The following is a 41,752-nucleotide window of genomic DNA, read 5'->3' on the forward strand; positions in this document are numbered from 1 at the left end:
CCCCCCCCCCCCCCCCCCCCCCCCCCCCCCCCCCCCCCCCCCCCCCCCCCCCCCCCCCCCCCCCCCCCCCCCGCCCCCTTGGGGGGCGCGCGTCAGCGCGCAGGGGGAGCCTCACTCAAGCCGTCCAGCGGCGCGCGTTGCGGAACATGCGCATCCACGGCGAGAACTCGCCGCCGCTGTCGCGCTCGCCCCACGAGGCCGGGCTCCACGACATCTGCACATTGCGGAACACCCGCTCGGGGTGCGGCATCAAGGCGGTGAAGCGGCCGTCCGCCGTCGTGACGCCGGCCAGGCCGCCGGCGCTGCCGTTGGGGTTGTAGGGATAGGCGTCGGTCGGCCTGCCGGCATGATCGACGAAGCGCATGGCGGCCAGCGCCGCGCCAGCGTTGCCCTGTTGCGAGAAATCGGCATAGCCTTCACCGTGGGAAACGGCGATGGGCATGCGCGAACCGGCCATGCCGTCGAAGAAGATCGACGGCGACTCGGGGATCTCGACCAGCGAAAAGCGGGCCTCGAATTTTTCCGAGCGGTTGCGGGTGAAGCGCGGCCAGTCCTGGGCGCCAGGGATCATGGGGGCCAGCGCCGCCAGCATCTGGCAGCCGTTGCAGACGCCCAGCGCGAAAGTGTCGCCACGGCCGAAGTAGGCCGCGAACATGTCGGCCAGCACCGCGTTGTACTGGATGGTCTTGGCCCAGCCCTCGCCGGCGCCCAGCACGTCGCCGTAGCTGAAGCCGCCGACCGCGACCAGCCCCTTGAAGCTGGACAGGTCGATGCGCCCGCTCAGCAGGTCGGTCATGTGCACGTCCCAGGACTCGAAGCCGGCGCGGTCGAAGGCATAGGCCATCTCGACCTGGCTGTTGCAGCCCTGCTCGCGCAGGATGGCCATGCGCGGGCGCGCGCCGGTGGCGATCATGGGAGCCGCGATATCTTCCTGCGGATCGAAATCGATCCTGGGTGACAGGCCCGGATTGGCGACGTCGTCCCACAGATCGAATTCGGCCTGCGCGCAGTCGGGGTTGTCGCGCAGCGCCATGATGCGGCGGCTGACCTCGCTCCAGGCCTTGCCGAGCTCGGCGCGCGGCTTGCCCCAGATCTTGCGGGCGTCGCGGTAGAACTCGATCTCGTCGCTGCCATTGGGCTCGCCGATCACGTGCGAGTGGGCCGACAGGCCGGCGCCGCGCAGCACTTCCATCACGGCGTCGCGGCTGGCGGCGGGCACCTGGATGACGGCGCCCGCCTCTTCCGAGAACAGCGCCTTGACCGTCAACTCGTCGCGCTGCACCGCGACCTGTTCCGGCCGGATCTTGAAATCTCCCCAATCCGACGCATACGGATCCAGGGTCAGCATATCCAGGTTGATCGACAGTCCGGTATGGCCGGCGAAGGCCATTTCGCACAGCGTGGCGAACAGGCCGCCGTCGGAACGGTCGTGATAGGCCAGGACCACGCCGCTGTCGGCCAGGGTACGGATCGCGGCGAAGAAGGCGCGCAGGTCGTCGGGGGCGTCGATGTCGGGCGCCTGCTGGCCGACCTGGCCGATGACCTGGGCCAGCACGGAACCGCCCAGGCGGTGCTTGCCGCGCCCCAGATCGACCAGGATCAGGGTCGTGTCGCCCTGGTCGGTGCGCAGTTGCGGAGTGAGGGTCTTGCGCACGTCGTCCACCGGCGCGAAGGCCGTGACGATCAGCGACACAGGCGCCACCACACGGCGGTGTTCGCCGTTCTCATCCCATGCCGTGCGCATGGACAGGGAATCCTTGCCCACGGGAATGGAGAGCCCCACGCGCTGGCACAGCTCGCTGACCGCGCTGACAGTGTCGTACAGCGCCGCGTCCTGGCCCGGTTCGCCGCAGGCGGCCATCCAGTTGGCGGACATCTTGACGTCTTCGATGCGGACCACCGAGGCCGCCACCAGATTGGTGATCGCTTCGGCCACGGCCATGCGTCCCGAGGCCGGGGCGTCGATGACGGCCAGCGGCGTGCGCTCGCCCATGGCCATGGCTTCGCCGCGCGTGCCGCTGTAGTCGGCCAGCGTGACCGCGCAGTCGGCCACCGGCACCTGCCACGGTCCCACCATCTGGTCCCGCGACGACAGGCCGCCCACCGTGCGGTCGCCGATGGTGATCAGGAAGGTCTTGTTGGCGACCGTGGGATGGCGCAGCACGCGCAGGGCCACGTCGTCCAACTCCAGGCCGACCACGTCCATCGGCTCGCCCGCGCCCGGCTGGCGCGCGACATCGCGCTCCATGCGGGGCGCCTTGCCCAGGATGACATCCACCGGCACGTCCACCGGGCGCGAGGTCCGGGCCCAGTCGGCCGCGGACACATCGCCCGCCGAGAAGCCTTCGCCGTCGACCACGCGCAACTGGCGCTGCTCGGTGGCCACGCCCACGACGGCGTAGGGACAGCGCTCGCGGCGCGCCATGGCATCGAAGCGCTCGAGGTCCTGCGGCAGGATGGCCAGCACATAGCGCTCCTGCGATTCATTGCACCAGATCTCCGCCGGCGACAGGCCCGACTCTTCAAGCTGGACATTGCGCAGGTCGAACACCGCGCCGCGCCCGGCGCCGTCCACCAGCTCGGGGAAGGCATTCGAAAGGCCACCCGCCCCCACGTCATGGATGGACTGGATGGGATTGTCGGCACCGAGCTGCCAGCAGCGGTCGATGACCTCCTGCGCGCGGCGCTCGATCTCGGGATTGCCGCGCTGGACGGAATCGAAATCCAGGTCGGCGGTATTGCTGCCCACGCCCATGCTGGACGCAGCGCCGCCCCCCATGCCGATGCGCATACCGGGTCCGCCCAGCTGGATCAGCAGCGCACCTGGCGGCAGGTCGTTCTTGTGGGTCAGGCCGTCGTCGATGCTGCCCAGCCCGCCGGCGATCATGATGGGCTTGTGGTAGCCCCAGCGCACGCCGCCGGCCGTCTGTTCATAAGTCCGGAAATACCCCAGCAGGTTGGGTCGGCCGAACTCATTGTTGAACGCGGCGCCGCCTATGGGGCCTTCGATCATGATGGACAGGGGCGAGGCGATGCGGTCGGGCGCGCCGTGGCCATCGTGTTCCCAGGGTTCGATGGCATCGTCGAAACGCAGGTTCGACACCGTGAAGCCGGTCAGGCCCGCCTTGGGCTTGGAGCCGCGGCCGGTCGCCCCCTCGTCGCGGATCTCGCCGCCCGCGCCGGTCGATGCGCCGGGGAACGGCGAGATGGCCGTGGGGTGGTTGTGCGTCTCGACCTTCATCAAGGTGTGGACCGTCGCATCGCGGCGGCCGTACACCTGGCCTTCGGCGCCAGGCTGTACGTGGAAGCGCTCCGCCCGGCCCCCCGCCATGACGGCGGCGTTGTCGGAATAGGCCACCACGGTGCCTTCCGGCTGGGCCTTGTGCGTGGCGCGGATCATGCCGAACAGGGTCTCGGACTGCGGCCGGCCGTCGATGACCCACTGGGCATTGAAGATCTTGTGGCGGCAGTGCTCGCTGTTCGCCTGGGCGAACATCATCAGTTCGACGTCGGTCGGATTCCGCCCCAGGCCGTTGAAGGCCTCGACCAGATAATCGATCTCGTCGTCGGACAGCGCCAGCCCCATGCTGCGGTTGGCCGCCACCAGGGCCGATGCTCCCTCGGCCAGCAGGGGCACGGTCTGCATCGGCTTGCCGGCCAGGGTCGCGAACAGCGGCGTGCCGTCGAAGGCGCCTTCGACCACGGTCTCGGTCATGCGGTCGTGCAACGCGCCGGCCAGCGTAGCCAGGTCATCCGCCGACAGCGACCTGGCGCCGCCCAGCAGGCCGCGCTTCGGGACCACGGTGTACGCGATGGCCCGCTCTATCCTGCGGACCTGCGCCAACCCGCAATTGCGCGCGATGTCGGTGGCCTTGCTGGCCCAGGGCGAGACGGTGCCCAGGCGCGGCACGACCAGCAGTTCCAGCCCTTGCTGGGCCTCGGGGGCCGGGTCGCCGTAGCGTAGCAGGCCCTCCAGGCGCTGGCGGTCATCCGCGGCCAGGTCGCCCTCCACGGCAACGAAGTGCACGAACCGGGCCGAGACATCCGACACCGAGGCATGCAGGGCCTGGAGTCGGCGCAACAGGCGGTCGCGGCGGAACGAGGAAAGGGCGAGGGGGCCGGAGAGGCGCAGGATGGAGGCCACGATAAGCGAGCTGAAAGCCGAGGAAATGGGGGAGAAAACGCGAAAAAAGCGCGCGACCAGCCGTGATTTTACTTCGTACCGGGGCTTCGGGAAAAACCACGAGCGAATACCGCACTCCCCGCTTAAAATCCGGTGCCCGTTCCCCGGAATGCCCCCGCGTTCCGGTGGGAAAACGGGCTTGACCAGAAAAAGCGACCAGACCCCATGCGTGTGATTGTGATCGGTGCCGGCATCATCGGTGTGTGTACCGCCTATTGGCTCAACCGGCACGGCATGCAGGTAACGGTCGTGGATCGCCGCAGCGGCGTCGCCCAGGAATCGAGTTTCGGCAGCGCGGGCATCCTGGCCGCCGACTACGCCGCCCCGTGGGCCGCCCCCGGCATGCCCGGCCGCTTCCTGGCCCACCTGTTCAAGAGCGAGTCGCCGGTGGCGCTGCGCGCGTCGCTGGACCCCGCGATGTGGAAGTGGCTGGCCAAATGGCTGGGCCAATGCCGGGCGGACCGCTATGCCGCCAACAAGCGCGCGATGCAGCGCGTGGCGCGCTACAGCCGCGCGCAACTGGCCGCGCTGCGCGAAGAACACGGCTTCGAGTACGAACGCCGGATCGGCTATCTGCAGTTGTTGCGCACCCAGCGCGACGTGGACGCGACGCAGGCCACCCGCCACATCCTGCAGGAAAGCGGCATCGCCCACCGGTTGCTGGGCCCCGAGGAGGCCACCGCGATGGACGTCCACCTGCAGGACGCGGTCCACGTCGGCACGCCGCTGGCGGGCGCCATCCATTACCCCGACGACGAGTCGGGCAACTGCCCGCTGTTCGCCCGGCTGCTGGCGGCCGAATGCGAACGGCGCGGCGTCGAGTTCCTGTTCAACACCCTCGCCCAGCCCTCGCAGAACGCCGGCGGCATCGTCGCCGGCGTACGCCTGCAGGACGGGCGCACGCTGCCCGCGCAGGCCGTGGTCGTGGCCTCGGGCAGCGATGCGGGAGCATGGCTGGGCCGGCTGGGCCTGCGCGTACCGATCTACCCGGTACGGGGCTACGCCGCCAACCTTCCCCTGCGCAACGACGTCATCGGCCCTCGGCGCGCGTTCGTGGACGAAACCTACCGCGTGACCGTGACACCGCTCGGCCAGCGGCTGCGCATCGCCGGCACGGCCGAACTCGGCACGCGCGGTCCCGCCCTGCGGGACAAGGCCCTGCGTACCCTGGTCAGGGCTGCCCAGGACTGGATGCCGGGCATGCTGGATTTCTCGCGCGCGACCTGGTGGGCCGGCACCCGGCCGATGACGCCGGACGGCCCCCCCATTCTCGGGCCTGCCCGTGTGCCCGGCCTTTACCTGAACGTCGGACACGGCTCCCAGGGCTGGAGCATGGCGGCGGGCACGGGGCGGGTCGTCGCCGACCTGGTCGCCGGCAAAACGCCGGAGATCGAGCTGGACGGGTTGGACATCGGCCGCTACGCGCGCAAGAATTAGCGCATGGACTCCCATCCGCACCGGCTGCTGCGCGCCCCTGCCATCAAGCTGATCGAACGCGAGGCACAGGCCGCGCTGCCGCCCCACGCCCTGATGCGGCGGGCGGCCGCCGCGGCGGCCGCGCTCATCGCCGAACGCTGGCCAGGACACGCGATCGACCTGCTGTGCGGCCCCGGCAACAATGGCGGTGACGGATTCATGCTGGCCGCGCTGCTGCACCAGGCCGGCCGCCAGGTCCGCCTTTGGGCGCTGCCTGCCGGCAAGCGGCCGCCCGATGCCGGACAGGCCTGGCAGGAACTGCCTGCCGGCCTGCTGCAGACCGGCGAACCCGATGCGCACGACCGGTCCGCCTCGCCGCGCACGCTGATCGTCGACGCGCTGTTCGGCATCGGCCTGTCGCGTCCCCTGCCCCCGTCCGCCCGGCGGTGGACCGCCTGGGCCGCGCGACGGGGATCCCCCGTCCTGGCGCTGGACGTTCCCAGCGGACTCGATGCCGACACAGGGAGCGCGCAACCGGGCGCGGTCCGGGCCCACCACACCCTGACCTTCATCGCCGACAAGCCCGGGCTCCATACGCGTGCCGGCCGCGACCATGCCGGCACGGTCAGCGTTGCCGACCTGGAACTGGAAGACCGCATCGGACATCACGCCGGGCTGCCTCATGGTGGCCAGCTCGTGCGGCAAGGCGATTGCCCGGACCTGTTCCGTCCCCGGCCGCAGGACAGCCACAAGGGCAGCTTCGGCACGCTGGCCATCCTGGCCGGGGCTCCCGGCATGACCGGCGCGGCGCTGCTGGCCGCCCGCGCGGCCCTGTACTGCGGAGCGGGCAAGATCCTGGTCGGACTGGCCGAGCCCGCCCCGCTCGCGCTGCCGTGCGACCCCCAGCACCCCGAACTCATGCTGCGTGATGCCGAAGGGCTGCTGGATCACGCCGCGCAACTGGGCGTCAGCGGCTGGGTCGCGGGCTGCGGCCTGGGCACGGGCACATCCGCGGGACGCTGGCTCGGACGCCTGCTGGCGGAAACGCCCGCATCGGCGCCGCTGGTGCTCGACGCCGACGCGCTGGTGCTGCTGGGCACGCTCCCCGAGCTCGCCCACGACCTGGCAGCCCGCGGCGGCCCCGCGATCCTCACGCCGCATCCGCGCGAAGCCGCGCGCATGCTGGGCAGCTCGACCGACGACGTGCAGGCCGACCGCATCGAGGCCGCCCGCGAACTCGCGGCGCGCTACCGAGCCTGGGTGGTCCTGAAGGGTGCGGGCAGCATCGTGTGCGGACCACATGGCACCTGGAGCATCAATGACAGCGGCAATGCCGGACTGGCCACCGCCGGCACCGGCGATGTGCTGGCCGGCATGGTGGGCGCCCTGCTGGCGCAAGGCCTGGACCCGTGCGAAGCCGCGCGGGCCGGCGTCTGGCTGCATGGCGCCGCCGCCGACGATCTCGTGGCCCGCGGCATCGGCCCGATCGGCCTGACGGCCAGCGAGATCGCACCCGCCGCGCGCGACCTGCGCAACCGCGGCGGCCGCTGACCCGCGCGGCGGATACTCAGGAAATATCGCCGGCCGAATCGTGGACCAGGCGTCCGCCAGCCACCACCAATTGGCGCGCGCAGCGCTGCGCAAGCTTGGCGTCGTGCGTGACCAGCAGCAAGGTGGTGCCCCGTTCGCGGTGCAGTTCGAACATCAGGTCGATGACAGCCTCGCCGGTGGCCGAATCCAGGCTCCCCGTCGGTTCGTCGGCGAACAGCAGTTCCGGCGCCACCACGAAGGCCCGCGCCAGGGAGACCCGCTGCTGTTCCCCGCCCGACAGGGTCCGGGGATAATGGCGCAGACGCGCCCCCAGCCCCACCCGCTCCAGCATGGCCGTGGCCGCGGCGCGCGCATCGCGGCCCGCCAGCTCCAACGGCAGCATGACATTCTCCAGCGCCGTCAGGTGAGGCAGCAACTGGAAGGACTGGAAGACGAAGCCCACGTGGCGTGCCCGCAGGCTGGCCCGCTGATCCTCATCCAGCGCGAACAGCTCGCGGCCGGCCAGGTGCACCGACCCGGAGGTCGGGACGTCAAGTCCGGCCAAGAGGCCCAGCAGCGTCGACTTGCCCGACCCCGAACTCCCCGTGATGGCCACGGTCTCTCCAAAGGCCACCGTAAAATCGACCGAGTCGAGAATGGCGAGCTCGCCGCTCGAATCCGCCACCCGTTTGGTCAGCGCCCGCACGGCGATGGCGGGATGGGGGGCGGGCGTGGCCGCGGACTGGCTCGCGGCGGATCGGGTCGGTCCCGTCATGATTGGATCGCTGGAAGAAAGGAAAGACATGATAAAGCCTCGCTCGTCGCAGCCGCCTCACAGCGCTGCCCGCACTCCGCACCGCGCCCTCCGGCGCCTGTTCGCGAGCACGCTGTGCGCGGCCGCGCTGGGCGGCCTCGTGCCGGCCGCCCTGGCACAGACCGCCATCCCCGCCGCGAGTTCCTCGCCCGCCCTGCTGGTGCTGGGCGACAGCCTGTCGGCGGAGTACGGCCTGCCACGTGGCTCGGGCTGGGTGGCATTGCTGGAAACGCGCTTGCGCGAGCGCAGATTCGACTACCGGGTCGTCAACGCCAGCATCAGCGGCGATACCACCAGCGGCGGCGTGAGCCGGCTGCCGGCGCTGCTGGCGCGCCATCGGCCAAGCGTGGTGGTGATCGAGCTGGGATCCAACGATGCGCTGCGCGGGCTGTCCCTGCAGATGACCGAGCAGAACCTGAACAAGATGGTGCAGGCGTCGCGCCAGGCCGGCGCGCGCGTCTTGCTGGTGGGCATGCAGATTCCGCCCAACTACGGCCGCGACTACACGCAGCGGTTCCAGCAATTGTTCGCCAAGGTGGCCAAGGAGCAGCATACCGCCCTGCTGCCCTTTTTTCTGGATGGCGTGGCCCAGCATATCGAGCTGTTCCAGGCCGACCGCCTGCATCCCACGGCGCAGGCGCAGCCGCGCCTGCTGGATAACGTCTGGTCCCGCCTGGAGCCGCTGCTGGGAACCGTCAAGTCCTGAGCCGACCGGCACGAGCCGGCCCGTTGCCTGACGCTAGCGCTCGACCGCCCGCGAGGCAGTGGTCAGCGCCGTGCCTTCCGGCGACATCGTGACCTTGTACTTCTCGCGCAGCGTCTGCAGCACGGCCAGTTGCTCGGCCTGGGCCCAGCGGCGCTCCATCATCGACTTCTCGCCGGCGATCGCGGCGGCATCGGGCTTGGGCGCGGCCTCGACCCTGGAGATCCGGGCAATGACGTAATCGTCGCCGGCGATCGACCCCACGAAGGCCGGCAGCTTGTCGGCCGGCGCCTTCATGACCGCGTTCAGCAGCGCGGGCGCAACGTTCTGGGGCGCATTGCGCGCCACCGTGACGGCGGCGCCGAAGCCCTGGGTGGAATCCTTGGCCTGCAGGGCCTTCAAGCGCTCCTCGCCGGCCGCGCGGGCCAGATCGAGCGCCTTGTCCTGCGCCAATTGCGCGCGGATGCCGCTCGACACGTCGGCCAGGGGCTGCACCGTAGCGGGCACATGGTTGACCACGCGCACCGCCGCCAGGCGATTCGGACCGAGTTCGATCACGCCCGAGTTGCGCTTCTCGCGCAAGACCTCGTCCGAGAACAAGGCCTGCGCCACCTTGGGATTGCCCATGACCTCGTTGCCTTGCAGCCCGCTGCGCGTGACGCCCTGGGCCTCCTGGATCTTCAGGCCGAACTTCTGCGCCGCCGGTTCAAGCGTATCGCTCTGCTCGTACACCAGATTCGTGAACTGCTCGGCGGCCTCGGCAAAACGACGGGCGGCCTGCTGCTGCTTGATTTCCTCGACGATCTGGGCGCGGACCTCGGCCAGCGGCTTGACCACGGCGGGACGAATACCGGTGAGCTTGATGACGTGGAAGCCGTAATCGGTCGCCACGACGCCCGACACCTCGCCGTCCTTCAGCGCGAAGACGGCATCCTCGAAGGGCTTGACCATCATGCCGCGGCCGAACCAATCGAGGTCGCCGCCCTTGCCTGCCGAACCGGGATCCAGCGAGTTCTCGCGCGCCAGCTTGGCGAAATCGGCCTTGGGCGCCTTGGCCTGGTCGGCGAGCGATTGCGCCTTCTTGCGCGCTTCCTCGCGCACGGCCTCGCTCGCGCCGCTGTCGACCGTGATCAGGATATGGCTGGCCCGGCGCTGCTCGTCCTGGCCATAGCGGCCCTTGTTCTGCTCGTAGTAGTTCTTGATATCGTCCTCGGACACCGTCATGCCCGAGGTCGATGCATTCTGGTCCAGCACCACGTACTGCGCATCGACCCGCTCCGGCACCTCGAAGCGGGCGCGGTTGGCCTCGTAATAGGCCTTCACCTCGTCGTCGCTGACATTGACCTTGGCGCGATAGTCCGAGGCGGCGATACGCAGGGTCTGGATACTGCGGCGCTCCGTTACCGCCGCCACCAGGCGATCCATGACCGCATCCGGCATCGTGGTCGATTGCGCCACCGGGCCCAGCACCTGCTGCAAGGCCAGGTCGCGCCGCAGCTGGGCCTCGAACATGACCGGGGTCATGCCTTGGGCGGCCAGCGCATCGCGGTAGCGGGCGTTGCTGAACTTGCCGTCTTCCTGCACGGCGGGAATCGCCTGGATGGTGGCGCGGAGCTGCTCGTCGGACGCCGAGAAATGGTTCTTGGCGGCCTCGGCGGCGATCAGCCGGGTATTGATGATCTCGTCCAGGACCGCCTGGCGCATGGCCGGCGTGTCGAAGGCCTGCGAATCGAACTGCGCGCCCATCATGCCGCGCAACTGGTCGAGCCGGCTGCGCGACGCCGCATCGAACTCCTGCTGCGTCACGGACTCGCCTGCCACCTTGGCCAGCGACTTGTCGCCTTCCATGAAGCTGGAGTAGCCCTGTATGCCGACGAAAACGAACGACGGCAGGATCAGCAGCAGCAGGACGAACTGCATCCAGCGGCGGTGGTTACGGATGAGGTCAAACATGCGCGAATACTCCGGTCGGATGCCAGCGGCAAGACGGCCATACAAGCAAAATGCCCACAGGCTCAAGGCCAATGGGCACCCATTAGTGTCGCTCCGATTCTAGCATGGCGCCTACGCCGCCACGCCCTGCCCGGCCGGACGGATCAGGCCGGACCGATCGCGGAAAACAGCGCGGCGTCGCGCGCCAGGTCCCCGCTGGCTTGCACGCGGCGATCGCGGCGGGCGGCGAAATCCAGCATGCGATCGATCGGCCGGCGCGCCTGCCGCCCCAGCGCCGGATCGAGCAGGATTTCGCCCGCGCCCCGCTCCAGGCATTCCGCCAGGTTCTCCAACCCGTTCATGGCCATCCACGGACAGTGCGCACAGCTCTTGCAGGTCGCGCTCCCGCCCGCGGTCGGTGCGGCGATGAAAACCTTGCCGGGAGCGGCCAGCCGCATCTTGTGCAACAAACCCTGATCGGTCGCCACGATGAAATGCGTGGCCTCGAGTTCGCGCGCGGCCTTGATCATCTGCGCGGTCGAGCCCACCATGTCGGCCTGGGCCACGACGGCCGGGGGCGACTCCGGGTGCACCAGCACCTTGGCCCGCGGGTATTCCTGCCGCAACAATTCGAGTTCGAGGCCCTTGAACTCGTCATGCACCAGGCATGACCCCTGCCACAGCAGCATGTCGGCCCCGGTCTGCGACTGGACATAGGCGCCCAGGTGGCGGTCGGGCGCCCACAGGATCTTTTCCCCGCGGGCGTGCAGGTCCGCGACGATGTCCAGCGCGATGGCCGAAGTGACCGCCCAGTCCGCCCGCGCCTTCACGGCCGCGCTGGTATTGGCGTAGACCACCACCGTGCGGTCGGGATGGGCATCGCAGAAGGCCGAGAACTCGTCCAGGGGGCAGCCCAGGTCCAGCGAGCAGGTGGCGTCCAGATCGGGCATCAGCACCCGCTTCTCGGGGCTGAGGATCTTGGCCGTCTCTCCCATGAAGCGCACGCCCGCCACGACCAGCGTGCCGGCCGCGTGATCGCGGCCAAAGCGCGCCATCTCCAGGGAATCCGCGACGCAGCCGCCCGTCTCGTCGGCCAGTTCCTGCAACTCGGCGTCCACGTAGTAATGCGCGACCAGCACCGCGTTCTCGCGCTGGAGCAGCGTACGGATGCGCGCCTTCAATTCGTCCCGCCGCGGCGCCGACAAGTCCTCGGGCACCTTGGCCCAGGCCTGCCCCACCGAGCAGGAGCCGCCGGTGGCCGTGGGCGAATCGAAATCGAAAGTGCGAAGCAGCGTCTGGTTCATCCTGTCATCCGTCCATTTATGCTCATACTGAGCATTTTTTGAGTAAAAAAATATCGGCGGGACTTATGCTAAAGATGAGCATAATGAATGTCAAGAGAGAAAATCCCGCCATCGCGCCAAGACCGCCCCAGCAGGACGCCGGGCAATCCGCTACAATACGCGCCGAGTCACGAGTCGCATGCCAGAGGGTGCTTAGCTCAGTTGGTAGAGCGGCGCCCTTACAAGGCGTAGGTCACAGGTTCGACCCCTGTAGCACCCACCACTCTGTTGCAGCGGACACGTGTCGGGAAATCAAGGGCTTGGAGTCATCCAGGCCCTTTTTCTTTGCGCGGCAGCCGGCTGGGCGGATAGCCGTAGAACTTCTTGAATGCCTGGGCATACGCGCCCTCGGTGGCATAGCCTACCGCCAGCGCGATATCCAGTTGCCGCCAACCCCGCGCATGCAGCTCGGCCGCCCGGGTCATCCGGGCGTAGTTGCGCCATTGCTGGAAAGACATGCCGGTATGGGCCACGAACCCACGCTGGATGGTTTTCTCGCTGGCTCCCGCCAGGCGCGCCCAGGCCTCCAGCGAACGATTGTCGGCCGGGTCCTGTTCCAGCGCACGGCAGATGGGAGCGATGCGTGGGTCGGCCGGAATCGGTATGCCTGGCTCGGTCCAGGCCGCCGACGCCAGTTCGTCGGCAAGCACGCGTGCCTTGCGCAGGCGCGCTTCCCCGCCCTCGCTTTCCGTGCCCCAGCTCGCCGCGTCCAGGATCAGCTCCCGCAGCAGCGGCCGGACGCAGACGACCACGCAGCGCGGCGCATCATAGAAATCCGGTTCGACGTAGACGCTGTGGTAACGGAAGCTGCGATCCATCAGCACGGCATGCGGCACGCCACGCGGGATCCAGGCCGCCCTGTCGGGCGCGAGCCGTATCACCCGCTGCTGGGTCTCCAGCAGCGTGGATCCCTGCTCGGGATAAAGCAGTTGTCCCACCTCGTGGCTGTGCATGGCGGCGTGCGCCGCACGCCCCTCCCTGACCACGATGCGCAGTGGAAACGGCTGTTGGGCGGCGATGCCGGGCATGTCCGATCCTCAATGAAATCTGGCCGAGATGCGGCGGCGCGCGAAACGGCGCGGGCCGATGATGCTGTCGTCGTCAACCGGAGCATCACATGTACATCGACCTTACGCTTTCCATCGACATCCAGGACCCCATTATCGCCAAAGCCAGCGCCGATCCCGACAGCTACATGTCACGCGGCCACATCGGCACCCATCTCGACGTCTACGGTGGCCAGGCCTTCCCACCCGCCCGCTACTGCATGCGGCGGGGCCTGCTGATCGACGCACGGGAGGCGGGAGAAGAAATCGGCCTCCCGGTCCTGGCCGGACGCGAGTGCCAGGCCGGAGACTTCCTCATTTTCCACACCGGCCATCTCGACCGTCACGTCTACGGCTCCCGTCCCTACTACCAGACCCAGCCGAGATTCTCGTGGGAACTGATCCAGCACCTGGCTGAACAGGACACCGGTTTCATCGGCCTGGACTTCCCCGGCATGCGCTCCGGCCCCGAGCACAATGACGCGGATCGCATCGTCGGCAGCCGCGGCGGCTACGTGATCGAGAACCTGGCCAATGTGGGCAGGCTGCATGCCGAGGCCGGCGACCGCGCCTTCGTGGTCTGCACGGGATGGACGGGCTTCCAGGGTTCGACGGGCCTGTCGTGCCGCGTCGTGGCGTGCCTGGACTGAGATCCGCAGGAGGCATCCGCCATGACTTCACTTCCTCTTGCCGCTCCGCGGCCCGACGGCCCGGCCTATCGCACCGCCATGGCCCGGCTGGGCAGTTCGGTGCACATCGTCACCAGCGCGGGCCCCGCGGGCCGCGTCGGCCTGACCGCATCCGCCGTCTGCAGCGTGACCGACGATCCGCCCACGCTGCTGGTATGCCTGAACCGGCGCTCATCCGCCCATGATGCGGCGCTGGCCAACGGGGTGCTGTGCGTCAACACGCTGGCCGCCGGCCATGAAACCCTGTCGCGCCGGTTCAGCGGCGGCGACATGAGCGACCGATTCGCGGAAGGCACATGGAGCCAGCTGGAAACGGGTTCTCCGGTCCTGGAGAATGCGATGGCCGTGTTCGACTGCCGTATCGTCGATACCACGCGGCAAGGCACGCACACCGTCATGTTCTGCGAGGTCCTGGATTTGCGGACGGGCCAGGCACCGGCGGGCCTGTTCTATTTCTCCCGGACCTACCATGCACTGGGAGCCACGACCTAGGGGCGAAAAAAAACCCTGGCGCCAAACCAGGGTTTCTTGTCACAAAGCGCCCGCGCTTCAGTTGACGGCGTCTTTCAGCGCCTTGCCCGGACGGAACTTCGGCACCTTGGCCTTCTTGATCTTGATGGCTTCGCCGGTACGCGGGTTGCGGCCGGTGCGGGCCGCGCGAGCGCTCACCGCGAAAGTGCCGAAACCGACCAGCGTCACAGTGCCGCCCTTCTTGAGCGTCGTTTTCACCGCCCCCACCAGCGCATCCAGCGAACGGCCGGCAGCCGCCTTGGAAATATCGGCTTGCTTGGCAATGTGGTCGATAAGCTCGGTCTTGTTCATTAGGCCCCTCACAAGGTCTATCTGTGGAAAAAATTTCTGGTCCCGATGCATGCCTGCAAGGGGCACCCCCGATGAGCGACGTACCGCGCCGGAACTACACTTGCGCGTACGAAACGCAGACGGCTATTTAATCCTCGGGCAGAAAGTCGTGTCAAGGGAAACCCGCTGGAAAACCGCGTAAAACCTCATGTTTCCGCTTGTGACCAAAGAAAAGAGGGCGCTTGCGCGCCCTCTTGCTTGACCCAAGCCGCGGGATCAGTGCTTCATGACCGGATCCGTGGCGGCTCCGCCTTCAGCCGCCACATGGGCCTCGACCTTGGCCTCGACCTTCGCGGCCTCCTCCTCGGGCAAGGGCTCCGGCAGCCGCTCCAGTGCGAGTTCGAGCACCCGGTCGATCCAGCGGACCGGCACGATATCAAGATGATTCTTGACCGAATCCGGGATCTCCGCCAGATCCTTGGCGTTCTCTTCCGGAATCAGCACGGTCTTGATACCGCCCCGGTGCGCGGCCAGCAGCTTCTCTTTCAAGCCGCCGATCGGCAGGACCTCGCCGCGCAGCGTGATCTCGCCCGTCATCGCCACGTCGGCGCGCACGGGAATGCCCGTCAACGAGGAAACGATGGCCGTGGTGATCGCCGCTCCCGCGGACGGTCCGTCCTTGGGCGTGGCGCCTTCCGGCACGTGCACGTGCATGTCCTTCTTCTCGAACACCGCGTGATCGATGCCCAGCCGGCGGGCGCGCGAACGCACCACCGAGCGCGCGGCCTCGACCGACTCCTTCATCACGTCGCCAAGCGAGCCGGTACGCTGGATGGCGCCCTTGCCCGGCATGACCGCGACTTCGATCGTCAGCAGGTCGCCGCCCACTTCGGTCCACGCGAGTCCGGTCACCTGGCCGACCTGGTTTTCCTTCTCGGCCACGCCGAAGGTATAGCGGCGCACGCCCAGATAGTCGTTCAGGTTGTCGGCGGCGACGACCACTTGTTGCTTCTCGCCCTTGAGCAGCAGGCTCTTGACCACCTTGCGGCAGATCTTGCTGACCTCGCGCTCCAGCGCACGCACGCCCGCTTCACGGGTGTAGTAGCGCACGATATCGCGCAGGGCCGATTCCTCGACCTTGAGCTCCTCGGCCTTCAGCCCGTTGTTCTTCATCTGCTTGGGCAGCAGATGCTGCATGGCGATGTGCACCTTCTCGTCTTCGGTGTAGCCCGACAGGCGAATGACTTCCATCCGGTCCAGCAGTGCCGGCGGAATGTTCAGGGTGTTGCTGGTTGCCACGAACATCACGTCGGACAGGTCGAAGTCGACCTCGACGTAGTGGTCCTGGAAAGTGTGGTTCTGTTCGGGGTCCAGCACCTCGAGCAGCGCAGACGCCGGGTCGCCACGGAAATCCATGCCCATCTTGTCGACTTCGTCGAGCAGGAAGAGCGGATTGCGCGCGCCGACCTTCGACAGGTTCTGCAGGATCTTGCCCGGCATCGAACCGATGTAGGTACGACGGTGGCCACGGATCTCGGATTCGTCGCGCACGCCGCCCAGCGCCATCCGCACGAACTTGCGGTTGGTCGCCTTGGCGATCGACTGGCCGAGCGAGGTCTTGCCCACGCCCGGAGGGCCGACCAGGCACAGGATCGGCGCCTTGACCTTGTCCACGCGCTGCTGCACGGCCAGGTATTCAAGAATGCGTTCCTTGACCTTGTCGAGCCCGTAGTGGTCGTCGTTGAGCACCTCCTCCGCATGCGGCAGGGAGTTGTTGACCTTGCTCTTCCTCTTCCACGGCAGGCCGACCAGCGTGTCGATGTAGTTGCGCACCACGGTGGCCTCGGCCGACATGGGCGACATCAGCTTGAGCTTCTTGAGCTCCGCGTCGGCCTTCTTCTTGGCGTCCTTGGGCATGTGGGCGGCGATGATCTTCTTCTCGAGCTCCTCGAAATCGGCGCCGTCCTCGCCTTCGCCCAATTCCTTCTGGATGGCCTTGACCTGCTCGTTCAGGTAGTACTCGCGCTGGCTCTTCTCCATCTGCTTCTTGACGCGGCCGCGGATGCGCTTCTCGACCTGGAGAATGTCGATCTCGGTCTCAAGCTGGGCCAGCAGCGCTTCCAGGCGCTCGGAGGTGGAGAACACCTCGAGCATCTTCTGCTTCTGCTCCAGCTTCAACGGCAAGTGCGCGGCGATGGTGTCGGCCAGCCGGCCGGGCTCGTCGATGCCCGACAGCGAGGTCAGGATCTCGGGCGGGATCTTCTTGTTCAGTTTGACGTACTGGTCGAACTGCGACACGATCGCGCGCCGCAGGGCTTCGGTTTCCGAGCCCTGGCCACGATCGGGATCGATGGGTACCAGTTCGCAGGCGAAATGCGCGCCCAGATCGTCGATGCGGGTGATGCGGGCGCGCTGGGCGCCCTCGACCAGCACCTTGACCGTGCCGTCGGGCAGCTTGAGCATCTGGAGGATGCTGGCCAGGCAGCCGATTTCGTAGATATCGTCGGCCGAGGGTTCATCCTTGGCGGCCGACCGCTGGGCCACCAGCATGATGTTCTTGCCGGCTTCCATCGCGGCTTCCAGCGCCTTGATGGACTTGGGCCTCCCTACGAACAGCGGGATGACCATGTGCGGAAATACGACCACGTCGCGCAGCGGGAGCAGCGGCAACTCGATCGGTTCGGGAGGGAGTATCTGGCTCGCAGACATGATTCGTCCTCGAATTTGAATGCAATCAGGATGAGGGCGTAAACGTGGATTTCAAGCGTCGGCGGGCAACGAGGTCTGCTGGGACTGCCGGGTGCATGCCCTTTTCCCGCACCGCGTGCCCGGGAAAAAGGCATGAACCCGAAGAGAGGCGCAGAGTCATCATTCGCCCACAGGCCATTGATTTACACGCCATGGCCCAATGTAGCATATAGAGGGCCCCGCCCTACGCGCTGACGCGCCCCCCCCAGGGGGCGATGCGGGTGGACCGGAAGGGAAGCCCACCCCCACGCGGCCTTCGGCCGCTCCCCCTCAAGGGGGCGGCACTGGCGGACCGGCAAAGCCGGATCCGCGGTGCCCTGGAGCCGGGGAGGCTCGAAAAATGAAAACGGCCTTGCTTGCGCGCAAGGCCGTTATTCTTTTCCAACCCGACAGATGCTTGGCAATATCGCCAGTCCCCGCCAGCCCGTTGGTACCCCAGGATGCGGTGGATCCGGCTTTGCCGGTCCACCCGCATCGCCCCCCCGGGGGGCGCGCGTCAGCGCGTAGGGGGGGATCCTCTACTTATTGGCCACCTTGGGCTTGTCGCCGTAGATCAGGAGGGGGGCGCCCTCGCCGGTGACGGCGTTTTCGTCCAGGACGACCTTGACGACATTGCCCTGGGTGGGCAGTTCGTACATGGTATCAAGCAACGCGGCTTCGATGATGGAGCGCAGGCCACGGGCGCCGGTCTTGCGCTTGAGCGCTTTCTCGGCGATGGCCAGGAGCGCCTGGGGCCGGACATCCAGCTCGGCGCCTTCCATGGCCAGCAGCTTCTGGAACTGTTTGATCAGGGCGTTCTTGGGTTCGACCAGGATCTGGATCAGGGCTTCTTCGTTCAGCTCGTCCAGCGTCGCGACCACGGGCAAGCGGCCGACCAGTTCGGGGATGAGACCGAACTTGATCAGGTCCTCGGGCTCGACTTCGCCGAACAACGCGCTGACAGAACGTTCCGACTCGGCCTTGACCGAAGCACCGAAGCCGATGCCGGACTTCTCGGTACGGCCACGGATGACCTTCTCCAGCCCGTCGAATGCGCCGCCGCAGATGAACAGGATGTTGGTCGTGTCGATCTGCACGAAGTCCTGGTTGGGATGCTTGCGTCCGCCCTGCGGAGGAACCGAGGCGACAGTCCCTTCGATCAGCTTGAGCAGGGCCTGTTGCACGCCTTCGCCCGACACGTCGCGGGTGATGGACGGGTTGTCGGCCTTGCGCGAGATCTTGTCGATCTCGTCGATGTAGACGATGCCGCGCTGGGCCTTTTCCACATCGTAATTGCAGTTCTGCAGCAGCTTCTGGATGATGTTCTCGACGTCTTCGCCCACGTAGCCGGCTTCGGTCAGCGTGGTGGCGTCGGCGATCACGAACGGCACGTTCAACAGGCGGGCCAGCGTCTGGGCCAGCAGCGTCTTGCCCGAGCCCGTGGGCCCGATCAGCAGGATGTTGCTCTTGGACAGCTCGACGTCGTCCGCCTTGCCACCCGCGTGGCGTATGCGTTTGTAGTGGTTGTACACCGCCACCGACAGGATCCGCTTGGCCCGGATCTGCCCGATCACGTACTGGTCGAGGATCTCCTTGATCTCGGCCGGCGTGGGCAACTCGGACTTGGCGCCGGTCTTGACGTCGGCCGCCACTTCGTCGCGAATGATGTCGTTGCACAGGTCGATGCACTCATCGCAAATGAACACCGACGGTCCGGCGATCAGCTTGCGAACCTCATGCTGGCTCTTGCCGCAAAACGAGCAATAGAGCAGCTTTTCGTTCGACCCTTTCTTTTCCGACATGCTCAACCCTGTTCGGTACGACTGCTGAAGACTTTGTCGATCAGGCCATACGATAGCGCATCGGCCGCCGACATGAAATTGTCGCGCTCGGTGTCCACCGCGATGCGTTCCATCGGCTGGCCGGTGTTCTCCGCCAGGATCCGGTTCAGGCGCTCGCGCAGGTACAGGATCTCGCGCGCGTGGATCTCGATGTCGGTCGCCTGGCCCTGGGCACCGCCCGAGGGCTGGTGGATCATGATGCGGGAATTGGGCAGCGAGATCCGCTTGCCCTTGGCGCCGGCGGCCAGCAGGAACGCGCCCATGCTGGCGGCCAGGCCGGTGCAGAGCGTGGCCACGTCAGGCTTGACGAACTGCATGGTGTCGTAGATGGCCATGCCCGCATACACCGACCCGCCGGGCGAGTTGATGTAGAGCGAGATGTCCTTCTCGGGGTTTTCCGACTCCAGGAACAGCAGCTGGGCCACGATCAGGTTGGCGGTGGCATCGGCCACCGGACCAACCAGGAAAATGATCCGCTCTTTCAGCAGACGCGAGTAGATGTCGTACGCACGCTCGCCCCGGCCGGACTGTTCGATCACCATCGGCACATAGCCGAGGGCCTTGGGACCGAGCGACTCGGCCCCGTACATGGATGCGTAGAAATCTACGAAGCGTTGCATCAGGCAGTTCCCATCAAATCATCGAAGGAGACTTGCTCGTCCTTGACCTGGGCCTTGGACAGCACGTGCTGGACGACGTTGTCCTCGAGCACGATGGCCTCGATTTCGGCCAGGCGCGACTTGTCCGTCAGATAGTAGCGCACGACTTCCTCGGGCTTCTCGTAGCTCTGCGCGAAGTCCTCGATGCGGGCGCGGATCTGGTCGGGCTTGGCCTTGAGGTTCTCGGCCTTGACCAGTTCCGAGACCAGCAGGCCCAGGCGCACGCGGCGCTCGGATTCGGAGGCGAAGGCCTCGGCCGGGATCGGCAGCTTGTCGGCGTTGGGCACGCCGCGCTGGCGCAGGTCCTCGCGGGCGGCCTCGATGCGGCGCTCGGTGTCGTCGCTGACCAGGGCCTTGGGAATGTCGAAGGTGGCCGCCTTGGCCAGCGCGTCCATCACGCTCGACTTGGTGCGGGCCTGCGTGCGGCTGCGCACTTCGCGCTCGAGGTTGGCGCGGATGTCGGCGCGCAGTTTTTCGACGTCGCCTTCGGCCTGGCCCAGTTGCTTGGCGAACTCGGCGTCGACCCCGGGCAGCACGCCCTCTTCCACTTTCTTGACCGTGATGGTGAACTCGGCGGTCTTGCCGGCCACTTCGGCCGAACCGTAGTCGGCCGGGAACGCCAGCGGGAACACCTTGGTCTCGCCCGCCTTCATGCCGCGCGCGGCAGCCTCGAACTCAGGCAGCATGCGGCCCTGGCCGAGCACGAACGGGAAGTCCTCGGCAGTACCGCCCTGGAATGCAACGCCGTCGATGGTGCCGGCGAAATCCAGCGTCACGCGATCGTCGTCGCCCGCGGCGCGGCCTTCGCGCTCTTCGAAGGTCACGCGCTGCTTGCGCAGGATGTCGACCGTGCGATCGACCTCGGCATCACCCACCTCGCTCTTGGCGCTGGTGATTTCCAGGGCCGACAGATCGGGAATGGCGACTTCCGGGTAGACCTCGAACGTGGCGCTGAAGGCGACCACATCATCGGCCACGCCGTCGGTCTTGGGCTCGACCGACGGTGAACCCGCCAGACGCAGCTTGGACTCGGCCACGATCTTTTCCAGCGCGTCGCCAATCTTGGCATTCAGCACTTCCATGCGCACTTCCGGCCCATAGGTACGGGCCAGCATGGGCAACGGCACCTTGCCAGGCCGGAACCCGGGCATCTTGGCGGTGCGGGCCAGGCGCTTGAGGCGCGTTTCGACTTCTTTTTCGATATCGGCCACCGGCACGGAAAGATCAACGCGCCGTTCGAGCCCCGACAGGGTTTCAACCACAGGCTGCATGCAAAAACCTATATATTGAGTATGTGTAATCGACAGAACCGGACACCCGCGCCGCGAGAGGCACCGCAACCAGAGATCGATCCGGGCATTCGCGAATTGTGCCACAGCCCCCATGCGGCGCTGCGGCGCCGTACGGAGGCTCCGGAAGCAGCCTTGCCGGCCGCGGCCGGACACCGCCAGGGTTGTTCAAACTTGTGGTGCGACCGAGAGGAATCGAACCTCCACAGGATTTCTCCCGACAGGACCTAAACCTGTTGCGTCTACCAATTTCGCCACGGTCGCACATCAGAAACCGGATTGTAACCCGAGTCTCCGAAAAGGCCTGGACGGCCTGCCCCTCCGGCCCGCCAACCATTGTTTTCCCTTGCCTCGGGCGATCCGGCCCCTTCAGGGCGGCTGTTTACCGTTCTTGATCATCCTCTCCAAAACGTTGGGATAGATTGCGATTGCAATCCCGCAACGCTTTCTTACCCGCAATGATAGAAACCCACACGCCGGAAGTCGCCGTCCTGCTCGGAGAGACCGGCCGCGATTACGAGATCGCGGACGAATTGATGCGCGCCGGCTTCAGCGTCTACGTCTGCACCAGTTCCCAGGAAGTGCACGCGCTGCTGCGGGCGGGCAAGAACCCCGTGGTGCTGGCCGACGCGGCGCGGGCAACCGCGTTCGACAGCTACCCGCTGACCCGTCTCGTCTATGTCCCCCCCAAACCCGGCGGCCACGGCGCGGACACGCCCCAGGTGGAGGTCCGGGTGCTCGGCGCCGCTCCCAACGCGGAACTGTCCCCCATCCTGCGCGCCATGCGGCGCCACCTCGCCGTCACCGCGCCGCGCCTGCCCGAACCGTCGCCCGAGACGCCCACCCCGGCGCTCTGGCTGCTGTCCACGCCACCGCGCCGCCTGACGAGCCCGGAAGGCCGCAGCCTGCCGCTGACCCTGACCGAATGGCAGTTCGTCAGCCACATTTTCAGCGAGCGCAACCGCACCCTGACCTTCGCCCAGTGGCAGGCCGTTTCGGCCAAGGACGGCGAGCGCCAGTTGCACAACGTCGCGGTCCTGGTGAGCCGGTTGCGCCGCAAGGCGCAGCGGCACGGCCTCACCCTGCCTCTGGAAGCCGTCCGGGGCGTGGGCTATTCCTTCACGCAGCCCTGCGGGGACTTCGCGGCACCCGGGCAGGCCGGCTAGGACGGCCGCCGGGGCCACTTTTCATCTTGGGGCGGCCCGGCGGGGAAAAATGCCCCCAACGCTTGCCGCGACGCGGCGGCGCTGCCCCCGGAGGGGGCGCTTTTTGCCTTGGGGCGGCCCGGCGGCAAAATGGCGGGCCCGAGGTTACAATCGCGGCCATGAATCCTCGTCTCGGGCTGCTCCAGCCCTATCCCTTCGAAAAACTGCGCGCGCTGTACGCCAATGTCGTGCCGCCCGCCGGCCTGCGCCCCGTCGGCCTGTCCATCGGCGAGCCCAAGCACGCCACGCCGGCGTTCATCGAGGACGCCATCCGGCAGAACCTGTCCGGGTTGTCCGGCTATCCGCCGACCAAGGGCTCGCCCGCGCTGCGCGCCGCCATCGCCGGATGGCTGGAGCGGCGCTATGGGCTGCCGGCCATCGATCCCGACACGCAGGTATTGCCCGTCCTGGGTTCTCGCGAGGCCTTGTTCGCCTTCGCGCAGGTGGTGATCGACGGCGCGCGGCAACCCCGGGTGCTGTGCCCCAATCCGTTCTACCAGATCTACGAAGGCGCCGCGCTGCTGGCCGGCGCCCGCCCCACCTTCGTCAACGCCGACCCGGCGCGCAACTTCGGCTGCGACTGGGCATCGGTATCGCCCGCCGAATGGAGCGAGACCCGGCTTGCCTACGTCTGCTCGCCCGGGAACCCGGCGGGCAACGTCATGGGCCTGGACGAATGGAAGTACCTGTTCGAGCAGGCCGACAAATACGGTTTCATCATCGCCTCCGACGAGTGCTATTCCGAGATCTACCTGGACGAGGCCGAGCCCCCGCTGGGCGCGCTCGAAGCGGCCCACCGCCTGGGGCGCGGCGACTTCCACAACATCGTGGTGTTCTCCAGCCTGTCCAAGCGCTCGAACGTGCCCGGCATGCGTTCCGGCTTCGTGGCGGGCGACGCCAGGCTGCTGGCGCAGTTCCTGCTGTACCGGACCTATCATGGCAGCGCCATGAGCGACGTGGTCTCGGCGGCCAGCATCGCGGCCTGGAGCGACGAAGACCACGTGCGCGAGAACCGGCGCATGTACCGCGAGAAATTCGACGCGGTCCTGCCCATCCTGCAGGACGCGATGGACATCCAGCGCCCCCAGGCCTCGTTCTACCTCTGGCCGCGCACGCCCATCGACGACGCCGAGTTCACCCGCGGCCTGCTGGCGCAGGAGAACGTCACGGCCCTGCCGGGCAGCTACCTCGCGCGCGAGACCCCCGCCGGCAACCCGGGCGCCAACCGCCTGCGCCTGGCTCTGGTGGCGCCCCTGGACGAATGCGTCGAGGCGGCCCACCGCCTGGCGCGCTACGCCCGCTCGCTGCCAACCACCCGCATCGCATAAACAACACCCATACCGCATGTAAACACACCCCGCTACCCAGGGCACAGCGGATCCGGCTCCGCCGGTCCGCCAGTGCCGCCCCCTCGGGGGGCGCGCGCAAGCGCGTAAGGGGGGGTCCTTTTTTGGATATCCGACCATGAGCCAAGACCTCAAGACCGTCATCGAACAAGCCTGGGAAGACCGCGCCTCGCTGTCGCCCGCCGCCGCCCCCGCCGCCGTCCGCGAAGCCGTCGAGCACGTCCTCGCCGGACTGGACAAGGGCGAACTGCGCGTGGCCGAGAAGCAGAACGGCGACTGGACCGTCCATCAATGGATCAAGAAGGCGGTGCTGCTGTCCTTCCGCCTCGAGGACAACGTCGTGATGGGCACCGGCCCCGGCAGCGCGCTGCAGTTCTACGACAAGGTGCCGAGCAAGTTCGCCGGCTACAGCGACGCCGACTTCAAGCAAGGCGGCTTCCGCGTGGTGCCGCCGGCCGTCGCGCGCCGCGGCTCCTTCATCGCCCGCAACGCGGTGCTGATGCCCTCGTACGTCAACATCGGCGCCTACGTGGACGAAGGCACCATGGTCGACACGTGGGCCACCGTGGGCTCGTGCGCCCAGATCGGCAAGAACGTCCACCTGTCGGGCGGCGTAGGCATCGGCGGCGTGCTGGAACCCCTGCAGGCCAACCCCACCATCATCGAAGACAACTGCTTCATCGGCGCGCGCTCGGAAGTCGTCGAAGGCGTGATCGTGGAAGAAAACTCGGTGCTGTCCATGGGCGTGTTCATCGGCCAGAGCACCAAGATCTACAACCGCGAGACCGGCGAGATCCTGTATGGCCGCGTCCCCTCGGGCTCGGTGGTCGTACCGGGCAACCTGCCGTCGGCCGACGGCAAGTACAGCCTCTACTGCGCCGTCATCGTCAAGCGCGTCGACGCGCAGACCCGCGCCAAGACCAGCATCAACGACCTGCTGCGCGCCTGACCCCCGGACCTTGGAACAGACCCGCCATGACCACTCCCGTCCTGTCCCTGGTTGAAGAACTGATCCGCCGTCCCTCGGTCACGCCCGAGGACGAAGGCTGCCAGGCCCTGCTGGCCCAACGCCTGGCGGCGCTCGGCTTCGCCTGCGAAACCATCGCTGGCGCCGGGGTGGTCAATCTGTGGGCGCGGCGCGGCGCCGAAGGACCGCTGGTCGTCTTCGCCGGCCACACCGACGTGGTGCCTCCCGGCCCGCGCGAGCAGTGGCATACCGACCCGTTCGTGCCCACCCTGGTCGACGGGAACCTGTACGGCCGCGGGTCGGCCGACATGAAAAGCTCGATCGCGGCCTTCGTGGTCGCGGCCGAGGAATTCATCGCCCACCATCCCGACCACCCCGGTTCGATCGGCCTGCTGATCACCTCGGACGAGGAAGGGCCGGCCACCGACGGCACCGTCAAGGTCTGCGAACAGCTCGTGGCCCGTGGCGAACGGCTGGACTACTGCATCGTGGGCGAGCCCACCTCGTCCGTGCAACTGGGCGACACCATCAAGAACGGCCGCCGCGGATCGCTGTCCGGGCGGCTGGTGGTCAAGGGTATCCAGGGCCATGTCGCCTATCCGGAAAAGGCCCGCAACCCCATCCATCAATGCGCGGGCGCGCTGGCCGAGCTCGCGGCCACCGAATGGGACCGCGGCAACGAGTACTTCCCGCCCACCACGTTCCAGATCTCCAATTTCCACAGCGGCACGGGCGCCACCAATGTCGTGCCTGGCGAAGCCTTCATCGATTTCAATTTCCGCTTTTCCACCGCCAGCACCGCCGACGACCTGAAGAGCCGCGTGCTCGCGGTCCTCGACCGGCATCAGCTCGAATACACGCTGGACTGGACCCTGAGCGGCATGCCCTTCCTGACGCCGCGCGGCACGCTATGCAGCGCGCTCACCGACGCCATCGTCGCCGAGCTCGGCATCGAGGCTCAGCTGTCCACGACCGGCGGCACCTCCGACGGCCGCTTCATCGCCCGGATCTGCCCCCAGGTGGTTGAATTCGGCCCGGTCAACGCGACCATCCACAAGGTCAACGAGCACATCGCCGTGGACAGCCTGGAGCCGCTGAAAAACATTTACCGGCGGACGCTGGAAGCGCTACTGGTCCGCTAGCGCCACGCCCGGAACCCTCCCCATGCCCCCTACCGATTTCCATTCCCTGCGCACGGTGCGCGACCTGATCCGCTACGCCGTGAGCCGCTTCAACGCCGCCGGCATCGCGCTGGGGCATGGCACGCTGGACGTCTACGACGAAGCGGCCTACCTGGTCCTGCACACGCTGCACCTGCCCGTCGACCGGCTCGAGCCCTTCATCGACGCCGCCGTGCTGGGCGACGAGCGCGAAGCGGTGCTCCGTATCATCGACCGCCGCATCGACGAACGCCTGCCCGCGCCCTACTTGACCAACGAAGCCTGGCTGCGCGGCCGCCGCTTCTACGTGGACGAGCGCGTCATCGTGCCCCGCTCCTACATCGCCGAGCTCCTGGACGACGGCCTGGCGCCGTGGATCGACGATCCCTACGCCGTGGAATGGGCGCTGGACATGTGCACCGGTTCAGGCTGCCTGGCCATCGCGGCGGCGGAGACTTTTCCGCATGCGCAGGTCGATGCGGTGGACCTCTCCAAGGATGCGCTGGAGGTAGCCCGCATCAACGTGGATGACTACGGCCTGCAGGATCGCGTCGCGCTGCACCAGTCGAACCTGTTCGAGAAGCTGCCTCCCGCGCAGTACGACCTGATCCTGTGCAATCCCCCCTACGTCAATACCGACTCCATGAACGCGCTGCCGGCGGAGTACCGCCACGAACCCAGCCTCGCGCTGGCCGGGGGCGCGGACGGCATGGATCTCATCCGGCCGCTGCTCGCGCAGGCGGCCGGATTCCTCCAGCCCGACGGCATCCTGGTGCTGGAACTGGGTCACGAGAAGGGCTATTTCGAGCAGGCCTTTCCCCATCTGGACCCGGTATGGCTGAGCACCTCCGGCGGCGACGACAAGGTGCTGCTGCTCAGGCAGGATCAGTTGCAATGAAAGCTCCCCCCTACGCGCTGACGCGCGCCCCCCGGGGGGCGAAACCGGCGGACTGGCGGAGCCAGATCCGCGGTTTCCTGGGGTACTGCCAGACTGATGAAGAACGGCGTTTTCGCCGGTCGGCGCGGGGAAGCGTCGAAACAAGGTGGTCCCCTCAGTGATACGAGCATCAGGCATTACTCTGCGGCGCGGCACCAAGGTGCTGCTGGACAGCACCGATTTCGTGGTCCACCCTGGCGAGCGCGTCGGCATCGTGGGGCCCAACGGCGCAGGCAAGTCCACGCTGTTCGCGCTATTGAACGGACAACTGGAGCCGGACGCGGGCAACCTGGACATCCCGGCCAGTTGGCGCATCGCGTCGATCGCGCAGGAAATCCACGACACCGATCGCGAGGCGCTGGAATTCGTCATCGACGGCGATATACGCCTGCGCCGCCTGCAGGCCGAGCGCGCCGCGGTCGACGTCGACCGCGACGGACTGCGGCTGGCCGAACTGGAAGCCGAGCTGGCCGACGCGGGCGCGTTTTCGGCACAGTCGCGCGCCGAACAGCTGTTGGTGGGCCTGGGCTTCGCCCAGGAGGAATTCCGGCAACCGGTGGCGAGTTTCTCGGGCGGCTGGCGCATGCGCCTGAACCTGGCGCGCGCGCTGATGGCGCCGTCCGATCTCCTGCTGCTGGACGAACCCACCAACCACCTGGACCTGGACGCCATGCTGTGGCTGGAGCGCTGGCTGGCGGCCTACCCCGGCACCGTGCTGGTGATCTCGCACGACACCGAGTTCCTGGACGCGGTGGCCCGGACCATCCTGCATTTCGACCAGGGCAAACTGGTACGTTACAAGGGCGGCTACGAGGACTTCCTGACCCAGCGCGCCGAACGGCTGCGGCAGAATCAGATCGCCTACGACAAACAGCAACGCGAAGCCGCCCACCTGCAAAGCTTCATCGACCGCTTCAAGGCCAAGGCCAGCAAGGCCAAGCAGGCCCAGAGCCGGGTCAAGGCGCTGGCGCGGATGCAGGTCCTGGCGCCCATGCGCGCGGCGGCGGGGATCGATATCAGCATCCCCTCGCCCGACCACATGCCCGATCCGCTGCTGTCGCTGGACGGCGTGCGCGCCGGCTATCCCGCCGCGCCCATCCTGGATGGCGTCAAGCTATCGGTGCGCGCCGGCGCGCGGATCGGCATCCTGGGCGCCAACGGCGCGGGCAAGAGTACGCTGGTCAAGACCCTGGCGGGCGAAATCGCCCCGCTGGGCGGCGAGCGCAAAGAGGCTCGCGGCCTGGCGGTCGGCTACTTCGCCCAGCACCAGCTCGACATGCTGGATGCCGAGGCCACGCCGCTCCTGCACCTGGCCCGCCTGGCCCCCGAGACACGCGAGCAGGACCTGCGCAACTACCTGGGCGGCTTCGGCTTCTCCGGCGATTTCGCGATGGCCAAGGTCGGCCCCATGTCGGGAGGCGAAAAAGCGCGCCTGGCGCTGGCGCTGGTCGTCTGGAAAAAACCTAACCTGTTGTTGCTGGACGAACCCAGCAACCACCTGGACGTCGACACCCGCGAGGCCTTGACCGAAGCGCTGGCCGAGTTCGAAGGCACCATGCTGCTGGTCTCGCACGACCGCCATCTGCTGCGGACCACGGTGGACAGCTTCTGGATCGTCGCCGATGGCGGCGTGCACGAGTTCGACGGCGACCTGGAGGACTACCGCGACTGGCTGGCCCGGCGCCAGAGCGGCAACGCGGCCGCCTCGCCGGCCGATGCCGTACCTGCCGACGGCGGCCTCGACCGCAAGACGCAGCGGCGGCTCGAGGCCGAAACCCGGCAGCGCCTGTCGATCTTGCGCAAACCGCTGGAGACCCGGCTCAAGAAGCTGGAAGAAGAGATGCAGAAGCTGGAATCTCGCAAGCGCGAACTGGACCAGCTCATCGCCGACCCCGGCCTGTACGAGGATGCCCGCCGGGACGAGTGCCGCCGCGTGCTGGCCGAGCATGGCGACCTGCAGAAACGGCTGGGCGAGATCGAGGAAGCCTGGCTGGGACTACAGGAAGAACTCGAGGCCATCCAGGCCTGAGGCGTCCGCGCCGCCGGCGCGAGCGCCCCGGGCCCCGCCCCTAGACGTTCATCACGCTGACGGCGCGCGTATTCAGGTAGGCTTCCACCGCCTCCGGCCCGCCTTCCGAGCCGAAACCCGAATCCTTGATCCCGCCGAACGGCATCTCGGCCGTCGGGATGGCCGGCATGTTGACGAACAGCATGCCGACCTCGACCTTGCGGGAAATCAGGTCGGCGTTCTTCAACGAACTCGTGAACGCGTAGCCGGCCAGTCCGTACGAAAGCCGGTTCGCCTCGGCAATCGCCTCGTCCAGCGTGTTGAAGGCGCGGATGGCGGCAACGGGCCCGAAGGGTTCGTCATTGAAGATGCGGGCATCGAGCGGCACGTCGGTCAGCACGGTCGGCTCCCAGAAATTGCCGATCTCGCCCATGCGCTTGCCGCCGGCCAGCACCTGCGCTCCCTTCTGGACCGCGTCGTCCAGGAAGCCGGACATGGCGGCCAGGCGGCGGGGATTGGCCAGCGGACCCATCTGCGTCCCCTCGGCCAGGCCGTCGGCAACCCGCAGGCCCTTCGCCCACTTCGCCAGCTCGGCGGCGAATTCGGCGCGCACGCTTTCATGGACCAGGAAACGCGTCGGCGAGATGCAGACCTGGCCGGCATTGCGGAACTTGGCGCCGCCGGCGGACTTCACGGCCAGGGCGACATCCGCATCCTCGCAGACGATGACCGGCGCGTGGCCGCCCAACTCCATGGTCACGCGCTTCATGTGCTGGCCGGCCAGGCCGGCGAGCTGCTTGCCGACCGCGGTCGAGCCCGTGAACGTGATCTTGCGGATGGCCGGATGCGGGATCAGGAAACCCGAGATCTCGGCCGGATCGCCATAGACCAGCCCCAGGACGCCCGGCGGCAGGCCGGCATCCTGGAAGGCACGGATCAAGGCGGCCGGCGCGGCCGGGGTTTCCTCGGGCGCCTTGACCACCACGGAGCAGCCAGCGGCCAATGCCGGCGCCAGCTTGCGCACCACCTGGTTGATCGGGAAATTCCACGGCGTGAACGCCGCCACCGGTCCGACCGGATCCTTGAGGACCATCTGGCGCTGCGCCAGGCTGCCGCGCGAGGGCACGATGCGGCCGTACACCCGGAAGCCTTCTTCGGCGAACCACTCGATGATGTCGGCGGCGGCCAGCGTCTCGCCCTTGGATTCGGCCAGCGGCTTGCCGTTTTCCTGGGTCATCAGCGGCGCGATGTCTCCCGCCCGCTCACGCATCAGGGCGGCGGCCTTGCGCATGATGTCGCTGCGCTTGGCGGCGGTCATCTCGCTCCAGGTGACGAAGCCCCGCCGCGCCGCCTCGACCGCCTGTTCGAGGTCCACGCGGCCGGCGTGGGCGACACGGCCGATTTCCTTGCCGGTGGCGGGATTCACCACGGCAAGGGTCTTGCCGCCGGCGGCATCCCTCCACTGGCCGTCGATGAAGAGCTGGGTATCCGTGTAGGTCGTAGCGTGTGGCATGTCGGTGATTCCTTTGCGTATCGAGGCTGGGGCGCCCTCCTGCGTCGATCGGAGCAGGCGTACCACGAAGAGCATAGATCGCAATGCCCGCTTCGCCATAAATATCTTTACATTAAGATTCTTAATGATAAGATAACTGCACGTTCCCCCACCACAGGACATGCATCGTGCAAGCCAGGATCAGTCGCCTAGAAGGCACCCCCTACCAGCAGCAACGCGCCTTTTCGCCCGCCGTCGTCTCCGAAGGCGGCCGCACCATCTGGCTCGCGGGGCAGACCACCACCCAAGACCTGCAAGGGCAAGACATCTCCGGCCAGTTCGAGGCCCAGGTGCGCACATGCTTCGCGCTGATCCAGGGCACCCTGGCCCGCTGCGACGCGGACCTGCGCAACCTGGTCTGGATGACGGTGTTCATCGACGACCCCCGCCATGGCGACCGCTTCGTCGATATCCGCTCCGAGCTGCTCGGCAGCACCGGTTTCCCCGCCAGTACCCTGATCACGGTGTCGCATTTCGCCCGTCCGGGCATCGTGGTCGAAATCCAGGCCATCGCCGTGGTCTGACCCCGCCCCGCGCCATCCAGGAGACTTCCATGTCAGGCCGCGCTTTCCTTGCCCTGTTCGCCAGTTCGCTTTGCCTTGCCGCTCACGCGGACACCTATCCCAGCAGGAACGTCACGCTGGTCGTCACCAGCGGCGCCGGTTCCTCGGCCGATATCCTGTCCCGCATCATCGGCGTGGACCTGTCCCGCCGCCTGGGACACACCATCGTGGTCGACAACCGGCCGGGCGCAGGCGGCAACATCGCCGGCGAACTGGTCGCCAAGGCGCCCGCCGACGGCCATACCCTGCTCCTGGCCTCGATCAGCACGCACGGCATCAACCCCTGGCTCTATGCCCGCATGCCCTTCGATCCCGTCAAGGACTTCACGCCGATCGGTATGGTGGCCTCCAATCCCAACGTGCTGGTGGTGGCGGCCAAATCGCCCATCCGCTCGATCCCCGATCTCGTCGCCGCGGCCCGCAAGGCGCCGGACCTCGCGTACTCGTCCGGCGGCAGCGGCACCTCGCAGCACCTGGCCGGCGAGATGTTCGCGTCGCAGGCTGGCATCAAGCTGATGCACGTGCCCTACAAGAGTGCGCCGCAAAGCATGAACGCGGTGCTGGCGGGCGACGTGGCCATGACCTTTCTCAGTGTCCCGGTCGCCGCCGGCCAGATCCAGGCCGGCCAGTTGCGCGCGCTGGGGCTGACTTCGGCCCGGCGGCTGGCCAGCCTGCCGGACGTTCCCCCTATCGCCGGGCAAGGCCTGCCAGGCTTCGACGTCTCGGCCTGGTTCGGCCTCGTGGCGCCGGCGGGCACGCCGCAGCCCGTGGTCGACAAGCTAAACCGGGTGTTGCAGGAAACCCTGCGGGACCCGGCCGTGCGCGAGAAACTCGAAGGCCAGGGCATGGAAATCCTGGGCGGCACGCCGGAACAGTTCTCGCGGTTGATACGCAGCGAGATCGACCGCTGGGGCCCGGTGGTCCGCGCCTCCGGCGCCGCCGTCAACTGAGGCTCGCCATGGCGATCGATCCCCTGCGCGTGGCCGTGTTCGACGGCGGATGGAACCTGCCCCTGTGGGCCGGCATCGACCAGGGCTTCTTCGCGAGCCATGGGGTGCCCATCGAACTCCACTACGTCGGCGGCTCGGCCGAACTGGTCGAGGGCCTGCTGCGTGACGAGGTCCGGATCGCCATCGCCGGCATCGACAATCTCGTGGCCTACCAGGAAGGCCATGCCCGCATCCCCGGCACCCGCCCCGACCTGGTGGCCTTCCTGGGCGGCGACCGGGGCTTTCTGAGCCTGGTCGCGGCGCCCGGCATCCAGGGCTACGACGACCTGCGCGGCAGGACCCTGTCGGTGGACGCATTGTCCACCGGCTTTGCCTTCGTGCTGCGCGAGCTGCTGGCCACGCACGGCATCCCGGCCCACGAGGTCGAGATCGTACCCGCCGGCGGCACCAGCCAGCGCTACGCGGCCTTGCTGGCGGGCCGGCACGCGGCCACGCTGTTGCGCACGCCCTACGAACTGCTGGCGCAGGAAGCCGGCTGCCGCATCCTTCCGGGCGCGGCCTGGCTGGACGGCTACATGGGATCGGCCGCCTTCTGCCGACGCGCCTGGGCGGCCACATCGAGCGATACGCTCAGGGCGTTCGCGCGCGCCTACCGTACCTCGCTGGACTGGCTCGTCCTGCCGAACACGGGCTCACGCGCCGCCGCCCTGCTGCGCGAACACGCGCGGGATCTCGACCCGGCACTGAGCGAACGCGCCCGCGACGTGCTGCTGGCACCCGGCACCGGTCTCATCCGCGATCTGCGCCCCGTCATGGCCGGCATCGCCACCGTGCTGGCGCTGCGCAACCGCCACGCCGGCCAGGCCGTGGCGCTGCGCGACCCGGCGCGATATGTGGACCTGGGCTACCTGCCGGAGATATGAACCGCCGGGTGGAACCGGCCGGCGCGCGCCTCGTGATAGAGTTCGACGCAACCGAACCGGCATCAAGAGTCCGTCCCTTGCCCCCAGCGTCTCCCACCACTCCGCGGCGCGATTCCGTCCAGCAACTGCTGGACGACTGGAAACGCGAACGTCCCGATCTGGATCCCTGGCCGCTGGGCATCATCGGCCGCCTGTCGCGCCTGTCCACGCACATGGTGCGACACGCCGAGGAATGGCTCGCGCCCATGGGGCTGACCTGGGAGACCTTCAGCCTGATCGTCACCTTGCGCCGCTGCGGCCCGGAGTTCGCGCTCAAGCCTTCGGACCTGATCAAGGTATCGCTGCTGACCTCGGGCGCGGTCACCAACCGCATCGACCGCGTCCAGGCACGCGGCCTGGTCGTGCGCGAACCGGACCCCAACGACCGCCGCGGCGTGATCGTCCGGCTCACGCCCGAAGGCAAGGCGCTCGCCGACGAAGCCATCGCCCGCCACTTCGACGCGATGGCCGGGCTGCTGCGCCCGCTCGGCCGCCAGGAAGCGGACAAGCTGGCCGCGATGCTGAGCACGCTGCTGTTCGCCATCGAGGCGCGCGACTGAGGCCTCAGGCCGACACCTCGACCGCCTGGGTGGCCAGCAGCAACTGCGCCGCCACCGACACCGCGATGATCCCCGGCAGCTTGCCCGCGATCGCCGGTAGCCCGATCGGACACACCAGTGAAGCGATGCCTGCCTCGCCCATGCCTCGCGCGCGCAGGCGCCGCTCGAAAGTCACGCGCTTGGTGGCCGAGCCGATAAGCCCGCAATAGGCGGCATCGCCCCGCTCCAGCACGGCGCGCACGATGTCGAAATCGAGCGCATGGCTGTGGGTCATGACGAGGTGCATGACGCCGGCCGCCGCGTCGGCGACCTCGGCCGCGAGGTCGTCGACCTGGACGGTCTCGACCTGTCCGGGCAGCGGATGCGGAAAAACGTTTTCGCGGGTGTCCAGCCACCGTATCCGGAACGGCAGCGGCAGCATGACATGCACCAGCGCCCGCGCCACGTGCCCGGCGCCATACAGCCACAGCTCGTGCGGCCGCGCCTCCAGCCCTTCCAGCCGCGGCAAGGCATCGCCCGCATCCGCCAGCACCGAGAAGCGCAGCTCCACGCTGCCGCCACAGCACTGGCCCAGCGTGGGGCCAAGCGCGACGCGGCGCGTCTGCTCGACCATGGAACCGGCCTCGGCTTGCCGCAACAGCGACCGCGCGTGCGCGATGGCTTCGTATTCCAGGTGGCCGCCGCCTATGGTGCCGGCAAAGCCGTCGCCACCGACCAGCAGCGCCGCGTCGGTGCCGCGCGGGACGCTGCCCCGCACCTCCAGCACGCGGACCAGGCACACAGGCTGGCCACGCGCCGCGCGGGCGAAATCAGCCAGCCCTTCGGGCAGCAGCGCGGTATGGGTCATTGCTCCACGGCCCGCAGCACGGCCTCGGGCGTCGCGGGCGCCGACAAAGGCACGAGCGGCATGCGCCCACGCTCGCTGCGAGCCGCCGCCACCGCTTCGCGTATGGCGAAGAAAGCGGCAAAGCCCAGCATCAAAGGCGGTTCGCCCACGGCCTTGGAACCGTAGACATTGTCCTCGCGGTTGGGCTCGGACCAGAGTTCGACATGGAAGTCGTCCGGCACGTCGCCCGAGGTCGGAATCTTGTAGGTGGACGGCGCATGCGTGGCCAGCGTGCCATCCGGCTTCCAGACCAGTTCCTCGGACGTCAGCCAACCCACCCCCTGCACGAAACCGCCCTCGATCTGGCCCAGGTCGATCGCCGGATTGATGGAGCGGCCCACGTCGTGCAGGATATCCACGCGCAGCACGCGCATCTCGCCGGTCAGCGTGTCGACCGCGACCTCGGTGGCCGCCGCGCCATAGGCGAAGTAGTAGAACGGGCGGCCGCGCATGGTCTTGTGGTCGTAGTGGATCTTGGGCGTGGCGTAGTAGCCGTCCGACCACAGCGACACGCGCGCGGCATACGCCGCCTTGGCCACGGCCACGAAATCGAGTTCGGCGCCCGGCACGAGCACCTTGCCGCCGCGTATCGACACCTGGCCCATCTCCACGCCGCGCGTGCGGGCGACATGGGCGCGCAAGCGGTCGCGCACCTCGCGCGCCGCGAACTCGGCTGCCCGGCCGTTCAGGTCGGTGCCGCTGGAGGCGGCGGTGGCCGAAGCATTGGGCACCCGGCCGGTGTCGGTGGCGGTGATGCGCACCCACGCCAGCGGCACCCCCAGCGTATCGGCCACGATCTGGCACACTTTGGTGTGCAGCCCCTGCCCCATCTCGGTTCCACCGTGGTTCACCGTGACCGAACCGTCGGTATAGACGTTCACCAACGCGCCGGCCTGGTTGAACAGGGTGGCCGTGAACGAGATGCCGAACTTCACCGGCGTCAGGGCCAGGCCGCGCTTGATCACCGGACTGTCGGCGTTCCAGCGCGCGATCGCCTCGCGCCGGCGGGCGTAGCCGCAATCGGCCGCCAGCCGTTCGATCAGCGCGGGAAGGATGTTGTCGGTGACCTGCATCCCATAGGGCGTGCGGTCGCGGGGCGCATCGCCATACAGGTTGATCCGGCGCACCGCCAGCGGATCCAGGCCCAGGAGGCGGGCGATGTCGTCGAGCGCAGCCTCGATCATGCCCACTCCCTGCGGACCGCCGAACCCCCGGAAGGCGGTATGGGACTGGGTATGGGTCTTGCAGCGATAGCTGTGGATGGCGACGGCCGGCAGGTAGTAGGCGTTGTCGGCATGGAAGATGGCGCGATCGGCGATCGGCCCGGACAGGTCGGCGGAGAATCCGCAGGCCGCCGCCTGCATCAGCTCGATGGCCAGGATGCGCCCCTGGCCGTCGAAGCCCACTGTCCAGCGGCCGAGGAAGGGATGGCGCTTGCCGGTGATCAGGAAATCGTCGTCGCGGTCGAGCCGCATCTTGCATGGCGCCCCGGCGATGCGCGCCGCCACCGCGGCCCACACCGCGATGTGGCCGGCCTGGGTTTCCTTGCCACCGAATCCACCGCCCATGCGGCGGCATTCGACCTGCACCGAGTGGGCGGGCACGCCCAACGCGTCGGCCACCCAGTGCTGCACCTCGCCCGGATGCTGGGTTGACGACAACACCTTCATCGTACCGTCCTCGCCCGGCATGGCCAGCGCGATCTGTCCTTCCAGGTAGAACTGCTCCTGCCCGCCCACCGCGAACTCGCCTTGCAGGCGATGCGGCGCGGCGGCCATCGCCGCCTCGACGTCGCCTTCAACCAGATGCACCGGGGGCAGCACCCAGGATTCGGCTTCCAGCGCCTGGGCGATCGTCAGGATGGCCGGCAACGGCTCGACTTCCATCCGGACCGCCCGCGCGGCCACGCGCGCCGCCTTGGCGCCGGTGGCGACGACCAGCGCGACCGGCTGGCCCAGATACTCGATCAGGTCCGCGGGCAGGATGGGTTCGTCGTGCCCCGCGCCCACCACATTGGCGGCCGGCAGGTCGGCGGCTGTCAGGACGCGGCGCACGCCGGACATCGCCAGCGCGGCCGAGGCGTCCACGCTTTTCAGCCGCCCGTGCGCGACCTTGGACAGCACGGGGGCGACGAACAAGGTGCCGCGCGGCTCGGGCACGTCATCCACGTACAGCGCGCGGCCGCTGACGTGCAGATGCGCCGCCTCGTGCGGCACCGCCTCGCCGCAGGCCTGCGGTTCGGCCCCGACGTTCAGGATGCCGGGATGATCGGGGGCATTCATGTCTGTATCGCCGCGAGTTCGCCCAGGCGCGTGGCCGGCGCCTGCCGCGCCAGCTCCAGGCACGACCGCAGCAGCAGGTTGGCCGCGGCCTGGCGCCGATAGGCCGCGCTGGCGCGCAGGTCGTCCAGCGGATCGAATTCGTCGTGCATGGCGTGCCACGCCGCCCGCATGCCGGGGCTGTCGCGCAGCGACGCGGCGGGCACGTCCACCTGGAGGCCCAGGAGAGCCTGCTCGGTCCGCGCGGCGCGGCTGGACACCGCGGCCATGCCGCCCACGCCCACGCCGGCGGCAACGATGCGCCCCTGCTCCACGCACAGCGCCGTGGCCACGGCCACCGCGCTGATGTCCTGCTCCACCCGCTTGGACAGTTTCCAGGCACGGACCGCGACCTGGGCGCCGGGCAGCGGCACGCGCACGGCGCGGATGAATTCGCCCGGACGCAGGTCGTTCTTCTGGTAGCCGTGATAGAAATCGGTCACTGGCAGGACCCGCTCCTGGCCCTGCCGGTGCAGCACCACGGAGCCGCCCAGCGCGATCAGCAGCGGCGCGGTGTCGCCGATGGGCGAACCGTTCGCGACGTTGCCGACCAGCGTGGCGCTGTTGCGCACCGGCACCGATGCGAAACGGTCGAAATAATCGGTACAGGCGGGAAAGTGCGGCGCCAGCGCCCGCCACGCGTCCTCGACGGTGACGGCCGCGCCGATCTCCAGGCACGGAACATCCCGCCCCCAGCGCGACGATGCCAGCGCATCCCGGCCGATGCGGCCGATCGCCGCCAACTCGGACACCCCCCCTATCCACAGCATCTCACCCAGCGCGCGATGCTGCTTGGTGACCCACAGGCCGACGTCGGTCGCGCCTGCCACGATGCGGCTGTCCGGGTGCGCCGCGCGCAATGCCGCCAGTTGCGCCAGCGTACGCGGCGCCAGGAATCGCCCGCGGGCATGGCCATCGAAACCGTCCGCCGCTTGCCCTGGCGTCCAGGCCTGCGGCCTGGGCGCCACCTGGGCCAGGCGCTCGCGCAGTCCCTCGGCCGATTCGCCCTGCCAATCGGGTCCGCACATTGCCTGCGCCGCATCCAGGATGGGGCGATACCCCGTGCACCGGCACAGATTCCCGGACAGAGCACGCACCGCGTCCCCGCGGCCGACCACCGCCTCATCGGCCAACCGCCTGCCCTCGTACATGGCGTACAGCGACATCACGATGCCCGGCGTGCAGAACCCGCACTGCGAACCGTGGTGCGTGACCATGGCCGCCTGGACAGGATGCAGCGCATCCGGCTCGCCGATTTCGCCGGCGGTGGCCAACAATTTCCCGTCCAGCGCCGCCACGGGCTGGATACAGGCATTGATGGCACGCACGCGGGGATTGCCCGCTTCGTCCAGGTCGGTCACCGCCACCGTACAGGCGCCGCAGTCGCCCTCGGCGCAGCCTTCCTTGACGGCATGGCACCCCGCCACTTCCCTCAGCCATTCCAGCACCGTGAAAGCGGGCGGCAGCCCCCCGAGCTCGACCAGTTTGCGGCCATGCCAGAAACGCGCGGGACGAACCCGCAACTCGAGCGGCGTATCGGGGGAGGAAGGATCGGAAGCCATGTCGCTCTGCCAGGAGTACGCCCGCCGCGTCCGCAACGGGACGCCGGGGACCATATCCGAAACATACGCGTCCTGGCGGGGGTTGTCATCTTTACCTGAAGATGAGCATTATTCATTATCATGGATGACATCTCCGGAGTCCCGACATGCCCGCCGCCCCGCCCGCAGTTGCCCAGGGCAGCACCGACCTGTCCCGGTTGAGCCTGACCGACATCCAGGCCTTCGTCACGCTGCTGGATACGCTGCACGTCTCGCGCGCCGCGATACGGCTGGGCATGGGCCAGCCCCAGCTGTCCGGCCGGCTGGCCCGGCTGCGCCGCCTGACGGGCGACCTGTTGTTCGTGCGCGGGCCGGGCGGGGTCGTGCCGACCGCCACCGCGCTATCACTGGAAGCCCCGGCGCGGGAAATGCTGACACAGGCCGAGCATTTCCTGGCACCTCCCGACGAGTTCGATCCGCGCAAGGCGCGTGGCACCCTGCACCTGGCCGCGCCGGACTATCTCGACCCCATGCTGCTGCCGCGCCTGGCCGGCCGGCTGCGGACGGCCGCGCCCGCCCTGGCGCTGAGCGTGCATCCGCTGACGGACGACCTGGACTATGCGCAGAAGCTGGCCGACGGCCGGCTGGACCTGGTCATCGCCAACTGGCCGGATCCGCCGGCGCAATTGCACCGGCTGCCGCTGTTGGAGGACGAACTGGTGGTCATGATGGGCAGCCACCACCCCCTGACCCGCGGCGACCTGACCGCGCAGGCCTATCTTCAGGCGCGCCACGCGGCGCCCACGGCGATGCGGCCAGGCCTGCGCAGCACGGTCGACGCCATGCTCGCGCGGCTGGGACACGCCCGCCACGTCGCGCTCGAATGCCCCGTGTTCAGCCTGATTCCCTACGTACTGACGCAGACCGACCTGCTGCTGACCACCGGCAGGCGCTTCACCGAATTCTTCGCCAGCTCGCTGCCGGTGTCGGTGCTGCCCCTGCCCATTGCCCTGCCGTCCTTGCAGTATTACCTGCTGTGGCACCCGCGCGCGCGGCGCGACGGCCCTATCCGATGGCTGCGCGAACAGATCGCCGCGTGCGTGCGCAGTCCGCTCAGCTCCCCCGATACGTACTCCAACTCCAGGGACTGACCAGCAGCGGCACGTGATAGTGCTGCCCGGGCTCCGCGATGCCGAAGTCGAGCGCGATGCGATCGACGAAACGGGGCTCGGGCAGCGCCAGCCCCCGCGCGGCGAAATAGTCGCCGGCCTCGAACACCAGGCGGTAGGCGGCGGCGACGAGTTCGTCGCCTTCGAGCAAAGGGCCGTCCATACGCCCGTCGGCGTTGGTGGACACCTGGCGCAACAGGACCGCCTGGCCCTCGTCCATGCGGAACAGTTCCAGCCTCAGTCCCGCGGCCGGACAGCCATGGGCGGTATCGAGAACGTGGGTGGTCAGCTTTCCCATGGGAATCCTTTGATGGAACGCGATGGCGCGGCGCGCGCCGTCCGGCGCGACGACAAAAGTGTATATAGTTTCGCTAGCGGCCACATCCCCGCCCGCGGCCCCGTCCGTCCGTCATGGGAGAATGTCCATGCGTGTCCGTTCCGTCTCCACTCCTGATTCGTTGCCCACGCCATGACAGCCTATCCCCGCGACATGACCGGCTACGGCCGCCACCTTCCCGACGCGCGCTGGCCCCACCGCGCCCGCGTGGCCGTGCAGTTCGTCCTGAACTACGAGGAAGGCGCCGAGAACCACGTCCTGCACGGCGACGCCGCCTCCGAACAGTTCCTGTCCGAGATCGTGGGCGCGGCCGCCTATCCGGCCCGGCACATGAGCATGGACTCCATCTACGAATACGGCTCGCGCGCGGGCGTCTGGCGCATCCTGAACGAGTTCGAACGGCGCCGCCTGCCGCTCACGGTGTTCGGCTGCGGGATGGCCCTCGAACGCAACCTGGAAGCCACGGCGGCCTTCCTCGAGCACGGCCACGAAATCGCCTGCCACGGCTGGCGCTGGATCCACTACCAGAACCTGGACGAGGCCACCGAGCGCGAGCATATGCATCGCGGCACGGAGATCCTGCGCAGGCTGACCGACGGCGCCTGGCCGCTGGGCTGGTATACGGGACGCGACAGCCCCAACACGCGCCGCCTGCTGGTCGAACAGGGCGACTATCTGTACGACAGCGACTACTACGGCGACGACCTGCCCTTCTGGACCGAGGTCGAGACGGCCTCCGGCGCGCGCAAGCCCCACCTGATCGTCCCCTACACGCTGGACGCCAACGACATGCGCTTCGCCACGCCCCAGGGCTTCAACACCGCCGATCACTTCTTCCACTACCTGCGCGACAGTTTCGACGTGCTCTACGCGGAAGGCGCCGACAAACCGCGCATGATGTCGGTGGGCATGCATTGCCGGCTGCTGGGCCGGCCCGGCCGCTTCACCGCCCTGCAACGCTTCCTGGACCATGTCGAGAAGCACCAGGACGTCTGGATCTGCCGCCGCGTCGACATCGCCCGCCATTGGAAGCAAGAACATCCGTACACGCCGGCCGCCGGCTCCGCCTCCTGATCTCCGCCATGACTGCCTCGCTCACGCTCGACGTCCTGAATACCGCCGATCCCGTCCGCTTCGTCCAGTTCCTGGACGGGCTGTACGAGCACAGCCCCTGGGTGCTGGAGCGGACCGCTCCCAAGCGCCCCTTCGCCTCGGCCGCCGCGCTCAAGTACGCGCTGGCGCAGACCGTGCGGGAGGGCACCCGGGACGAACAACTGGCGCTGATCCGCGCCCATCCGGAACTGGCCGGCCGCGCCGCCGTGGCGGGCCAGTTGACGGAGGATTCCGCCGGCGAACAGGCGCGGGCCGGGCTCACCCAATGCTCGCCCGAGGAATTCGAACTGCTGCACCAGCTCAACGCGGCCTACGGCGGCCGCTTCGGATTCCCCTTCATCATCGCGGTGCGAGGCCCGACCGGCGCCGGCCTGAGCCGCTACGACATCATCGCCGCCATCGAGCGCCGGCTGCGGCACGCGCCCGACCAGGAATTCGCCGAAGCGCTGCGGCAGATCGACCGGATCGCCGAGATCCGCCTCGCGGACCGGCTGTCCCTGGCCCGCCCCTACGGCGACCTCGTGATGGCCTGGGCGGAAACGCTTGCCGGCTACTCCGATTCGCCCGACCACCTGACCTGCACCTACCTGTCCACGGCCCACCGCGCGGTGGCCGCCCGCGTCCAGGCCTGGATGCTGGAGGCCGGCTTCGACTCGGTCTACCAGGACGCCGCGGGCAACGTCGTGGGCCGCTACCGGGCCGCCCCCACGACGCCCGAACCGCCGCTGGTGGCCACGGGCAGCCACTACGACACGGTCCGCAACGGCGGCAAGTATGACGGCCGCCTGGGTGTCCTGCTTCCCATCGCCGTGGTGGCCGACCTGAAGCGGCGCAATCGCCGCCTGCCCTTCGATCTGGATGTGGTGGCCTTCGCCGAGGAGGAAGGCGTGCGCTACGGCAGCACGCTGCTGGGCTCGTCGGCCTACATCGGCCGCTTCGACCCCGGCGTGCTGGATTCGCTGGATGCCGCCGACATCAGCATGCGCCAGGCCATGCAGCTCGCGGGCCTCGATCCGGAACAGCTTGGCAAGGCGGCGGCCGAGACCGCCCGCCTGCGGCACTACTTCGAAATCCACATCGAGCAGGGTCCGGTGCTGCTGGAACGCAACCTGCCCGTGGGCGTGGTCACGTCCATCGCCGGCAGCGTGAGGCGGCTCCTGACCCTGGGCGGGGGGGGGGGGGGGGGGGGGGAGAGCAGAGAGGGA

33 protein-coding genes and 2 tRNA genes are annotated in these 41,752 nt (G+C 68.2%); 19 read left to right on the forward strand and 16 right to left on the reverse strand.

The window, feature by feature from the left end:
• Positions 1-115: 115 nt before the first annotated feature.
• Positions 116-4,144, reverse strand: coding sequence for a phosphoribosylformylglycinamidine synthase (purL, locus tag AC1Q6E_RS20180; RefSeq protein WP_492573402.1), 4,029 nt, complete (start codon positions 4,142-4,144; stop codon positions 116-118).
• 132 nt (positions 4,145-4,276) lie between these two features.
• Here purL and AC1Q6E_RS20185 point away from each other — a divergent pair, with 132 nt between their 5' ends.
• Both AC1Q6E_RS20185 and AC1Q6E_RS20190 read left to right on the forward strand, forming a co-directional pair.
• Complete coding sequence (locus AC1Q6E_RS20185) at positions 4,277-5,620, forward strand: D-amino acid dehydrogenase (RefSeq protein WP_492573403.1); 1,344 nt, start codon at positions 4,277-4,279, stop codon at positions 5,618-5,620.
• Positions 5,621-5,623: 3 nt separating this feature from the next.
• The gene (locus AC1Q6E_RS20190) at positions 5,624-7,150 is read left to right on the forward strand and encodes an NAD(P)H-hydrate dehydratase (RefSeq protein WP_492573404.1); all 1,527 of its coding nucleotides are present in this window, start codon (positions 5,624-5,626) and stop codon (positions 7,148-7,150) included.
• 16 nt (positions 7,151-7,166) lie between these two features.
• Here the strand turns inward: AC1Q6E_RS20190 and AC1Q6E_RS20195 are convergent, their stop codons facing one another.
• Positions 7,167-7,904: an ABC transporter ATP-binding protein gene (locus AC1Q6E_RS20195; protein WP_152795079.1), complete on the reverse strand. Its 738-nt coding sequence runs from the start codon at positions 7,902-7,904 to the stop codon at positions 7,167-7,169.
• 28 nt (positions 7,905-7,932) lie between these two features.
• Between AC1Q6E_RS20195 and AC1Q6E_RS20200 the strand changes: the two genes are divergently transcribed.
• On the forward strand, positions 7,933-8,649 hold the full coding sequence (locus AC1Q6E_RS20200) for an arylesterase (RefSeq protein ID WP_152795081.1): 717 nt from the start codon (positions 7,933-7,935) through the stop codon (positions 8,647-8,649).
• 33 nt (positions 8,650-8,682) lie between these two features.
• On the opposite strand, the gene AC1Q6E_RS20205 is transcribed toward AC1Q6E_RS20200, so the two are convergent.
• Complete coding sequence (locus AC1Q6E_RS20205) at positions 8,683-10,599, reverse strand: SurA N-terminal domain-containing protein (protein ID WP_492573405.1); 1,917 nt, start codon at positions 10,597-10,599, stop codon at positions 8,683-8,685.
• Between the two features lie 143 nt (positions 10,600-10,742).
• The gene (nadA, locus tag AC1Q6E_RS20210) at positions 10,743-11,882 is read right to left on the reverse strand and encodes a quinolinate synthase NadA (RefSeq protein ID WP_152795085.1); all 1,140 of its coding nucleotides are present in this window, start codon (positions 11,880-11,882) and stop codon (positions 10,743-10,745) included.
• A 186-nt stretch (positions 11,883-12,068) separates the two neighbouring features.
• Here nadA and AC1Q6E_RS20215 point away from each other — a divergent pair.
• Positions 12,069-12,144, forward strand: a tRNA-Val gene (locus AC1Q6E_RS20215).
• 43 nt (positions 12,145-12,187) lie between these two features.
• Here AC1Q6E_RS20215 and AC1Q6E_RS20220 read toward each other — a convergent pair.
• Positions 12,188-12,949 (reverse strand): helix-turn-helix domain-containing protein, encoded by a 762-nt coding sequence (locus tag AC1Q6E_RS20220; protein WP_492573406.1) that lies wholly within the window; start codon positions 12,947-12,949, stop codon positions 12,188-12,190.
• A gap of 89 nt (positions 12,950-13,038) precedes the next feature.
• Between AC1Q6E_RS20220 and AC1Q6E_RS20225 the strand changes: the two genes are divergently transcribed.
• Entirely contained in the window at positions 13,039-13,617 is a 579-nt protein-coding gene (locus AC1Q6E_RS20225) for a cyclase family protein (protein ID WP_152795089.1), read from the forward strand.
• A gap of 21 nt (positions 13,618-13,638) precedes the next feature.
• Entirely contained in the window at positions 13,639-14,148 is a 510-nt protein-coding gene (locus AC1Q6E_RS20230; RefSeq protein WP_492573407.1) for a flavin reductase, read from the forward strand.
• A gap of 57 nt (positions 14,149-14,205) precedes the next feature.
• On the opposite strand, the gene AC1Q6E_RS20235 is transcribed toward AC1Q6E_RS20230, so the two are convergent.
• The 6 genes from AC1Q6E_RS20235 to AC1Q6E_RS20260 all read right to left on the reverse strand — a co-directional run bounded on the left by AC1Q6E_RS20235 (position 14,206) and on the right by AC1Q6E_RS20260 (position 21,237).
• A complete protein-coding gene (locus AC1Q6E_RS20235) occupies positions 14,206-14,529 on the reverse strand; it encodes an HU family DNA-binding protein (RefSeq protein ID WP_296556638.1) in 324 nt (107 codons plus the stop codon).
• Positions 14,530-14,733: 204 nt separating this feature from the next.
• Entirely contained in the window at positions 14,734-17,166 is a 2,433-nt protein-coding gene (lon, locus tag AC1Q6E_RS20240; RefSeq protein ID WP_152795093.1) for an endopeptidase La, read from the reverse strand.
• 557 nt (positions 17,167-17,723) lie between these two features.
• Positions 17,724-18,986, reverse strand: coding sequence for an ATP-dependent Clp protease ATP-binding subunit ClpX (gene clpX, locus AC1Q6E_RS20245; protein ID WP_152795095.1), 1,263 nt, complete (start codon positions 18,984-18,986; stop codon positions 17,724-17,726).
• Positions 18,987-18,988: 2 nt separating this feature from the next.
• On the reverse strand, positions 18,989-19,645 hold the full coding sequence (clpP, locus tag AC1Q6E_RS20250) for an ATP-dependent Clp endopeptidase proteolytic subunit ClpP (protein WP_152795096.1): 657 nt from the start codon (positions 19,643-19,645) through the stop codon (positions 18,989-18,991).
• Positions 19,645-20,955, reverse strand: a complete 1,311-nt coding sequence (gene tig / locus AC1Q6E_RS20255) for a trigger factor (RefSeq protein ID WP_296556639.1) — start codon at positions 20,953-20,955, stop codon at positions 19,645-19,647. Before tig ends, clpP begins: the two co-directional genes overlap by 1 nt.
• A 195-nt stretch (positions 20,956-21,150) precedes the next feature.
• A tRNA-Leu gene (locus tag AC1Q6E_RS20260) sits at positions 21,151-21,237 on the reverse strand.
• A 194-nt stretch (positions 21,238-21,431) separates the two neighbouring features.
• On the opposite strand from AC1Q6E_RS20260, the gene AC1Q6E_RS20265 reads away from it, so the two are divergent.
• The 6 genes from AC1Q6E_RS20265 (at position 21,432) to AC1Q6E_RS20290 (ending at position 28,617) form a co-directional block, all read left to right on the forward strand.
• Positions 21,432-22,139, forward strand: a complete 708-nt coding sequence (locus AC1Q6E_RS20265) for a helix-turn-helix domain-containing protein (RefSeq protein WP_152795098.1) — start codon at positions 21,432-21,434, stop codon at positions 22,137-22,139.
• Between the two features lie 158 nt (positions 22,140-22,297).
• On the forward strand, positions 22,298-23,506 hold the full coding sequence (dapC, locus tag AC1Q6E_RS20270; protein ID WP_152795099.1) for a succinyldiaminopimelate transaminase: 1,209 nt from the start codon (positions 22,298-22,300) through the stop codon (positions 23,504-23,506).
• A 136-nt stretch (positions 23,507-23,642) separates the two neighbouring features.
• Positions 23,643-24,473, forward strand: a complete 831-nt coding sequence (gene dapD, locus AC1Q6E_RS20275) for a 2,3,4,5-tetrahydropyridine-2,6-dicarboxylate N-succinyltransferase (RefSeq protein WP_152795101.1) — start codon at positions 23,643-23,645, stop codon at positions 24,471-24,473.
• A gap of 26 nt (positions 24,474-24,499) precedes the next feature.
• Positions 24,500-25,633 (forward strand): succinyl-diaminopimelate desuccinylase, encoded by a 1,134-nt coding sequence (dapE, locus tag AC1Q6E_RS20280; RefSeq protein WP_152795103.1) that lies wholly within the window; start codon positions 24,500-24,502, stop codon positions 25,631-25,633.
• A gap of 22 nt (positions 25,634-25,655) precedes the next feature.
• Complete coding sequence (gene prmB, locus AC1Q6E_RS20285; protein ID WP_152795105.1) at positions 25,656-26,549, forward strand: 50S ribosomal protein L3 N(5)-glutamine methyltransferase; 894 nt, start codon at positions 25,656-25,658, stop codon at positions 26,547-26,549.
• 157 nt (positions 26,550-26,706) lie between these two features.
• On the forward strand, positions 26,707-28,617 hold the full coding sequence (locus tag AC1Q6E_RS20290; RefSeq protein WP_492573408.1) for an ABC-F family ATP-binding cassette domain-containing protein: 1,911 nt from the start codon (positions 26,707-26,709) through the stop codon (positions 28,615-28,617).
• 40 nt (positions 28,618-28,657) lie between these two features.
• On the opposite strand, the gene AC1Q6E_RS20295 is transcribed toward AC1Q6E_RS20290, so the two are convergent.
• Positions 28,658-30,109 carry an NAD-dependent succinate-semialdehyde dehydrogenase gene (locus AC1Q6E_RS20295; RefSeq protein ID WP_492573409.1) on the reverse strand — a complete coding sequence of 484 codons (1,452 nt, stop codon included), beginning with the start codon at positions 30,107-30,109 and terminating at the stop codon, positions 28,658-28,660.
• A 167-nt stretch (positions 30,110-30,276) separates the two neighbouring features.
• On the opposite strand from AC1Q6E_RS20295, the gene AC1Q6E_RS20300 reads away from it, so the two are divergent.
• From AC1Q6E_RS20300 to AC1Q6E_RS20315, 4 genes are all read left to right on the forward strand, one after another.
• Entirely contained in the window at positions 30,277-30,672 is a 396-nt protein-coding gene (locus AC1Q6E_RS20300) for a RidA family protein (RefSeq protein WP_296556650.1), read from the forward strand.
• Positions 30,673-30,701: 29 nt separating this feature from the next.
• A complete protein-coding gene (locus AC1Q6E_RS20305) occupies positions 30,702-31,661 on the forward strand; it encodes a Bug family tripartite tricarboxylate transporter substrate binding protein (RefSeq protein WP_152795109.1) in 960 nt (319 codons plus the stop codon).
• 8 nt (positions 31,662-31,669) lie between these two features.
• Complete coding sequence (locus AC1Q6E_RS20310; RefSeq protein WP_492573410.1) at positions 31,670-32,584, forward strand: ABC transporter substrate-binding protein; 915 nt, start codon at positions 31,670-31,672, stop codon at positions 32,582-32,584.
• Between the two features lie 77 nt (positions 32,585-32,661).
• Complete coding sequence (locus AC1Q6E_RS20315) at positions 32,662-33,183, forward strand: MarR family winged helix-turn-helix transcriptional regulator (protein ID WP_296556652.1); 522 nt, start codon at positions 32,662-32,664, stop codon at positions 33,181-33,183.
• A gap of 4 nt (positions 33,184-33,187) precedes the next feature.
• Here the strand turns inward: AC1Q6E_RS20315 and xdhC are convergent, their stop codons facing one another.
• The 3 genes from xdhC to xdhA are packed head-to-tail and all read right to left on the reverse strand — an operon-like array spanning position 33,188 to position 37,949.
• On the reverse strand, positions 33,188-34,030 hold the full coding sequence (xdhC, locus tag AC1Q6E_RS20320) for a xanthine dehydrogenase accessory protein XdhC (protein ID WP_152795115.1): 843 nt from the start codon (positions 34,028-34,030) through the stop codon (positions 33,188-33,190).
• Positions 34,027-36,351 (reverse strand): xanthine dehydrogenase molybdopterin binding subunit, encoded by a 2,325-nt coding sequence (gene xdhB / locus AC1Q6E_RS20325; RefSeq protein WP_296556654.1) that lies wholly within the window; start codon positions 36,349-36,351, stop codon positions 34,027-34,029. Before xdhB ends, xdhC begins: the two co-directional genes overlap by 4 nt.
• Positions 36,348-37,949, reverse strand: coding sequence for a xanthine dehydrogenase small subunit (gene xdhA / locus AC1Q6E_RS20330; RefSeq protein ID WP_492573411.1), 1,602 nt, complete (start codon positions 37,947-37,949; stop codon positions 36,348-36,350). Before xdhA ends, xdhB begins: the two co-directional genes overlap by 4 nt.
• A gap of 146 nt (positions 37,950-38,095) precedes the next feature.
• Here xdhA and AC1Q6E_RS20335 point away from each other — a divergent pair, with 146 nt between their 5' ends.
• Positions 38,096-39,079, forward strand: coding sequence for a LysR family transcriptional regulator (locus AC1Q6E_RS20335; RefSeq protein ID WP_492573412.1), 984 nt, complete (start codon positions 38,096-38,098; stop codon positions 39,077-39,079).
• Here the strand turns inward: AC1Q6E_RS20335 and uraH are convergent.
• On the reverse strand, positions 39,042-39,395 hold the full coding sequence (gene uraH / locus AC1Q6E_RS20340; RefSeq protein WP_152795122.1) for a hydroxyisourate hydrolase: 354 nt from the start codon (positions 39,393-39,395) through the stop codon (positions 39,042-39,044). The genes AC1Q6E_RS20335 and uraH overlap by 38 nt on opposite strands.
• A 171-nt stretch (positions 39,396-39,566) precedes the next feature.
• On the opposite strand from uraH, the gene puuE reads away from it, so the two are divergent.
• Together puuE and uraD are read left to right on the forward strand one after the other, a co-directional pair.
• Positions 39,567-40,508: an allantoinase PuuE gene (puuE, locus tag AC1Q6E_RS20345; RefSeq protein ID WP_492573413.1), complete on the forward strand. Its 942-nt coding sequence runs from the start codon at positions 39,567-39,569 to the stop codon at positions 40,506-40,508.
• Positions 40,509-40,516: 8 nt separating this feature from the next.
• Positions 40,517-41,752, forward strand: a 1,236-nt coding sequence (gene uraD / locus AC1Q6E_RS20350; RefSeq protein WP_492573414.1) for a 2-oxo-4-hydroxy-4-carboxy-5-ureidoimidazoline decarboxylase, incomplete at its 3' end; no start/stop codon positions are given.

The organism is Pigmentiphaga sp. MLSB6-MA01 (assembly GCF_058793475.1).

Excerpts from the sequence above, each read along its gene's own strand:
- AC1Q6E_RS20190 (WP_492573404.1), top strand. The coding sequence starts at position 5,624 with ATGGACTCCCATCCGCACCGGCTGCTGCGCGCCCCTGCCATCAAGCTG.
- AC1Q6E_RS20195 (WP_152795079.1), bottom strand. The coding sequence starts at position 7,904 with ATGACGGGACCGACCCGATCCGCCGCGAGCCAGTCCGCGGCCACGCCC.
- AC1Q6E_RS20200 (WP_152795081.1), top strand. The coding sequence starts at position 7,933 with ATGATAAAGCCTCGCTCGTCGCAGCCGCCTCACAGCGCTGCCCGCACT.
- AC1Q6E_RS20205 (WP_492573405.1), bottom strand. The coding sequence starts at position 10,599 with ATGTTTGACCTCATCCGTAACCACCGCCGCTGGATGCAGTTCGTCCTG.
- nadA (WP_152795085.1), bottom strand. The coding sequence starts at position 11,882 with ATGAACCAGACGCTGCTTCGCACTTTCGATTTCGATTCGCCCACGGCC.
- AC1Q6E_RS20220 (WP_492573406.1), bottom strand. The coding sequence starts at position 12,949 with ATGCCCGGCATCGCCGCCCAACAGCCGTTTCCACTGCGCATCGTGGTC.
- AC1Q6E_RS20225 (WP_152795089.1), top strand. The coding sequence starts at position 13,039 with ATGTACATCGACCTTACGCTTTCCATCGACATCCAGGACCCCATTATC.
- AC1Q6E_RS20230 (WP_492573407.1), top strand. The coding sequence starts at position 13,639 with ATGACTTCACTTCCTCTTGCCGCTCCGCGGCCCGACGGCCCGGCCTAT.
- AC1Q6E_RS20235 (WP_296556638.1), bottom strand. The coding sequence starts at position 14,529 with ATGCATCGGGACCAGAAATTTTTTCCACAGATAGACCTTGTGAGGGGC.
- lon (WP_152795093.1), bottom strand. The coding sequence starts at position 17,166 with ATGTCTGCGAGCCAGATACTCCCTCCCGAACCGATCGAGTTGCCGCTG.
- clpX (WP_152795095.1), bottom strand. The coding sequence starts at position 18,986 with ATGTCGGAAAAGAAAGGGTCGAACGAAAAGCTGCTCTATTGCTCGTTT.
- clpP (WP_152795096.1), bottom strand. The coding sequence starts at position 19,645 with ATGCAACGCTTCGTAGATTTCTACGCATCCATGTACGGGGCCGAGTCG.
- tig (WP_296556639.1), bottom strand. The coding sequence starts at position 20,955 with ATGCAGCCTGTGGTTGAAACCCTGTCGGGGCTCGAACGGCGCGTTGAT.
- AC1Q6E_RS20265 (WP_152795098.1), top strand. The coding sequence starts at position 21,432 with ATGATAGAAACCCACACGCCGGAAGTCGCCGTCCTGCTCGGAGAGACC.
- dapC (WP_152795099.1), top strand. The coding sequence starts at position 22,298 with ATGAATCCTCGTCTCGGGCTGCTCCAGCCCTATCCCTTCGAAAAACTG.
- dapD (WP_152795101.1), top strand. The coding sequence starts at position 23,643 with ATGAGCCAAGACCTCAAGACCGTCATCGAACAAGCCTGGGAAGACCGC.
- dapE (WP_152795103.1), top strand. The coding sequence starts at position 24,500 with ATGACCACTCCCGTCCTGTCCCTGGTTGAAGAACTGATCCGCCGTCCC.
- prmB (WP_152795105.1), top strand. The coding sequence starts at position 25,656 with ATGCCCCCTACCGATTTCCATTCCCTGCGCACGGTGCGCGACCTGATC.
- AC1Q6E_RS20295 (WP_492573409.1), bottom strand. The coding sequence starts at position 30,109 with ATGCCACACGCTACGACCTACACGGATACCCAGCTCTTCATCGACGGC.
- AC1Q6E_RS20305 (WP_152795109.1), top strand. The coding sequence starts at position 30,702 with ATGTCAGGCCGCGCTTTCCTTGCCCTGTTCGCCAGTTCGCTTTGCCTT.
- AC1Q6E_RS20310 (WP_492573410.1), top strand. The coding sequence starts at position 31,670 with ATGGCGATCGATCCCCTGCGCGTGGCCGTGTTCGACGGCGGATGGAAC.
- xdhC (WP_152795115.1), bottom strand. The coding sequence starts at position 34,030 with ATGACCCATACCGCGCTGCTGCCCGAAGGGCTGGCTGATTTCGCCCGC.
- xdhB (WP_296556654.1), bottom strand. The coding sequence starts at position 36,351 with ATGAATGCCCCCGATCATCCCGGCATCCTGAACGTCGGGGCCGAACCG.
- xdhA (WP_492573411.1), bottom strand. The coding sequence starts at position 37,949 with ATGGCTTCCGATCCTTCCTCCCCCGATACGCCGCTCGAGTTGCGGGTT.
- AC1Q6E_RS20335 (WP_492573412.1), top strand. The coding sequence starts at position 38,096 with ATGCCCGCCGCCCCGCCCGCAGTTGCCCAGGGCAGCACCGACCTGTCC.
- uraH (WP_152795122.1), bottom strand. The coding sequence starts at position 39,395 with ATGGGAAAGCTGACCACCCACGTTCTCGATACCGCCCATGGCTGTCCG.
- puuE (WP_492573413.1), top strand. The coding sequence starts at position 39,567 with ATGACAGCCTATCCCCGCGACATGACCGGCTACGGCCGCCACCTTCCC.